Here is a 56,155-nt window from a genome sequence, read left to right on the forward strand (position 1 = left end):
AAAAGGTGGGGGTATCATTATAATAATACGTGCTGATTCTTTGCTGTGCTGGAAAAGTAAGGCAGGAAACAGCACAAAAGTTCATCCGGGTGTGGCGAAGCTTGGTATCGCGCTTGGTTCGGGTCCAAGAGGCCGTGGGTTCAAATCCCGCCACTCGGACCATGCGGAGTGTCCTTATAGGATCTGAGTATCCTACAAAGGGCACTCCGCATTTTTTATTGTCAAAATTGGGGCAGCGCCGTTTTCATCGAACAGCAGCCGATCCCGGATGCACAGGAGCTTTACCTTGTGCCGGGTGAGCAGGTCAATGTAGCTTTGGGTCATCCCCCACTCCCGGCCTATCCGGGTCAGGCTATGGACTAACACCACATCCACCCTGCCAGCGACAACGGCCTCGGTCACTTTTTGGAGCGCCGGGCGTTCTAATGTGAGCCCGCTGCCGTATTCGTCCGCAGTGCCGATGATGGTATATCCCGCCTGCTTTGCGTAGAGCTGGAGCAGAAACCGTTGCTGTTCCAATGCAAAAGAATCGTCATGGGCGACACGGCAATACGAACGCATTGTTTCGGCGCTGGTCGCCTTGTCCCCTCTGCCAGTGGTATTTGAGGCGTTTCCCGGCGCGGCGAAGGGGTATTGCAGTTATGTGGAACAGAGGATCGTGATTCAGCCCGGCATGAGCCAGGTACAGACCATCAAGACGCTGGTGCATGAGGTCGCCCACGCCAAATTACATTCCCCGCTGGATATACTGGAAGAAACCAGGCCGGACCGGAGCACCCGCGAGGTGGAGGCGGAGAGCGTGGCCTATGTGGTCTGCCAGCACTTCGGCATCGACACGGCAGACTACTCCTTCGCCTATGTTGCGGACTGGAGCCGGGGCAAAGATCTGGAGGTACTGAAGGCGTCCATCGGGCGCATCCATGCCCTTGCCGCCGAACTGATCGCCGGCATCGAGGGGCCGGAAAAGGAACTTCAAAAGGCACCTTCCCACCGTCAGCGAAAGGCTGGCCGCACAGCCAGGCGCAGGCGGCAGGACGCCCCCGCCAGATAAGAGGTTCTCCGTTAATTCGTCTCGATTTGAGACGCGTTTCGACAATTTCCCGGCCAAACGTGAAAAAAATTTGAAAAAGGAGTGAGCAAGAATGGAGGCTAACAGCCGGATGAGAGAGATCACCGGCAACTTACGGCGCGATATGAAAGACCTTTTGGGTGAGAGCGCCCATATCGTGACCGGCTTTTTCAAGCGCGGCGTGTGTACGGTCCGGGCGGTGGCGGACAAATGGCGGACCTTCACCCAGGATATTTCCGCCGCCGTGGACGAACTAATGAAACCGCCGTTTTTAGAGGGCGGGCCGGACGCCCCTCTCTCCACCATGGAGGAAGGCGCGGAGCCCATCGTCACCGTAACAGGGATCATTGACAGGAATTTCCCCATTGGAAAGCAAATGCCCTTGTCCCTGGCGAATGTGTATGTGGCGGAGATGGACGCCGCCTACCGGGAGGAGGAATTGCCCGCCCAGCCAGTCAAGGTGCGGATCGACTATATCCGGGATGGCCGGACAGACTGCTACTGCCTCCCCCTCCACATCGGGGCGGGCGGCAGTCTGCTGGAACAGATGGAGCGGCATTTAGAGACCTACCGCGCCGACCCGAACCGTGTCTCGGCCCTGTTCCAGCAGGCCCCGGAGGCATACCGCCTCCAGTTGGAAGAGGAATTTACTCCCTTTGTCCGGGAGAGCCTGGAGGATCTGTCCCAAGGCACCTTGCAATATTTCCAGCGTCACTGCGATATTTCCGAACTGGAACAGCAGTTGCAGGGGCAGGCCGCCGTCCTGCCGGAGAGCCAGCGGGCACCGTTTGAAGATAAGGCGGCAAAGACCGTTTTCAGCCTGCGCCGGGCGGCGAATGGGGCCGTTCCACAGGAAGAGCACACAGATCAGACGGAGCAGAGAGCGGCACACCCTGTCCCAGCCAGCCGGGAGGCGTCGCCGGGCGGGGCTACACAGGCCCCACGGCAGGCAGAGGGAGGCGAGAGCCCCCGGCAGTCGGTGAAGGTCAAAATCCGCCGTCTGAAACAGGAACAGGCCAGACGGCCGCAGCGCCCAAAGGTCCGTCTTACCCCTGAACGATGAAAGGCGGCGCCTATGAAACAGCAGGAGTTATATCGCTACTACTCCACCCAGCGGCCCGTGGACCTTGGGACTTATCCCAAGGAGCCGGACAATCCTCTGGTGGGGTTTCTCAACTACGATGACCGGATCAGCGTGGAGCACGGCGCATACCGGGCCTGGGGGGAAGTGACCTATCGCGCCCCTCTGACCCCGGACCAGTTGATCCAGTATGAATTGCAGCCGTCACGGGACAACCCGGATGTGCGCGAGACCATGAGGGAGCAGGCCCAGGCGGTGGGACAGTGGGAGGAGCAAAATCACATCCCGTTTGACCGGCGGCTGACGCAGTGCATCGGGATCGGCGTCTATACCTGCAAGGTTCGCGTCACCCCGGCACAGTTGGCCGAACGGCATCGGATCGCCGTGGACCTGCCCCTTGTCCCCCGCTTTCGGCCCAAAATCAAAAAGCCTCAGCAAATCGAGGAAAGATAGGAGGATCGTTTATGGATTCTGTCAATGCGGGCACAGCCCGGTTTGAAGAAGTGGAGATTTTAGGCATCCCCGCTCTGTTCACCACACTGCGCGTAGACCGCGCCACTGTTCCCAAGGGGATGTACGCCTATGATATGCAGACGGATGCGGAGGACTGGAGCCAGCCCTGCCTGTTGGCACGGCGTGTCCTGGTGGAGCATTTCGGGACAGTGCTCACCGCCAGCCCCATCCACCTGCCGGAGAAGGGGTATCTGGACTTATCCCCCGGCAATTTTAAGGAGCAGGGCATCGGTCAACTGACGGTGGCGGAGTTTGAGGCAAAGCAATTATCCCCCGACTACCAGCTCTCCCGGCCCTGGAGCGCCGCCAAAAGACGGCACAGCCCGGTACTCAACCGATAGATTTGCCATGAAGAAGGCCGCAATACACCGGGACAGGGCAGCTCGGCCAGATTGGAGGTGAATCGAGGAAATGGCAAAGAAATCCTTTTATGAAGTCGGCAGTTATACGGGGGACCTGCAAGAGGGCACTGACTTCTTTGTCCGCCGGCAAATGCGATACTTAGGCGAAAATGCCAACTTCAAGCCCTTTCTGAATACCCCCATCAAGGAACTGGAACAGCAGTTGAAAGAGAGCAAGGCGGCGGAAAAGAAGATTTTTACGGAAGTGCAAGCAGCGGCCAAAGCCTGGGACGCACACGGGGCACAGACCCTTCTGCTGACCAAGGCTATTGAATACCTGAAAACCCCTGTGGTGGAGCACACCGGCAACGAGTGGAAACAGCGCAAAGATGGCTCCTGGGAGATCAGCAACCTGGTCTACAAAATGACTTTCAGCATCATCAAGTTTAGGGATGAGTGGAAGTTGTCCTGGGAACTGCAATACACCGCCCCCGGCCTCGCTCAGGTAAAATACCACTCCTACTATGACCGGGGGCCCAAAAAGCGGATCGTGTATGAGGGTGCGAAAAAGTATAAGACCCTGGCAGGGGCACAGAAGTATATCCAGAGCAAATTTGACCAGTATGCGGAATATTTTGAGAGTATTTCTCCCCCGATTCCCATAGAGGCAAAGGCGTTGTTCTGCGTCAACGGCCAACTGTTGCAAGGCTACTCCGTCCTGCGCACTCCCCCGGCCAGGGAGGAAGTCACGGTCAGCGACCTTCTGGACTGTCTGGATGAGGCGGATATGGAGGTTTCGCCCCCACCGGAGCAGGCCGTACCCAGCGGAGGTGGGGTTCAGCCGGAGACGCCGGTACAAGCGCCGCCGGAACTGGCCGCAGGGCCTCCGCCATCGGAGCGAAAGCAGAAACCGCCGCCTGCCAAGCCCGCCCCTGCTGCCAAGAAGAAGGGGCCGTTGAAAAAACGGCCTGCACTGGTGCGATAGGAGGGCGGGTATGGCATACACGCATATCACCCCTGGCTGGGAGATCGAAATGTCCGCCCATTACTATTCGGATAAAAACGCGGACCGTGTCGCGGAACTGATCCAACTGCCGCGGGAGGAATTAGCTGCCATGGAGGAGGCCAGCGTGGCAAAGGAAAAAACCATTTTCTCCAAATGTTCTGAGATCGAGACCGAATGGAAGAAACAGGCGGCGGAGACGGCGGCGCTCCGTAAGGCAAGAGAGTATTTGCGGGCCCTGCCGGTGGAGCACACGTCCAACCAGTGGAAAGTCAATCAATTCGGCTGGCACGTATTGAGCAACATGGTGTATAAAATGTCGTATCGCGTGTCCGAGCATAAGAAGCCGGATGGAACTCTTATCAACTGCGCTTTATCCTGGGATATTCATTATAATACGCTCCAGCATCCTACTCCCGACTACACCGGCCCCGGCTGGAAGATCGCTGGGCAGAGCGACAAAGTGTTTGCCACTAAGGAGGAAATGGAGCGATACCTGCAAGGCCGGATCAAAGCCTACGCCCACCTGTTCACGGAAATTTCCCCACCTATCCCACAGGATCAAAAGGGCCGGTTTTGCGTCAACGGTGTTTTGCTCCCAGGCTACACCGTGGAGGTCCCGGAGCGCACGCCCCAAGAGGTGGCGGATGACCTTCTCTCCCTTCTGGAGGACGGGGACCTGCCGGAGCAGTCGGAGGGCGACCCCCCTTCACCGCCGTCTGAAAAAGCGGGATCGCCTCTTGAAACGCAGGCTGCTGCCCCACATGAGCGCCGCAGCCCCAAAGAAGATCCAAAAACCGCACATAAAAAGAAACCGCAGCCCTTGAAAAAGCGCAGCACCGCCCCCACACGGTAGACAGCGGCGCAGTGCGCCGCTGTCCGCGCAAGCATAGCATTTTGGTGTCAAAATGCACTCACAGGGATGAAGCTATGACCCTTTACCAATTTTCGGTTGGACTCGTCTGCGTAGAATTCTCCGCTAAACAAGCCCTGATCCTTTTGTACTTGCTGCCCTATGTTCTTTTACGCCCGTTTTCTCCGGGTTTCAGGCGCCTGCAACGTCTCCCTTGTCAAAAGGCACCTCAGGCGATGGTGTTTTTTTCTGCCGTTTATTCTTCCGCCGTCATGTTGCTGTTGACCACATTGAAATGGTGGTTCACCGCCAGCATCAGGTGGGTCTTGTCCCGGCGGCGCAGGGCGTCCACCATCTGCTCGTGGGCGTACTGGAGCTGATTGCCGGTGCGGGGATTCTGGAGGATCCGGCGGCGCATGTCGCTGATGAACCGGTCGATGGTGGAGGACAGGGCCCGGAGAATCTGAATGATGAGCTGATTGCCCGAAATGGCGGCAATCTCGTCGTGGAGCTGCTTGTCCAGCTGGGCCCCCATCTCCGGCGGGCAGGCGGTCATCTGCCGCACCAGGCTGTCCAGCCGGTCCACCTGGCTGTCGGTGATCCGGTCCACCGCCAGCAGCGCCGCCTGCAGCTCCAGCCCCGACCGCAGCTCGGCCAGCTGGTGGTAGTCGATCTGCTGGAGCAGAATGAGCATGTCAAAGGAATCCTGCAAATTGCGCTGGATGTTGCAGCTGATGAAATTGCCCGCCCCCTGGCTGCTCACCAGAAAGCCCATGTGCTCCAGCAGGCGGACGGCCTCCCGCACGGAATTGCGGCTGATGCCCAGCTGCTCGGCCAGCTCCCGCTCGGGGGGCAGGGACTGGCCCAGGGTGAGCTTGCCATCCCGGAGGGCGTCCCCCAAATAGGTCAGTACGTGCTCGTAGGATTTCTGCTGTTCCACCATATGCTCAGCCTCCCTTTCCAAACGATATCTGTGGACTTGTCAGATTGTAACCATTATACCACATCAGTCAACAAGTTGTAAAAGTAGTGCCAATTCGAAAAATTGGTAGGTCCAAAATTGCACAAAAATGACACTAGGAAACTTATGCACCCATACAAATTTAGCTTAAATGCCAATTAAAGCCGGATATTCCCTTGACATTTTGCCGTCATGCGCCTAATATTGCTTTTGAAAAAAGCAAACGGGTGCGTATAGATTTTCTTTTGGTTCTACCATAAGAATGACGGTGTAAGGGAGTGTCTGGCTGTGTTTGTGCGGTTTGTGCTTGCTCTGCTTCCCATCCTCTGGCTGGCTGTGGCCCTCAGCGTCTGGAAACGCCCCGCCTATCAGGTCTGCCCCCTGGCGCTGGCGCTTACCGTGCTGCTGGCCCTGTTCTACTGGAAGAGTCCGGGGACGGAGGTTTTGACCGGCGGCCTGGAGGGAGCCGTCATGGCCCTGTGGCCCATCTCGCTGGTGATCGTGGCAGCGGTGTTCACCTATAATCTGACGGTGCGCACCGGGGCCATGGAGCGCATCAAGGGGATGCTCACCGCGGTGACCCGGGACAAACGGGTGCTGGTGCTCCTGATCGCCTGGGGCTTTGGGGGCTTTATGGAGGGCATGGCGGGCTTCGGCACCGCGGTGGCCATTCCGGCAGGCATCCTGTGCGGCCTGGGCTTCGACCCCATCTTCTCCGCTCTGGTATGTCTGGTGGCCAACGCCACCCCCACCGCCTTCGGCTCCATCGGCATCCCCACCATCACCGCCGCCTCGGTGGCGGGACTGGAGGCCGGCCCCACCGCGGTGGTGGTGGTGCTCCAGCTGGCCCTGATGGTGGTGCTCACCCCCCTGCTGATGGTGATGATGACCGGCGGCGGGGTCCGGGCCCTGAAGAGGGTCTGGCCGGTGGCCCTGGGCTCCGGAGTGGCCTTCGTGATCCCCGAGTTTCTCACCGCCAAGTATGTGGGGGCGGAGCTGCCGGCGGTCACCGGCTCGGTAGTGTGCATGGTGGTAACCATTCTTCTCTCCAAGCTGCTCAAGGGGGAACCCCCCGCCCAATACGCCCTGCCCAGGACCCAGGAGCAGACCGGCCTCACCGTCAGGGACGGGGCGCTGGCCTGGTCCCCCTTCATCCTGATCTTCGTGCTGCTGCTGGCCACCTCCAGCCTGGTACCCCCCATCCATAACCTGCTGGCGGCCGTCAAAAGCGACGTGGTGATCTACTCCGGCCAGGGGGCCAGCCCCTATACCTTCTCCTGGGTCAATACCCCCGGCGTACTGATCTTTATCGCCGCCTTTGTGGGCGGCGCCCTGCAGAAGGCCAGCCTGAAGGTGATGGGCCAGGTGCTGTGGGCCACCCTGAAGCAGATGTCCAAGACCATCATCACCCTGGTGTCCATCCTGGCGGCGGCCAAGATCATGGGCTACTGCGGCATGACCAGTGACATCGCCGCCTTCCTGGTGGCGGTCACCGGGTCGGCCTACCCCATTGTGGCCCCCCTCATCGGCTCCATCGGCACCTTCGTCACCGGCAGCGCCACCTCCGCCTCGGTGCTATTCAGCGGCCTGCAGGCGGAGACCGCCTCCGCCCTGGGGATGGACGCCGTCTGGCTGGTGGCCGCCAACACCATCGGCGCCACGGCGGGCAAGATCATCTCCCCCCAGAGCATCTCCATCGCCTCCGCCGCCACCGATACGGTGGGGCAGGAGAGTACCATCTTGCGGAAATCCATCGGATATTATATCCTGTTTGTAGTGGTGTTCGGTCTCATCGCGCTGCTGGCCCACCCGCTGGCGGCCCTGGTTCTGTGACCGGCACACCGGAAGGAGGAACGGCATATGGCGCAACTCAAACTGCCCTTTGGCCGGGGGCACATCACGGCGGACATCCCCGACGGCCGCCTGGCCGGGGTGCTCCAGTCCAGGGCCCACAGCTATCAGGCCAAGGCGGACCAGCCGGAGCTGGTGCGTCAGGCCCTGGAAAACCCCATCGGCTCCCCCCGCCTGCGGGAGCTGGCGGCGGGCAAGAACAAAGTGGTCATCCTCAGCAGCGACCACACCCGCCCGGTACCCAGCAAGGTGATCCTGCCCCAGCTGGTGGAGGAACTCCGGGCGGGAAATCCCGACGCGGAGATCACCGTACTGGTGGCCACCGGCTTCCACCGGCCCACCACCGAGGCCGAGCTGCTGGACAAATACGGCGAGACGCTTTACCGCCACTCCGGGCTGCGCTTCGTCATCCATGAGAGCGGTAAAAAAGAGGACATGGTCCACCTGGGCACCCTGCCCTCCGGCGGGGAACTGCTTATCAACAAGCTGGCGGCGGAGGCCGACCTGCTGGTGGGAGAGGGCTTCATCGAGCCCCACTTCTTCGCCGGGTTCTCCGGCGGCCGCAAGAGCGTGCTGCCGGGGGTGTCCAGCCGGGAGACCGTGCTGGCCAACCACTGCTCCGCCTTTATTGACAGTCCCAATGCCCGCACCGGCATCCTGGACGGCAACCCCATTCACCGGGATATGCTGTATGCCGCCCAGCAGGCCAAGCTGGCTTTTATCTGCAACGTGGTCATCGACGCTGACAAGCGGGTGATCGCCGCCTTCGCCGGACACTTCGACCAGGCCCACCGGGCAGGGTGCGCCTTTGTAGACCAGCTCTCCGGCGTGGATGCGGTTCCCGCTCCCATCGTCATCACCACCAACGGGGGCTACCCCCTGGACCAGAACCTGTACCAGTCGGTGAAGGGCATGACGGCGGCGGAGGCCACCTGCGCCCCCGGCGGGGTGATCATCATGGTCTCCGCCTGCAGCGACGGCCACGGCGGCCAGTCCTTCTACGACACCTTCGCCCATGAGCCGGACAACCGGAAGATCATGGACCGGTTCCTGGCCACCCCCAGCGACCGCACCATCCCCGACCAGTGGGAGGCCCAGATCCTGTGCCGGGTGCTCCTGCAGCACCCCGTCATCCTGGTGACTCAGGCCCCCCGGGAGATGGTGGAGGCCATGCACCTCCACTGGGCGGCCGACCTGCCCGCCGCCATTGCCCTGGCCGACCGGCTGCTGGGTAAGGCAGACAGCCCCATCACCGTCATTCCCGACGGGGTTTCGGTCATCGTACGCAAGTAAAGGCAAATCCGATGTGATGTTATCAAATAAAGGGGAGCGTTTTTATGAGCCAGTACAACAAGGTCACCCCCGAGCTGATTGAGGCCCTGAAGGCCGCCGTGCCCGGCCGGATCAGCGTGAACGGGGACATCAACGAGGACTTTTCCCACGACGAAATGCCCATCTACGGCAAGGCCATGCCCGAGGTGGTGGCGGAGTGCCTGACCACCGAGGAGGTGGCCGCCGTCATGAAACTGTGCAACGAGAACCGGGTGCCCGTCACCCCCCGGGGCGCCGGCACCGGCCTCACTGGCGGCGCGGTGGCCATCCACGGCGGCGTGGTTCTGTCCACCACCAAGATGAACAAGATCCTCTCCTACGACACCGAGAACATGGTGGTCCGGGTCCAGGCGGGCGTGCTGCTCAACGACCTGGCGGAGGACGCCGCCAAGCAGGGTTTCCTCTATCCCCCCGATCCCGGCGAGAAGTTCGCCACCCTGGGGGGCAACGTGGCCACCAACGCCGGCGGCATGCGGGCGGTGAAGTACGGCGCCACCCGGGACTATGTGCGGGCCATGACGGTGGTGCTGCCCACCGGCGAGATCGTCCATCTGGGGGCCAGCGTGTCCAAGACCAGCTCAGGCTACTCCCTGCTCAACCTGATGATCGGCTCCGAGGGCACCCTGGGCATCATCACCGAGCTCACTCTCAAGCTCATCCCCGCCCCCAAGGAGGTCATCAGCCTGGTGGTGCTCTACGAGAACCTGGAGGACTGCATCTCCACCGTGCCCAAGCTGATGATGGCCAACCTCCACCCCCAGGCCCTGGAGTTCATGGAGCGGGAGATCGTCCGCCTGTCCGAGAGCTACCTGGGCAAGAGCACCTTCCCTCAGACCTTTGAGGGCACCGACGTCAACGCCTACCTGCTGGTCACCTTTGACGGCGAGAACGAGGATCAGCTCACCGAAATTATCGAGCAGGCCTCCGAGGTGGTGCTGGAGGCGGGCGCCCTGGACGTGCTGGTGGCCGACACTCCCCAGCTGAAGAAGGACGCCTGGGCCGCCCGGTCCACCTTCCTGGAGGCCATTGAGGCCAACACCAAGCTGCTGGACGAGTGCGACGTGGTGGTGCCGGTGAACCAGATCGCCCACTATGTCACCTACATCAAGGAGATCTCCGAAGGCTACGACTTTGAGGTCAAGAGCTTCGGCCACGCCGGCGATGGCAACCTGCACATCTACACCTGCTCCAACGACATGGAGCTGGCCGCGTTTGAACAGCAGGTGGCCGACTTTATGGAGAAGGCCTACGCCAAGGCCACCGAGCTGGGCGGCCTGATCTCCGGCGAGCATGGCATCGGCCACGGCAAGCTGGACTACCTGGCTCAGATGGTGGGCCCGGTCAACATGCGTCTGATGCGCGGCATCAAGGAGGTCTTTGACCCCAATCTGGTGCTCAATCCCGGCAAGGTCTGCTACAAGCTGTAATAGAAAGACGACTTACATAGAAGGAGGAACCCGTTATGGCATATCTGATTTCGGAAGAGGCTCAGGAGCTGCTGGGCGCTGTCAAGGAGTTCTGTGAGAAGGAAGTCAAGGAGCAGTGCAAGGAGTACGACCGCTCCGGCGAGTGGCCCAAGGAGATTTACGACAAGGCCATCGAGATGCAGCTGCACATGCTGGAGGTGCCCGAGGAGTACGGCGGCATGGGCCTGAGCCGGGTGGACGTGGCCGCCCTGTTTGAGGAGATGGCCAAGGCCGACGCCGGCTTTGCCACCACCATCTCCGCCAGCGGCCTGGGCACCAAGCCGGTGCTGATCGCCGGCAGCGAGGAGCTGAAGAAGCGGGCCTGCCAGCTGATCGTGGACGGTGGCTTCGGCGCCTTCTGCCTCACCGAGCCGGGCGCCGGCTCCGACGCCAGCGCCGGCAAGACCACCGCCGTGAAGGACGGCGACAGCTACATCCTCAACGGCCGCAAGTGCTTCATCACCAACGGCGGCATCGCCTCCTTCTACTGCGTCACCGCCATGACCGACAAGTCCGCCGGCGTGAAGGGCATGTCTATGTTCTTTGTGGAGGCCGGCACCCCCGGCCTGTCCACCGGCCACGAGGAGGACAAAATGGGCATCCGCACCTCCAACACCTGCGACGTGGTGTTTGAGGACTGCCGCATCCCCGCCTCCAACCTGATCGGCGCGGAGGGCAAGGGCTTCTCCATCGCCATGAAGACCCTGGACCAGGCCCGGACCTGGATGGGCTGCGTGGCCACCGGCATCGCCCAGCGGGCCATGGAGGAGGCCATCGCCTACGGCAAGGAGCGCATCCAGTTCGGCAAGCCCGTGCTGAAGAACCAGGCCCTCCAGTTCAAGGTGGCCGACATGGCCATCAAGATCGAGACCGCCCGCCAGATGGTGGCCCACTCCCTGACCCTGATGGATCAGGGCCTGCCCTACTCCAAGGAGTCCGCCATCGCCAAGTGCTACGCCTCCGACATCGCCATGGAGGTGGCCTCCGAGGCCATCCAGATGTTCGGCGGCTACGGCTACAGCCGGGAGTACCCGGTGGAGAAGCTGCTGCGGGACGCCAAGATCTTCCAGATCTTTGAGGGCACCAACGAGGTGCAGCGCATCGTGGTGGCCAACAACACCATCGGCAAATTCTAAGGCGGGGAGCGTAACGACATGGAAATTCTGGTATGTCTCAAGCAGGTGCCCGACGACTCGGTGGAGCTCCACCTGAAGCCCGGCACCCAGGAGGTGAACCTGGAGGGGGTCACCCCCGTGGTCAACGCCTTTGACACCTACGCTCTGGAGATGGCCACCCGCCTGAAGGAGGCGGTGGGCGGCAGCATCACCGCCATCACCATCGGCCCCGAGGGGGCCAAGGACGCGGTCAAGACCTGCCTGGCGGTGGGGGCCAATCAGGGCTGCCTCATCACCGGCCCCTCCTTCGAGGGGGCGGACACCCTGGGCAAGAGTAAGATCCTGGCCGCCGCCATCCGCAAGCTGGAGGCCGACGCCGGCAAGCCCTTCGACCTGATCTTCTGCGGCCGGGAGGCCACCGACAAGGCCTCCGGCCAGGTGGGCCCCCAGCTGGCCGAGGCCCTGGGCGTGGGGGTGGTCACCGACCTGGTGGACATCCAGCAGACCGACGCCGGCGTGCAGGCCAAGCAGGAGACCGAGGAGGGCTACCGCCTGGTGGACGCCCCCCTGCCCTGCGTGGTCACCGTAAACAAGCCCCCCTATGATCCCCGCTATCCCACCATCAAGAGCAAGCTGGCCGCCCGCAAGATGCCCATTCCCACCCTGGACGCCGCCGCGCTGGGCGGCGTGGCCCCCGGCGCCGCCGGCAGCCATGTGGTGAAGGTGTACGAGCCGGCCAAGCGGCAGGCGGGCGTGAAGCTCAAAGAGGAGACCTGCGAGGAGACCGTGGCCAAGGCCATCGCCATGATGGCGGACGCCAAGGTGCTGTAAAGGAGAGAGCGGTATGGATTGGGGAAATCGCAAGGATATTCTGGTCTTTCTGGAACAAAAGGACGGAAAGGCCCTGAACGGGGCGCTGGAGTGCCTCACCCCCGCCCGGGCTCTGGCCCAGCACACCGGCGGGCAGGTTCTGGCCGTGCTGATGGGCACGGACAACGCCGGGGCGGCGGAGAAGGTTGCCCCTCTGGCTGACGGCGTGCTGGCCGTCACCGGCGGGGACTATTCCGACGGGGCGGCGGACGCCTTCACCTGGGCGCTGGAGCAGCTGGCCGCCCAGTATGAGCCCGCGGCGGTGCTGGCGGGCAACACCCCCCTGGGCCGGGAGATGACCGCCCGGCTGTGCGCCCGGCTGGGGCTGGGCAGCGTCCAGGACGCCACCGCCCTGACCTGGGACGGGGACACCCCGGTGTGGACCGTGCCCCTGTACGGCGGCACCGTGCTCAACGACGTGGTGGTGGACACCCTGCCGGTGGTAGCCACCACCCGCTCCGGCGCCTTTGCCAAGCCGGAGGCCGGCCAGGCCGGCCCCGTTACCCCGGTGGAGCTCCAGGTGCCCGCCGACGCGGTGAAGGTCAAGGTGGCCCAGGCGGTGAAGGAGCTCTCCGAGGCGGTCAACCTGGAGGAGGCCAAGGTCATCGTCACCGGCGGCCGGGGCATGGGCTCCAAGGAGCAGTTTGCCCTGGTGGAGGAGTTGGCCGCCCTGCTGGGCGGCGTGGTGGGCGCCACCCGTCCCGCCATCGAGGACGGCTGGGTCTCCCGGGCCCATCAGGTGGGCCAGTCGGGCAAGATCGTGGCCCCCGCCCTGTACATCGCCTGCGGCGTGTCGGGCGCCACCCAGCACGTGTCCGGCATGAGCGGCTCGGGCTATGTGGTGGCCATCAACAAGGATGAGGACGCCCCCATCTTCGACGTGGCCGACGTGGGCATCGTGGGGGACGTGGCCAAGGTCCTCCCCCTGATGATCGAGGAGATCCGTCAGCGCAAGGCGGAGTAACCTTTCTAAAGGCAGATCCAGAAGGGTCTCGTCCCCTTGGGGGGCGGGCCCTTCTGTTTTTTGGGGTTGCCTTTTGGGGGAAAGTGTGATATCCTCGAACGGCAGCCAAAGGCTAGCAAAATAATAGGAAAAAGGAGGAAAATCAGGTGGACCTATGCGGACGAAGTACCAACGCGGGCTGTGAGCTTCCCTCAGGGGACAGGGCTGGCGCCGCCTGGTTTTCCCTGTAAGCAGGGCAGGCCGGGCGGGGCCCGGCTGTCTGTTCCCAAATACGGAAGGTTCCGCCGCGGGGAGGGTCAGGGGTTGAAAACCCGCCGCATTGCCGCGGCGCGCCTGTTTTGGTCACTTCCTCGCTGTATTTTAACGACAGGAGGAGAGACCCATGAAACAGAATCTGACCCTGGAGGCGCTGCGGCAGCTGCTGGAGCGCCGGGATATGTGCGCCCTGCGGGACGCACTGACCCAGACCCACCCCGCCGACCTGGCGGAGCTGCTGGATGAGCTGGACCGGCCGGAGATGCTGGCGGTCTTCCGGGCCCTGCCCAAGGAGCTGGCGGCGGAGGTGTTTTCCGACCTGCCGCCGGAGGACCAGCAGGCCCTGATCCAGGCGGCCACCGACCAGGAGCTGTCCGCCATTGTGGAGGAGCTGTGGGTGGACGACGCAGTGGACCTGCTGGAGGAGTTGCCCGCCGGCGTGGTGAAGCGGGTGCTCCAGGCCGCCCGGCCGGACACCCGGCAGCTCATCAACCAGTTCCTCCACTACCCGGAGAACTCGGTGGGCAGCATCATGACCGCCGAATTTACCGACCTGAAGCGGGACATGACGGTTGCCCAGGCCATCGCCCATATCCGCAGGACGGGGGCGGACTCGGAGAGCATCTATACCTGCTACGTCACCGACGCCGCCCGGCGTCTGGAGGGCGTGGTCACCATCCGGGAGCTGCTGCTGACCGGGGACCAGGCCCTGGTGGCCGACCTGATGGAGCGGGACGTGATCACCGCCGGGACCGGCGAGGACCGGGAGGAGGCGGTGGCCCGGCTGATGAAGTACGATTTCCTCTCCCTGCCGGTGGTGGACAGGGAGGGCCGGCTGGTGGGCATCGTCACGGTGGACGACGGCATGGACGTGCTGGAGGAGGAGGCCACCGAGGACTTTGAGAAGATGGCGGCCATGGCCCCCTCGGAAAGGCCCTATCTGAAAACCGGGGTGTTCACCCTGGCCCGGCACCGCATTGTGTGGCTGCTGGTGCTGATGATCTCCGGCATGATCACCGGCGGCATCCTGGGCCGGTATGAGGCGGCCTTCTCCGCCATGCCCTTGCTGGTCACCTTCATTCCCATGCTCACCGACACCGGCGGCAACGCCGGCAGCCAGTCCAGCACTCTGGTGATCCGTGGCATGGCGGTGGGCGAGATCCGCCTGCGGGACTTTGCCAGGGTTTTTTGGAAGGAGCTGCGGGTGAGCATGCTGGTGGGGGCCGCCCTCAGCACGGTAAACTATGTCCGGCTCATCCTCACCTACCCGGGCCAGACCGCCACCGCCCTGACGGTGGCCGCCGCCCTGTTTGTCACGGTGCTGCTGGCCAAGACGGTGGGGGGCGCGCTCCCCATGGCGGCCAAGTTCTTCAAGGCCGACCCGGCCATTATGGCCGCCCCCCTCATCACCACCATTGTGGACGCCATCTCCCTGGTGGTCTACTTCAACATCGCCAGCGCTCTGCTGCCCCTTGCATGAAAAAATCCCTGTCCGCATCGGCGGACAGGGATTTTTCAGTTTCAGTTCTCCTTGCCCCGGCGCACATCCCCGATCACCTTGATGATCTGGATGACCAGAGTGGGCAGGAAGGCCAGCAGAACGATCTCTCCCAGGTTGGCGACTCCGAAAGCGGGAGCCACCATAAACAGGCCCTTGAGGCCGGGGATAAAGAGCACCGCCAGCAGCAGCACCACGCCGGCAAAGAAGGCCATGACGGAGTACTTGTTGGTGGAGAACTTCAGGCGGAAGATGGACGCGTCGCCCCGGCAGTTGAAGCCGTGGAACAGACGGGCCAGGGTGAGGGTGGCGAAGGCCATGGTGGAGGCCAGGACGGCGTCGCCCCCCTGATAGCCCAGGTAGAAGGCAATCATGGTGACGATGGCGATGAGCAGGCCCTGGCCGCCGATGCGGGTCAGCAGGTCCCGGCTGAGGATGGGCTCCTTGGGGTCCCGGGGCTTCTGGTCCAGCAGGCCCCGGCGTGCAGGCTCCATGCCTATGGCGATGGCGGGCAGGGAGTCGGTGAGCAGGTTGATAAACAGCAGGTGGACCGGCTGGAAGGGCACCGGCAGGGCCAGCAGAGAGGCGTAGAGCACACAGAAGATGCCGGCGGTGTTGCCGCTGAGCAGGAACTGGATGGCGTTTTTGATGTTAGCGTACACACTGCGGCCGTTGACCACCGCCTTGACGATGGTGGCGAAGTTGTCGTCGGCCAGGATCATGGAGGCGGCGTCCTTGGATACCTCGGTGCCGGTGATGCCCATGGCCACGCCGATATCCGCCTTCTTCAGGGCGGGGGCGTCGTTGACGCCGTCGCCGGTCATGGACACGATGTTCCCCTTCCGCTGCCAGGCGTTGACGATGCGGATCTTGTGCTCGGGGGACACCCGGGCGTACACCGAGATCTTCTCCAGCCGTCCGTCCAGATCGGCGTCGGTCATCTGGTCCAGCTCCAGGCCGGACACCGCCTCGTCCCCGTCCCGGAAAATCCCCAGCTGGCGGGCGATGGCGGAGGCAGTGACCTTGTGGTCGCCGGTGATCATGATGGTGCGGATGCCGCCCCGCTTGGCGTCGGCCACCGCCTGTACTGCCTCGGGCCGAGGCGGGTCGATCATGGAGATAAGGCCGATGAAGGTAAACTCGTTTTCATCCTCCAGGGTCAGGGGCCGAACGCTGTCTATCTCCTTGTAGGCAAAGGCCAACACTCGCAGGCCCTCCATGGACAGCTCCATATTTACCCGGGCGATCTCCTCTTTCCGCTCGGGAGTGAGCTCCACCTTCCCCTCCCGGGTCAGCAGCCACTTGGACCGATCCAGCAGTACATCGATGGCGCCCTTGGTGAACAGCGTGGGAACCCCATCAATGTCATGGAGGGTGCTCATCAGCTTGCGGTCGGAGTCAAAGGCCAGCTCGCCCAGCCGGGGATGCTGGGCACGATAGGTCTCCTCGTCCACACCGAACTTCTCGCCCAGCATCACCAGGGCCACCTCGGTGGGGTCACCGATAGAGGAGCCAGTCTCCTCATTGTTGGTGGCGTCGCTGGCCAGCAGGGCGGCCTTGAGCAGCAGCCGCTGCACGTCGTTCACCAGCTCCAGGTCATCTCCCTCCAGCAGGGAGCCGTCGGCGTACACCTTCTGGGGGGTCATCTTGTTCTGGGTCAGGGTGCCCGTCTTATCCGAGCAGATGACGGAGACGGAACCCAGGCTCTCCACCGCCTTCAGGTCCTTCATAATGGCGTTCTGTCTGGCCATCTTCTGGGTACCCATGGCCAGCACAATGGTGACAATGGAAGAGAGCGCCTCGGGAATAGCGGCCACCGCCAGAGCCACGGCGAACATGAGGGAGTCCAGCACTCCCATGCCGGTACGGAACACCGACAGGGCAAACACCACCGCGCAGATGGCCATGATCACGATGGCCAGCTTGGCGGAGAAGCTGTCCAGGGACTGCTGCAGGGGGGTCTTGCGCTGCTGGGTCTGGTTCATGAGGGCGGCAATCTTGCCCAGCTCGGTATTCATGCCGGTGGCGGTGACCAGCACGGTGGCCCGGCCGTAGGTCACCAGGGAGCCGGAAAACACCATGCTCTTCTGGTCGCCCAGGGCCACCTGGCCGCCGGTGATCACGTCGGCGGTCTTTTCATCTTGTCCTCCCCTGTCAAGTTTCGGTACAATAGGGCCAAAGTGAGGAGGAGATCACATGAACGGACTATCATTTATTCGCCGGCGGTGTAATCTGAGCCAGGGACAATTAGCTGAAAAACTGGGCGTCACCCGTCAGGCCATCAACCTGTGGGAAAACCGTCGGGAACCGCTGCCGAAGGCCCGCAAGGAGCAACTCAGCCGGTTTTTCGGTTTGGAGCCGGAGCTGTTTGATGAGATTAACCAGGAGCAAAAAGATGCTTTGCTCCATCGTCCCTGTTTCATGTACCGGGATGACGATGGACATGATTACTTCCTGTTCCGGGAAAATCCGCTGAAGCCTTTCGGCTGCCTACTGAACGGGAAAGCCGACCAGTCTTTCACCCAGGATGAGCAGATGATTTTGGACCGCCGGGAACTGGAAGAGATGCTGGACATCCTGCGTGAGGCGGTGTTTCCAAAGGATCGTTCCCGGTGGACAGCGTGGGACTCCAATGTGGCCATGAACCGGATGCGGTGTATTCTGGGGGGTATGACGGATGCTCTGGAGGCGATTCAAAAGCACCCAAAGGATCGGAAGATGGACTGTTTCTATCTGATGATGCAGGTCGAACTGGCCTTGGCGCTGGCCCTGGGTGGGATTGAAAAAGACGACCTTCCTCACCAAACGGAGAATGACCAGCCAGGTCTGGATACGCAATCTATTATCAGTTTAGCTGATGAATTTCAGCGTTGGCTGCGCAAGCGTGCAGAGGAAGCCGACTCTTTTCTTGCCAAATAGTTGCTTTTTCTGTACAATGACAACAGAAAGGAGGCGTGACCTGTGACAATTCGTTGTCCTCACTGCGGCAGTCCCGTAATGGTTCGAGGCAACCGGTGGGAGTGCGGCTGGTGCGGTGATTTTGGTGGTGTCTCGTCTCTCCATCCCACGGAACAGGCCAAGCTGATGCAGGTGGCTGCACCCTCTATTTCGTTCACCATCACAGTGACGGATACCTCCGATGACGAGGAGGAAACTCCAAGTAGCTTTTCCCGGAGTGAGCTGGAGGACATGGTGCGCCGGTGGGATTTTTCTGAAAATGAGTGGGCCTGCCGGGATCTGCTCATTGCTGCCTTTCCAGAGACTGTTAGCCGCTGGTCGGCAGAGGAGCTTTCCGAGATGGATGCCATGAATCTTATGGTGGAAACTGGCGAGCGCGATCCAGAGACTGCGATTCAGATGATGAAACTACTGCTGGACACCGCGGAGATGCACCTCCAGAATCCGGAGGCAGCATATTTTCTGCTGGGAAATGAACTGTATGATCTCTGCCTGTCCGGATATATCCGCCCCAGACTGCTGGAGCACCTTAAGGCAGATGACCGTCTAGCCCGGCAGCTCTTTCAGAGCGCTTATGTAGGCAGTCCCCAGGAGGATATTCTCCTGTCCTGCTCTCAACTAGAGGAGAAAGAACTGCGGCAGAAACTGTTGGATTTTCTGGCTTGCAATCCCTTCCCCCATGACAAAATCGAACTGGAGCCGGACGAGGCGTAACCCAGGTATTTTCACCGGGGCGTATTCTTTGTATAGGTATGCTAAAAATTGATACGCCTGAAGCGAAAAAACAACTTACATCTCAGCTGTGTCAGAGGTACAATACCCCAAACCCGAACATGAAAAAGAGCCCTTCTGAACAGGCCACGGCAGTTATGCCGTGCCTGGTCAAGAAGGGCTCTTTGACCACATGTTTGACCACCGGTAGCGCCGGAGCACTCGGAAACAGCGGGATTAAGAGCGTCAAAAAGTAATTAAAATATAGCAAAAACAGACGAAAATAGCCATGAATAACCACAAAATTTGCTTCAACCGTTTGGGAGTAGGATGCCAGGAGTTCAAATCTCCCTATTTGGACCAAAACCACGCAAAATCATTTGATTTTACGTGGTTTTTCTTTGTAAAAGAAAACCACCGGCAATGCCGGTGGTTCCAAAAAGCTTTAGCTATGCCCAGAAAAAATATCCGAGCGAAGCGAGGAAACAGTAAAAAACGAAGGAGAGGAAAGGAGAGAAATATTGGAAATGGAATATAGGAGAACCCTACCGCTATTTGAATAGCAGCAGGGCACTCCATGCAAGAGAAATTCAGTTGTGAGCCTATAGGCTCTGCTGGTAAAAGGCCCTAAGGGGGCCTGTGCAAACCACCGGCACGGCCGGTGGTTATGATTATTTTTATTGCAAAATACACTCAAGCACTTCCCAGTGGGAAAGCTTGCTTCTTCCAAGGCAAAAAAGCGTGCCTGACGACCGGTTTTCCTCCTTGTTTCTTTGTCCCAGCATTGCGCCTCGAGCAGTCCACGAGCAGAATAACCCGCTTTGCATCATTTATTATAAAAATTTAGGGAATCATCGAAACCTTTTACTCCTGGATAATCCGGTCCATTCGGCGAGAAACAGGGATAACCACTTGCGAAAGTGGGAATCTTTCGTTATACTGATACCAACTGATACTATATCATATATAGCGTGTTAAAAATTGATACACCTGCTTCACGAAAGTGCCGTTAATCACTTCCACAAAAGAGCGCCCCTTCGACAGCGAGTCAAAGGGACAGCTTTCGGCGCTTTACGATATGGGTTCCGGCGGCTCGAACTTCAGCCGGATGGGATAGAAATCCAGCACAAAGTGCTCCTCATCCAGTTTTGTGTCTGGATGGCGGTTGGATGTTCCAAACTTCACATCCCCGATCTGGTGGGTGTAGTCCGGGGGACAGGTACCGAACACGACATACTGGCAGACGCAGTATTCCAGGTATCCGTCCTCATCCGGTTCCAACGGAGAGGTCTCAAAGGGCTTGTCGATATCCACCCCCAGGGAATCCAGATAGCGGGCCACCTCCGGATAGGCCCCTTTGACCCTGGCGCAGTAGTTCCGGCAATAACCACAGCTACAGATGTTTTCGGGGCCGAGGCTGCTGTAATAGGCCCTTGTTTTCTCTATGTCCGGCTTCATCACAACTTTTTTCCGTCCTTTCTCACAAGAATGCTCAAAAAATGCAGGTAGTAGGTAAGGAGCGTGCATCCGCGCCCTTATACCATTTCATCCCCTCAGCCGAGGCCAGGGAAAACAGGGGCAGGGGAGTATCCCCGGATACGTCCAACCACTCTCCCAGCTTCCGCAGGGCCGCTTCAAACTCCGGATTAAGCACCTGAGCCCAGCACTCCTGCTCATGGGTGATGGTCTCAAAGAACATCTCATTTCCCCGGAAAAAGCAGGGATCCTCCATGTTGCTGTAATGATCCCCCTCGGAGAAGATATCCGGGCACCCCTCCCTGGCTTTCTTGTAAAGCCCCAGCAAAACCGCATTCTGCTGCTCTTCCGACTGCCCCTGCCCATCAGCCTCCATGTAGGCAGAGAAGCGATCCCATGCCTCCTCCGATGCCCGGTCGTAGACGGCGTACTTTTCTTCCAGATACGCCTGGTGGCCGGCGGGGGCCAGGCTCTGTTCCGCCTCAAACAGGTGGTGGATATGCCGGAGCAGAATTTCTTTTGTCTCCCGGTTGGCCCGGTACAGATAACACGTTTCCCGGCTCTGCCTGTCAAACCAGTGCAGGATGCCGTAGGAGGCATATTCCCCCACCAGCCAGGGGCGAAGCTCCTGCTCCAGGGTGCCGTCCCGGGCGCCGGGCCATCCGCACCGGAGGAGGGAAAAGGTGTCTGCCTGGGCAAAGCACAGCTCCATCAGGGCGCGGAACTGCGCCCCCGCAATGGTCCGTTCTGTATCGTCGTCGAAATAGCTGGAGTTTTTGAAATGTAAAACTGAGCTCATCGCTATGTTTCTCCTTTTCTGCTCTCTCGGTGCTGACATTATAGCACAGAGGACCGGGAGAAGCGCCTGAACATTCCCTTAAGTTTTCTTAACCTATGACGGCAAAAGGCCTCTTTTTGTTTAGCCTCTTGCTTCAATCTGCGTTCAGAGGTACAATGCAGACAATCCGAAATAGGCAAAACGCTCCCCGTCCCTGCCGGGATCCCGGCAAAGGACGGAGAGCGTTTTTGACCACAGAACCCACCACATACAGCCCCGGAGCACACGGAAAACCCGCATTCAAAGAGGGCCGGAGAGTAAGAGAATCGGAGCGGAAACGGCCAAAAATAAGCAAAAAGCACTAGAAAAAGTGTTTTAGCTCCCTTCGGGTCCAAGAGGCCGTGGGTTCAAATCCCGCCACTCGGACCATGCGGAGTGCCCTTATAGGATCTGAGTATCCTACAAAGGACACTCCGCATTTTTTATTCCTCTATAAGAAAACACAAAGGCGGCACCGTTAAAGGTGCCGCCTTAAAGCTATCTGGAATCAAAACAGGTTCTCATCAACCTCTTGGAAGGAATATTCTGTTCCACAGACTGTAACGGACTCGACTAAGCTCAAGTCGATAGCCTGTTTTGGTATAAACCGATAGACCTGTATTTCTTTCCCCTCCGTGTCCACATAGTCATGATCCAGCTGCCAAGCCGCAGCATAATCCCGGGGCAGTTCAGCAATCAGGTCGTGTGTGCCGTCCGTGTAGTTCAGCGCCGCATCTTTCAGCGTTTCATTTACGCTTATGATCCAATTGTTGCAGAACAAAACTTCCTTCTTCCGCTCATCCTCCAGACCTGCCTGTTGGGCGTTGGACTCTCGGAACCATTGGGACATGTCCGGCGTCTCCAGCTCCACCTCAATATACCCGGCAAAGACCGAGATCCGCCGGATTCGGCCCTCCGATGCGTAGTCCGGGATATCCAGCGGCGGGAAATCCGCCCTCCACGCCATTTCAAAATGGGCCTTTCTATTGACCACCACCTCATCTGCCGGACAGCTGACGGATTCACTTTCGGTAACAGGGATCATCACCGTGCCATATGACTGCACTTCCTTCAGATTCTGAGTCAGAACGAGCTCCAGTTCAAGCTGCCCCACAGTCGCCAGCTCTTCACCGCGCAGGCTCACTTTGACCAGTGCAGTCTGCATTTCAGCATCATAGCCGGTTTGCTCCACAAAGTATCCGCATCCCGAAGCGCTGATGCCGCTCAGATCCCACTCGTACAGAGGTGAGGTACTGCCAGAGTGAATTGCCGCCGCGATCTCTTCCGGGACGGGGGACACCTCAAAATATGCATAGACCTGCTGGCCGGAACACATCGTCGCCAGAAGGGATGCATGCGTGCCTTCTGCTTCCCCGTCCGCGCTGCCGCCGTCTTCATATTCTGTCCACTCCGGGATCGGCTTCGCTGTAGAAACGCCCATATCCGCTCTGGCTGCATCCCGCAGGGAGTATACGATGGCAAACGCCGTCAAGCAGCAAAGCGACGCTACCACAGCGGCAATCAGCAGACTGCGGGAAAAGGTGCTTCGAATGATGTTCCGTCCGCCCCGTTCTGGTCTCTCTCCCCTGCTGTTCTGCCCGATTCCGGCCATGGTCAGCTTCCTGATCCTCGATGCGGAGAGCGGAGTGTCGCCGGTCAGTTCCACGCTTTCCTCCGTGTAGGAGCCCAATAAGTCGAAAACATCTCGCTTCATACGCATATTCCTCCTTTCGCCAACCACTCTTTCAGCTTCATTCGGCCCCGCCGCAATTTAGTTTTGATTGTAGACTCGTTCAGCGCCATGCCGGCAGATATCTCCTTTATGGATTGGGCGTAATAGTAATGCCGCAAAAAGATCTCCCGATCCTGCGGTGACAGGGACTCTATCGCCTGCCGGACCAGTTCCCTTTCCTCCAAACGCGCCGCGTTTTCGGCCGGATCCTCCGGGTCCGGGATATCCAGAACCTCCTCCTCCAGAGGCAGCGTCCGGCCCATCTCCCGCAGCTTATTCCTCGCCTTGTTTCTGGCCACCGCCCCCAGCCACCCCTTCACATGGCCAGGCTCCAGGTCGGCTGCCTGAGCCCATGCAGCCAGGAAAACATCGGAAACCACTTCTTCCGCATCTTCCGGCGGCATGGCGCCCCGAAGAATATTCCACACGACAACAGATACATACGGTATGTAGATATCCATAAGCGCCTCCAGTCCGGAGGGATCTCCGGCTTTTATCCGCTGCAATATGGCCGGCTCTCTCATAAGCGGTCCTCACCTCCTGCAAAAGCTGTTTTCACTCATAATATCACAAACAAGCCTTTACAGGTTTCATTCCCGCTTCTGTAAAATTCCTCCAGGCAAAGCCCCGCCTGGGCGATCTCCACAGGATACCGTAGGATAAAGCCGTACTCCCAGCAGTGCTCCATCAGCTGCTCCACGTACTCGCTGAACAGAGTCTCCTGATCTCCTCGGGTGCGATAGGAGGATCAAATCAGGGTGACAAGCCCTCTGCCCGACAGGCGTCCATCATCGTCTGCAAGTCGGGGTAATGCAGCTCATCCACTGCCATGCCGTTTCTCAAAACGGCATGGCCCTCCGGGACCGGATTTCAGGGATTGACCAGGATCAGGTCCCATTCCTCGCTTTCATCGTCAGTCGGAGCAGAACGCAAGCACCGCGATCAGGCCCAAGATTCCAAACCATCGGATGTTTTTGCATATAAAAAGACCACCTTTCTATGTCCATCATAGAAAGGTGGTTCGTTTAAACGGCTTCGCTCTCCAAAGCTATTTGTCTTGTATTTTATCTTTCAACACCTTACAGAACGAAAATCTCAACTCTACTGTTTGCTTATGGTTTTTCCCATCGATAACAACAAGATGAAGCTGACACTGCCCCCCGTGTACAGATACCTTTGCATTGTACCAAAACATACCGACAATATTGGGCTGCTGAGGGATATCCCTATGCCAATGGGCCAAAAGCAAAAAAAGACCTGAAATCTTGCGATTTCAGGTCTTTTTTGGTGGAGATAAGCGGGATCGAACCGCTGACCTCTTGAATGCCATTCAAGCGCTCTCCCAGCTGAGCTATACCCCCGTATTCAATCTGCCGGAGCAGTGAACAAGGGATATTATAGCGACTGGTTCTCAGTTTGTCAACAGTTTTTTCTCATTTTTTTCGTTTTTTCTAAAACCTACTCCCGGGCAGTGGCTTTGAGGTAGCCCTGCACCCCAGCGGAGGTGGACAAGCTCATGGCCTCCTGAGCCACCTGGCCAGCCTCCTCCCCCCGCCACTGGTGGATTCTGGCCCGGGTGGCCAGCACGGCGGAGGCACTGACCGAGAACTCGTCCAGTCCCCAACTCATCAGCAGCGGAATCAGACAGGGATCGGCGGCCGCCTCTCCGCACATACCTACGGGAATCCCGGCCTGCTTGGCAGCCTGGATCACGCTTCGGATGGAACGAAGCACCGCGGGATGGAAGGTGGTATACAGCTTCTCCACCTTGGCGTTGCCCCGGTCCACCGCCATCACGTACTGGGTCAGGTCATTGGTGCCGATGGAGAAGAAGTCGCTCTCCTGGGCCAGCAGGTCAGCAATCAGCGCCGCGGCGGGAGTTTCCACCATGATGCCCAGAGCGATATCCTTGTCGTAGGGCATGCCCTCAGCCTCCAGCTCGCTCTTGCACTGCTCCAGCAGCGCCCGGGCGCCCCGGATCTCCTCCAGGCTGGTCACCAGAGGGAGCATGATCTTAATGTTGCGCAGCTCCGCACCGGCCCGCAGCAGGGCCCGGAGCTGGACCTTGTACAGGTCCGGCCGGTCCAGGCAGTAGCGGATGGCCCGGTGGCCCAGGAAGGGGTTTTCCTCCTTCTCCATGCCCAGGTAGTCGATGGCCTTGTCGCCGCCCACATCCAGAGTGCGGATAATGACCTCTTTCCCGGCCATCGTGCGGGAGACCGCCTGATAGGCCTCCATCTGCTCGGTCTCGGAGGGAACGTTGGTGCGGTCCATGAACAGGAACTCCGTACGGAACAGGCCGATTCCCTCGGCACCGGCAGCCGCGGCTGCCTCCGCCTCGGCGGGAGAGCCGATGTTGGCATACAGTCCGTAGCGCTTGCCGTCGGCATCCACCGTCTCACGGTCCCGGTAGACCGCCAGAAGGGCACGCTTCTTTTGGAACTCCTCCTGCTTTTTCAGGTACTCGCCCCGAGTCAGCTGGTCGGGATTGAGCAGGGCCACGCCCTCTGTGCCGTCCACAATGACGCCGTCCCCGTCCTTCACCAGCTCCAGAGCCTTGGGCACACTGAGGACCGCAGGCAGCTCCAAAGCACGGGCCAGAATGGCGGAGTGGCTGGTCCGCCCGCCGGTCTCGGTGAGGATGGCGGCCACGTTCTCCTTTTTCAGGCCCACCGTCATGGAAGGAGTCAGGTCGTGGGCCACCAGGACGCTGCCGGCAGGCAGCTCGCTGACATCCACGCCCTCGGCTCCCAGCAGGATGGCCAGCACCCGGCTGCGGATGTCCCGCACGTCGGTGGCCCGCTGACGCATCAGCTCGTCATCCACACCGGCGAACATCTCGGCATACATGGTGCACACCTGGTCCACCGCCGCCTCGGCACACTGGCCGCCCTCGATGATCTCCGTCATCTGGCTCTGCATGAAGGGGTCACTCAGCATGGCAATCTGCCCGGTGAGAATTTCAGACTCCTTCTGGCCTACCTGGGCGCGGATATGCTCCGCCATGGCGGCGGTGCGCTCATTGAACTGCTGGATCGCGGTTTGAAGGCGGTCTTTCTCCACCTCTTTCCCTCCGTAGGGGACGGAGGAATAGTCCAGATTACGCTCCCGTACGCAGACTGCCTTTCCGATGCCAATTCCCTCGGAAGCGCCGATGCCGTGCAAAATCATAGCGGTTCTCCTTCCTGTAACCTTTCGCGGGCGGCTGAACCGCTCACTCCCCCAGTCCGGACTCGACCAGCTCCACCGCGGCCTTCAGGGCCTCGGCTTCCTGCTCGCCGGAGCACTGGATTTCAATCTCGCTGCCCTGCTTGATGCAGGCGGCCATCAGGTGCATGATGCTTTTGGCGTTGATGGTCTTGTCACCGAAAATGATAGTGACGTCGCTCTTGTACTTGGCCATGGTGTTCACAAAGAGCTGGGCGGGACGCATGTGCATGCCCTGGGGATTTACGACTTTAGTATGAGCGGATACCATAACAATACTTCCTTTCTCAGTTACACTTATACTTTTTTCTTCTTCAGGATACCCAGCAGGAGCATACCCACCAGGGAGCCCACGGCCAGGGCAATGACATAACCCAGCACGTTGGTCATCACAGGGAATACGAAGATGCCGCCGTGGGGCGCGGGGAGGGCACAGCCGAAGGCCATGGACAGAGCGCCGGCCACACCGGAGCCCACAATGCAGGCGGGGAGCACATGGAGAGGATCACTGGCGGCAAAGGGAATGGCGCCTTCGGTGATGAAGCACAGGCCCATGATATAGTTGACCACGCCGGACTTGCGCTCGTCCGCGGTAAAGCGGTTCTTAAAGAAGGTGGTAGCCAGGGCGATGGCAATGGGGGGCACCATGCCGCCCACCATAACGGCGGCCATGATGTCGGAACCCTGTCCGGCGGCCATGGTGGCCAGGGTGGAGGTACCGAACACGTAGGCGGCCTTATTGAAGGGTCCGCCCATATCCACGGCCATCATACCGGCCAGCACGATACCCAGCACAATCTTGCTGCCCTCACCCATGGCCTCCAGGCCGGAGTAGAGAGCGTTGTTGATGGCTCCTACGATGGGGTTGATCAGGCACATAAACAGGCCGATAATCAGCAGGCCCACCACCGGGTAGATCAAAATCGGTTTCAGGCCCTCCAAGGCGTGAGGCAGCTTGTCGCACACCTTACGCATGGCCAGCATCAGGTAGCCGGCAGCAAAACCGGCAATCAGAGCGCCCAGGAAGCCGGCGGACACTGCGCCGCCTGCGGGGCTGGTAAAGGTGGCGCCGGAGACTGCCAGCGCGCCGCCCACAAAGCCTACCATCAGGCCCGGCCGGTCGGCGATAGACATGGCGATGAAGCCGGCCAGGATGGGCAGCATGAAGTTGAAGGCCACGTTGCCGATGTTCTTGAACCAGGCGGCAATGGGGGTATTGGTGCCGAAGTTGGCATAGTCGATGGAAGCATCGTCCAGCAGGAAGGCCAGAGCGATCAGGATGCCGCCGCCGATGACGAAAGGCAGCATATGGGATACGCCGTTCATCAGCTGCTTATACAGCTTGCGGCCGATGCTCTCATTGGAGACCTCACGGATCGTCTCGCCGGTGTGGTGGTAAATGGGGGCGTTGGGAGCCTGACGAATCAGCTCCTCCGGCTTATGAATGCCGTCGGACACCGGCACCCGCAGCACATGCTTGCCGTCAAACCGGGCCAGGTCCACGTCCTTGTCGGCGGCAATGATGATGCCGTCGCAGGCTTCAATCTCCGCCTGGGTCAGAATGTTCTTGGCACCGCCGGAGCCCTGAGTCTCGGCCTTCACCGGAATGCCCAGCTCCTTGCCCTTCTTCTCCAGGGCCTCGGCCGCCATATAGGTGTGGGCGATGCCGGTGGGACAGGCGGTAACCGCCAGAATCCGGGGACCGGTCTGAGCAGGGGCTTCCTCCTGGGCGGGTGCCTGGGCGGGAACCTCCTCGGGGAACTTGGCGGCTTCAAACCGGTCAATGGCCTCCATAAAGGTCTTGGCATCAGGGGCGGAGCGGAGGGCGCTGACAAACTCAGGGTCCATCAGCAGCACCATCAGGTGAGAGAGAATCTCCAGGTGCAGGTCGCCGTCCATGGGGGCGGCAATCATAAAGAACAGGTCGGAGGGCATGCCGTCCATGGCATTGTAGTCCACGCCCTCCTTCAGGATGCAGGCCGCCAGACTGGGGGCGGTCACGCAGTCGCTTTTGGCGTGGGGAACGGCAATGCCGGCCTCAATGGCCGTACTGCTCTGGGCCTCACGGGCCAGAATGGCCTGTTTGTAGCCCTCCTTGTCGGTGAGGCAGCCGCTCTTAGCCTGCAGGCCCACCAGAAGGTCGATCGCGGCCCCTTTGTCTGCTGCGGTGGCCCCAAGCGCAATTTTGTCCGGGCTCAGCAAATCAACGATACGCATTTGAACCAAACTCCTTCCTCTTCGGATTAAGGATTAAAAGGTATGCATCAAGGCCCGGACTTCCTCACCCGTGGCCAGACCAATGGAAAACGCGGTGGCGGAGCCGGCGGCGGCGCCCAGCCGGTGGGCGTAGGCATAGTCGCCTTTCTCCAGCCAGCCTGCCAGGAAGCCGGCCACCATGGAGTCGCCCGCTCCCACCGAATTGCGGACCTCGCCTTTGGGAACACCCAGCCGGTGGCTGGTCCCCGTCTCGTCCAACAACAGAGAGCCATCCCCCGCCATGGAAACCAACACGTTGCGGGCTCCCCGCTCCTGAAGCTGGGCGGCGCAGTCCAGAATCTCCTGGTCGCTCTTCAGCTCTCGGTCAAAGATCTCGCCCAGCTCCAGATTATTGGGCTTGATAAGGAAGGGCCGGTAGGGCAGCACCTTGCACAGCAGGTCCCGGGTGGCGTCCACTACCGTAAGGATTCCCCGGCCCTCCAGCCGGGCCAGAATCCGCTCATAGATATCGCTGGGCAGGGTGGCCGGAATGGAGCCGGACACCACCAGGATATCCCCTTCCTTCAGCTGGTCCAGCTTCCGGAACATCTCCTCCAGAGCTTCTTCGCTGATATCCGGCCCCCGCCCGTTGATTTCGGTCTCGGTCCCCGCTTTGATTTTTACATTGATGCGGGTCAAGCCGTCCTTCAGCCAGATAAAGTCCGTGCGGATACCGTTTTTCTGCAACCCCTCTTCCAGTGCCCGGCCGGTAAAGCCAGCCAGGAAACCCAGAGCCACATTTTCCACTCCCAGGTTCCGCAGGACGGTGGAGACGTTGATTCCCTTCCCGCCCAGCTGAAGCTCTTCCTCGGCGGTACGGTTGACCTCCCCGGCCCGGAATGCGTCCATACGGACCACATAATCCAGAGCCGGATTGAATGTAACCGTATAAATCATGTCTCAGACCTCCTTGATAATGGTGTGTTCCAGATAGCTTTTATCAGAAAGCTGATCGGTAATGACGCTGGCCTTCTCCAAAGGCAGGACGGTGGCCGCCGTCACCTTCTCAAACTTGCTGTTGTCTGCCAGAATGTAAGTCAGATACGCCCGTTCGGATGCCTTCCGCTTTACCGCAGCCTCCTCCGGGTCCGGGGTGGTGTACCCCTGCCGCACGGTAATGCCGTTGATGCCCAGAAACGCCTTGGTAAAGTTGTAGCGCTCCAGCCCGGCCAGGGCATCCGCGCCAACCACCGCCCCCGTGCCCGGCTTCAGCCAGCCGCCCAGCACATGGCCTCGCAGCCCCAGCTCCAGCAGCCGTTGGGCACAGGCCACGCCGTTGGTCACAAACAGGGCCTTGCAGTCCTTCAGGTATTCCATCATGCGGACGGTAGTGGTGCCGGCGTCAATATAAACTACGTCGTCATCATCAATCAGGCTGGCCGCATAGCGGGCGATCCGCTCCTTCTCCGGCTGGTGGAGCAGGCTCTTGGTGCCCACATCCGGCTCTTCTCCCTGAAACTCGCTGCCGGTCAGCACCGCGCCGCCGTGGACCTTGTTCAGCCTCCCCTGTCTGGCCAGCGTATTCAGGTCCCGCCGGATGGTGGCCTCTGAGGCGCCGGTCAGGTTGCAAAGGTGAGGCACGCTGGCCGCCCGGTTGGCATTGAGCTCCCGCAGAATCACTTCAAATCGCTGTTCCGCTAACATCTCTCCTCCTCCTCTCTGCTCGTTTTTGATTGTTTCTTTTTGTGCTTTCAATATATCATCATTGTCGATCACTTTCAATCTTTTTTAATCAATTTCAATCACAAAAAATCACGGCACTTTTTAGGCAACTTCTACAACCTGTCGGTTGAGGTAAAAAAAGCGAAGCGCCGTAAAACGGCGCTTCGCTTTTTTTGATTTCATTATTCTCACTCGGCAAATTTAGATATAATATCGCAGAAAGCTAGAGATGGAAAACCATCAATTACAGGTCAATATCTACCTCATACTTGTCTTTAATAAGCATATAATTTGCATTGTACTTTTGTGCAAGTTCCAAAAACCGTGCATTGTCCTCCAATACAGTTTCTATGGTGCATCCATCACTTAAACGATTTTCTATTATGTTGGAATATCCTTTGATATCAGCAAAATGATTTTTGATATAATCTTTACTCATAATAAGGCAATAGTATTTTATATGGGAGAGATATTCATTTGCAAAGTCTTTTGACCAGTCAAAGGGAATATAGCACCCTTCAATGATCAGATTTTGCCCATTCTCTATGGCGGTTTTTATCATTTCGCGAATAATAGGCCACAAATAATCCGTGAGCGCAGTATCTTCTTCCGGCGTCAGTTTCGTATAGCCGCTGCGGATAAGTCCCATCTTCAAGTGATCGATTGATAAATAAGGGATTTTATACTTCTCAAGCAATTTTTGAGCAAGTGCAGTTTTCCCAGTGTGAGATGCTCCTGTTATTAAGATGACCATCGTTCTCTCCTGCCCTATATTTTGGCGTCTGCCGTCTTTGAATATGATACCATAAAAGGCGCTTGCAGTTCTACAGCACGGTCAGCCCGATAAGCCTTCGATTCACAGCCAGCAGATAAAAACCCGGCAAAGCATTGTGTTACAACGCTTTGCCGGGTTTACTATCTTACTCCCATTCGATGGTGCCGGTGGGCTTGGGCGTCAGGTCGTACAGGACACGGTTGATACCCTTCACCTCATGGGTGATGCGGTAGGTAATGTGCTGGAGCAGGTCAAAGGGCACGTTCTCCACCGTGGCGGTCATGGCATCCACGGTGTTGACGGCACGGATGATGGCCGGCCACTCGTCGGCCCGCTTGCCGTCCCGGACGCCCACGCTCTTCACGTCAGGCACGATGGTGAAGTACTGCCACACCTTGCCCTCCAGGCCGTTCTTGGCAAACTCCTCCCGGAGAATGGCGTCGGACTCACGCAGGGCCTCCAGCCGGTCACGGGTAATGGCACCCAGGCAGCGCACGCCCAGGCCGGGGCCGGGGAAGGGCTGACGGTACACCATGTTGTCGGGCAGGCCCAGGGCCTTGCCGCAGGCACGCACCTCGTCCTTAAAGAGCATCTTCAGGGGCTCCACCAGCTCGAAGTCCAGATTCTCAGGCAGGCCGCCCACGTTGTGGTGGCTCTTCACCGCCTTCACGGTCTTGGTGCCGGACTCGATGATATCGGGGTAAATGGTGCCCTGGCCCAGGAAGGAGATGCCCTCCAGCTTGCGGGCCTCCTCGTCAAAGACGCGGATGAACTCCTCGCCGATGATCTTGCGCTTGCGCTCGGGGTCGGACACGCCGGCCAGCTTGTCCAGGAAGCGGTCCACCGCGTCCACATAGATCAGGTTGGCGTCCATCTCGTGGCGGAACACCTGCACCACCTGCTCAGGCTCACCCTTGCGGAGCAGGCCGTGGTTGACGTGGACACAGGTGAGCTGCTTGCCGATGGCCTTGATAAGCAGAGCGGCCACCACGGAGGAGTCCACGCCGCCGGACAGGGCCAGCAGCACCTTCTTGTCACCCACCTGCCGGCGGATCAGCTCGATCTGGTCGGCGATGAAGTTTTCCATGTTCCAGTTGGCCTGGGCGCCGCACACACCGAAGATAAAGTTGGACAGAGCCTGCTTGCGCTCCTCGGGATCGGCGGGCCAGGGGGCGTCCCCCTTGTGGTCGGCCAGCAGCACCGGCACCTCGCAGTTGTAGATGTCCTTGGAGACGTCGATCTCCACCCCGTCCACCACGCGGTTGGGGCCGCCATTGAGAATGATGCCCTTCACGTTGGGCAGAGCATGCAGCTGCTCCAGCGTGATATCGTGGGGATGGATCTCACTGTAAACGCCCAGCGCGCGAATCTCACGGGCCAGCTGCGCGTTTTCGCCGCTGCCCAGGTCCAAAATAAGGATCATGTCCTGCTTCATCCCAGTTCCTCCCTGTTAAAATTTCGGTAAGCATCATTATAGCACACTTACAGGGCAGATGCATCCCCTAAGTTCCAGAATTCGACGATTCCTCCGACACATACTCCAGCAGATCCCCGGGCTGGCAGTCCAGGGCCTTGCAGATGGCCTCCAGGGTGGTGAAGCGCACCGCCTTGGCGTGGTTGTTTTTCAGAATGGACAGGTTGGCCAGGGTGATATCCACCTTGGCGGAGAGCTCGTTGAGGCTCATTTTCCGCTTGGCCATCATCACATCCAGGTTGACAATGATCGGCATAGCTCCACCCCCTAAATGGTGAGATCGTTTTCTGCCTTCAGCTCCGCCGCCTGGCGGAACAGGGCGGACATCACCAGGCAGAGCAGCCCCGCCATAAAGAATACGGGGACAAACAGGGCGTTATAGGAAAGCAGCGGCTCGATGGTGCGGTAGTACGCCAGACCCCAGATCAGGCGAACCAGGGCAGCGGCGGAAATCAGGAAGCTACACACCGCAGCCAATCGGAGGCTTTTGCTGTTCTTCTCCTGAAAGGGTAAGCCCTCCAGCACGGTGTCCAGCACCCGCCGGGCCTGCCACAGTACCACCGCGGTGCACACGCCGCAGAACAGAAGAAAAGCCGACAGCACATCTGCGTAAGCACCGTTCTGTCCCCACTGGCTCCACCCGCCCAACAGCAGCATAGCGAGGGTATCGTCGGTATCATATCGCCACCACTCCGCCAGTCCCTGATGTACACTGATGTGAACCATTCCAGGTACCAGCAGCAGGGCAATCAGATTACACACAAAGGTAATGATGACCAATATCTTCAATGCTCCGGCCAGCTTCTGCACGGCAGTCTTTTCCATGGTATCTCCCCCTTTGGGGAGAGTATACCATGGCTTTTATCGTTTTTCAATAAAAAAGTGAAGGGCGTCCACACGGACGCCCTTCTGTTATACCCGAATGGCCCCCAGCACCTCTCCGATAGGGGCGTTGATGACCAGGTCGGCCTCCCTATCGTAGGGGGTGGAGCTTTTGTTGATCAGGGTCAGCTTGTTTCCCCGGTAGTAGCGGATCAGGCCCGCCGCCGGGTACACTGCCAGGGAGGTGCCGCCGATGATCAGCATGTCCGCCCGGGAGATGGCCAGTACCGCGGCCTCGATGGTCTCCTGATCCAGAGACTCCTCATAGAGCACTACGTCGGGCTTGATGGTCCCGCCGCACACCGGGCAGTGAGGCACACCCTGGCTCTTCATCATAAAGTCCAGGTCGTAGAACTGATGGCACTTCATGCAGTAGTTGCGGTGGACGGAGCCGTGGAGCTCATACACGGCCACGCTGCCCGCCGCCTGGTGGAGGCCGTCGATATTCTGGGTCACCACCGCTTTCAGCTTCCCCGCCTGCTCCAGCTCCGCCAGCTTCAAATGGGCGGCGTTGGGCTTGGCGTCGGGAAAGAGCATTTTGTTGCGGTAGAAGCGATAGAACTCCTCCGGCTCCTTCTTAAAGAAGGTATGGCTCAGGATGGTCTCCGGGGGATATTTGTACTGCTGATTGTACAGCCCGTCCACACTGCGGAAATCAGGGATGCCGCTCTCTGTGGACACCCCGGCCCCGCCGAAAAAGACGATGTTAGAGCTTTCGCTGATCCAGTCCTGGAGCTGTTTGCGATGGTCGTCCATGAGAGAGATCCTCCTTTTACTTCGTTTTCCGGTGGCGGCAGTAGGTATGGGGGCAGCTGGAGCAGCCGCCGCAGTCACAGCCCCGCTTGCCCTTCAGGCTCTGATGGAAGCGATAAATAAGGTAGACCGCCGCCCAGATAATGAGGGCGGCCACCCCGATGTAGATCAGGATCTTGAGCATAGCATTACCTCAAAAACAGGGAGCCGATCTGGTACACCAGGAAGGAGCCCAGCCAGGCGGCACACAGCTGCCAACAGATGGAGGCCAGGGTCCACTTCACCGAGTTCATCTCCTTGCGGATGGTGGACACCGCCGCCACGCAGGGGACGTAGAGCAGCACGAACACCAGGAAGGAGTAGGCGGCCAGGGGGCTCTGGAAGGTACCGCCCAGGGCGGCGGCAATGGCGGCGCCGCTGGCGGTGACCGAGAAGCCGTAGAACATGCTCATGGAGGACACCACCATCTCCTTGGCAATGAGGCCGGAGAGGAGGGCCACCGCGGCCTGCCAGGTACCGAATCCCAGAGGCACAAAGACAGGAGCCAGGAAGGAACCGATGGCGCCCAGGATGGAATACTCGGCGTCGGACACCATGCCGAAGGCGCCGTTCTCCACACCGAAGGTCTGGAGGAACCACAGCAGCACGCTCATGGCCAGGATCAGGGTGCCCGCCTTGACCAGGAAGCCCTTCACTTTCTCCCATACGTGGAGAGCGATGTTTTTCAGGGTGGGCAGACGGTAAGGAGGCAGCTCCAGCACGAAGGCGGCGGGCTCGCCCTTGAACACCAGCTTTTTCAGCAGGATACCGGAGATGATGGCAAAGATCAGGCCCAGCAGGTACAGGGAGAACACCACCAGCCCGCCGTATTTGGGGAAGAAGGCTGCGGTGAGCAAGCCGTACACCGGCAGCCGGGCGGAGCAGGACATGAAAGGCACCAGCATGATGGTCATGCGGCGGTCCTTCTCATTTTCCATGGTGCGGGCGCCCATGACGGCGGGCACAGTGCAGCCGAAGCCCATGAGCATGGGGATAAAGGCTTTGCCGGACAGGCCGAACCGGCGGAGCAGCCGGTCCATGATAAAGGCCGCCCGGGCCATGTAGCCGGAATCCTCCAGGAAGGAGAGGAACAGGAACAGAATGGCGATCTGGGGCAGGAAGGTGAGCACACCGCCCACGCCGGCGATGACGCCATCCACCAGCAGGGCCTCCACCCAGGGGGCGGTGCCGGCGGCGGCCAGGACGCCCCGGACCCATTCCGCAAAATATCCGCCGATGAGGGTATCCACCCCGTCGGCCAGCACCTGACCGGGACCGAAGGTGAGGGCGAACATGGCCAGCATCATCAGCAGAAACACCGGGATGGCCAGGAATTTGTGGGTGACGATGGCGTCCACCCGGTCGGACAGGGTGGGCGTACCCAGGGGCCGGCCCCGGGTAACAGAGCTCTCCACCACCTTCTGGATGAACTGATACCGGGCGTCGGCAATGAGCGTCTCCCGATCGCCCAGGTCATAGGCACCCTCGTATTCCCGACAGACCGCCTCCAGCTTTTCCTTGGTGGCGCTGTCCAGTCCCAGTGCCTCTTCCACCAGAGAGTCTCCCTCAATGAGCTTGATGGAGGCCCAGTGAGCGGGGATATTGGCGGCATAGGCCTTGTCGTGGATCAGCTCGCCCACCTTGTGGTGAATCTGGTGGGTGAAATCGTCGTACAGGTCGTCGGGCTCCACGGTGACTCCCACATGCATCTGCTTGTGGGCCACCTCCAGCAGCTCCTGGATGTTTTTGCCCGACCGGGCAGTGATGGGGATGACGGGCACCCCCAACGCCTTGGACAGGCCGTCCACATCGATCCTGTCCCCGTGCTTCTCCACCTCGTCCATAAAGTTGAGGGCGATGACCATGGGCCGCTCCAGCTCCAACAGCTGGGCGGTAAGGTACAGGTTACGCTCGATGTTGGTGGCGTCGATGATATCGATGATGGCGTCGGGCCGCTCCCCCACGATAAAGTCACGGGCCACGATCTCCTCCATGGAGTAGGGGGACAGCGAGTAAATGCCGGGCAGGTCCACCACCGTCACCGGCTTGCCGTCCACCTCCGCCTTGCCCTCCTTCTTCTCCACCGTCACGCCGGGCCAGTTGCCCACGTACTGGTTGGAGCCGGTGAGGGCGTTAAAGAGGGTGGTCTTGCCGCAGTTGGGGTTGCCCACCAGGGCCAGCTTCATCTCCCGGGTGTCGTGGCTGGCGTAGTCGGGCTCTCCGCCGTGCTCAGCGGCTTCGTGAGCATGGTCGGCGTCCATCCGGCGCAAAGTCTCCTCGTCGGGGATATGCTGCACCATGCCCATGCGCTGCTTGCGCACCTTGGCCCGGCGCTCTCCCTCCTCACCGGTGGCGATGAGGATCTGAGCGGCGTCCGACTTGCGGAGGGACAGCTCATAGCCCCGCAGATTCAGCTCCAGCGGATCGCCGAAGGGGGCGATCTTGCGCACGGTGACCTCCGTACCGGGGGTCAGGCCCATATCCACCAGCCGGCGCTTCACCGGCCCGCTCTCGTTGCCCACCCGCAGGATGGTACCCCGTTCGCCGGGCTGCACTTCCTCCAAAGTTCGTTGATTTGTCTTGGTCTCTTCCCTGTTCATGCTTCATCCGTCCATATAAGTTAATCTTATCTAATTCAGCCGCTTTATTATACTACGCCGCACAGCGGACACGCAAGGGATGGGTTCTGCCATTTTTCACAAATATACGCAAAAAGGGGATGGCTTTCGCCATCCCCTTCTTCAATCGCGGGAAATCTTACTCCTCGTGGTCGTGGTCCTCACAACCGCAGCCGCAGCCGCAGTCGTCGTCCTCGTCCTCACAGCAGCAGTCGTCGGACAGGTCCAGAGCAAACTTCTGCTTGCAGCCGGGGCACTGGATCACGCCCTCCTCCAGCACGGACTCGTCAATCATCAGAGTCTCGCCGCAGTTGGGGCAGTCAACCTCGAAGAAATCGTCGTCGTCGCAGCAGCAGTCGTCGTCATCCTCGTCCTCGTCGTCGAACACGGCCTTCTCCACGTCGGACAGGTCGTCGGAAATGGCGTCGATCTCCTCGCCCAGAGCCTCGGCGTTCTCCTCCAGATCCTCGATGGACATGCCGATCTCCTCCAGGATGCCGATCATCACGGAGATGAGCTTGCCTTCCTTGGACTTCTCGGTGTCGATGTTCAGGCCCTCAGCCAGGCCCTTCAGGTACGCGACCTTCTCAGAAATCGTCATGATACGCCCTCCTTTTGTCAGCAGACAGCTTTAGGCCTTGCAACGCTCAAGATACTCGCCGGTACGGGTGTCGATCTTGATCTTGTCGCCGGGGTTGATGAACAGGGGCACCTTGATCTCGGCGCCGGTCTCCAGGGTGGCGGGCTTGGTCACGTTGGTGGCAGTGTCGCCCTTGAAGCCGGGATCGGTCTCGGTGACCTCCAGCTCCACGAAGGTGGGGGGCTCAACGGCGAAGATCTTGCCCTTGTAGGAGTTGATCTTGCACACCATGTTCTCCTTCACGAAGCGGAAGTTGTCGCCCAGCAGCTCAGCGCCGATGGGCACCAGGTCGTAGGTCTCGCCGTCCATGAAGTAGTACAGATCGCCGTCGTTGTAGCTGTACTCCATGTCCTTGCGCTCCACATAGGCCTGCTCGAACTTGGCGGTGGGGTTGAAGGAGGTCTCGGTCACGCCGCCGGTGATGACGTTCTTCATCTTGGTGCGGACGAAGGCGGCACCCTTACCGGGCTTGACGTGCTGGAACTCCACCACCTGCATGACCTGACCATCCATCTCGAAGGTCACGCCGTTGCGGAAATCACTGGCAGTAATTGTAGGCATTACTATTCACTCTCCAAAAAGGTATTCAAAAACTCAGCTAAGTTATTTTACCCCATTATTCCCCTGTTTGCAAGGCTTTTTACAGAATAATCAGTTCTTTGGGAGATTTGGTGATATCCACATTGCCCTCAGCGGTGTAAATGAGCACATCCTCAATACGAACGCCGAACTTTCCGGGCAGATAGATGCCCGGTTCGGCAGATACCACGGCGCCTACGGGCATGGGAGTCTCGTCCCGGCCGTTGGCATTGGGGGACTCGTGGATCTCGATACCCACGCTGTGGCCGAAGCCGTGACCGAAGTAGGGGCCGTAGCCCGCCTCCTCGATGACCTTGGCGGCGGCCATGTGGACCTCCTTGCCGGGCACACCCGCCTTGGCCTTGGCGATGCCGGCCAGCTGGGCCTTCAGCACGGTGTCGTACACCTTGCGCATCTCCTCAGTGGGCTCGCCCAGGGCGATGGTGCGGGTCATGTCGGAGCAGTAGCCGCCATATTTGCAGCCAAAGTCCATGGTGATGAAGTCGCCCTTCTGCACCTTCCGCTCACCGGGGATGGCGTGGGGCAGGCTGCCGTTGGGGCCGGAGGCCACGATGGGATCGAAGCTCATCTTGTCTGCACCCCGGCACAGCATCTCGTACTGGAGCCGGGCGGCGATCTCCTGCTCGGTCATGCCGGGCTGGATGAACTTCAGGATGGCGTCAAAGGCGGCGTCGGTGATCTCCTGGGCCTTCTTCATCAGGGCGATCTCCTCCTCGTCCTTGGCGGCCCGGAGGGTGTTCAGCAGCTTCTGCGCGGGCACCAGCTGGCAGGGCAGAGCAGCCTCGTAGTCCCGGAAGGCGGCCACGGTCAGGTAGCCGTCCTCAAAGCCCAGCTTCTTCACCCCCAGCTCTTCCACAGCCTGGATGACCAGGGACTTCTGGCCCACGGAGGCGGAGGTCATGGTGATCTTGGCGCCGGCGACCAGTTTCTCCGCCGCCTCAATATAGCGGGAATCGGTGAAATAGCGGCACTCGGTCTTGGTCACCACCACCGCGCCCTCGCCGTGGAAGCCGATGGCATAGTATTCCCCGGGGTCGCTCATGATAAGCATTCCGTCCAGGCCGTACTCGTCCAGCTTGGCTGCAATCTGTTTCAGATGGTTCATTTGAAAGACTTCCTTTCTGATATCATGCGTTCTGATAGAGTCGTTTCATGGTCAATGCGTCCTCGGCCTGTGTTCCGGCCGATTCGCAGATAAAGGTGGGGCTCCAGCCCCGGCGGGCCACCTCCGCCATCAGGGGTGCAGGATCGGGCCCAAAATCCTCCTGATCGAAGGTCAGGTGCATTTTCTCGCCCCCGTTGGGGGTGAACTGGATCTTGGAAAAATGGCTGTGGAAGCGGGATGCCCGCTCCTCCCCCAGCACCTCCGCGATCCGGTCCAGCATGTTCACGCAGGCCTCATGGCCCTCCAGCTCTCCCAAGGAGCGGGCGTACAGGTGGCCGAAGTCCACGCAGGGGGTGAGCCGCCCGTCCAGAGTGCACAGCTCCAGCACCTCGTCCAGATCCCCCAGCTGATTGATCTTGCCCATGGTCTCGGGACAGAGGGTGATGTGGCCGAAGCCGGCGTCATCGCAGGCGGCCACCACCTCTTTCAGAGATTTCAGGGCAATGTCCTGGGCCTCTCTTCTGGTGCGCTTCATCAGCGCTCCGGAGTGGATAACCACCCGGGTGGCTCCCATCCAGTCCGCCGCCTGACAGGCTGCGGTGATGTAGCCGATGGTCTTTTTCAGGCTGTCCGGGTCAGGATTGGCCAGGTTGATAAAGTAGGGGGCGTGGAGGGACAGGGCGATGTCCGCCTCCTTTGCCGCTGCACCCACCTTTCTGGCGGTCTCCTCCCCTACGTTGACGCCCTTGCCGCACTGGTACTCGTAGCAATCCAGGCCCAGCCCCGCCAGCCAGCGGGGGGCGTCCACAGAGGATTTATAGGGAAAGGAATCGGCGTTGCCCGCCGGTCCGAAGATAGCGCTCATAGCGGTTTGGTTCTCCTTTTCGTCAGGGCGCGGAAGGGCCACTCCACGGCGTACCGCAGGTAGCGGCCGGGGTTGCCCGCCAGGCGGATGGGCTCCACCAGCAGGGTAAACACACCCGCGTTCCGTCCGCCCAAAATATCGGTAAAGATCTGGTCCCCCACAATGGCGGTCTGTTCCGCCGTGCAGCCCATCTGTTCCATGGCTTTGTAGAAAGAGCCGGGCTTGGGCTTGCCGGCGTGGCCGATGAAGGGGACGCCCAGCGCCTGGGAGAAGCGGCTGGGCCGGTCCGGGTGGCGGTTATTGGACAGGACAAAGAGGGTAACTCCCTGCTCTGCCAGCTCCGCCGTCCAGGCCCGTACTTTCTCGTCTGGCTCGGGCACCCCGTAGGGCACCAGGGTATTGTCCAGGTCGGTCAGCAAAAGCCGGATCCCCCGCCTGGCCAAGGCCGCCGGGTCGATATCATAGATGCTCTGCCCGGCCCAATGGGCCGTCAGGGAAAAAGCCATTGTGTCACCTCGTCTAATCGCAAATTGGTCCGCATAGAATTATACACAGTTCTCTCAGCATGGACAAGGGGGTACCTGGAATATGCAAGGAAAATACGATCTGATCCTCACCGCGCCGCCGGGAGACTGCCGGGCGGCGGCCCGCTTCGGACTGCCGGTGGCCCACGCCGCCTACCGGGTGGGGGGCGGCCCCCATCTGTTTCGGGCCAATCTGCCCATGCCGGTGCGGGGTGGGCTGATGGCGGTGGACTGCACCGGCTTCGACGGCCGGGGGGAAAGCGGTCCCTTCTGTCAGGAGGTGCTGCGGGAGTGCGCCGCCCGGGGATTCACCGGGGTGCTGTGCGACTTTGAAGGGCGGCCCTTCCCCCTGCTGGTCCAGATCCTCCGGGAGCTGGAGGGCCTGCTGGAAAAGCGGGGCTGGCCCCTCTACGTGCCCGAGGCCTATGGCCCCCACACCAGCCGAGCCAGGGTGCTGATCTCCTCCGCCCTGTCCGGTGGCTCCCTAACCCAGCGGCTGTCCGAGGTCAGGGAGCGGTTCGGCGACCGGGCGGTGCTGGCGGTGGAGCGGGTGGCGGAGGACTTCTTCCTCCCCTCTCTGGACGGCCAGGGCCGGCCGCTGCCCCGGGAACAGCTCAGCACTATGCTGGAGGAACGCTCCCCCTCCGTCTTTTTCTCCACCGAGCTGTGCGCCCACTACTTTACTTACATGTCCCGGGAAAACGGAGCCCACTTCGTCCTCTTCGACGACGCCGGTTCCATCCGCAAAAAGCTGCGGCTGGCCCAGAATATGGGCATCCGTCAGGCGGTGCTGTCCTATCCCCAGGTGGACGATCTGCTGGAGGATCTGCTCTCAGGGCTGCAATAAAAAAGGAGCGCCGCGGTTTCCCGCGGCGCTCCCTGCAATCAGGCAGGATTCTGCTCGAAATTGATGGTGTAGGACAGCTCCTCGTTCTCGTTGCCGGCGGCATCCTTCAGGACGCCGGCAGCCAGGTCAAACTGGAACTCACCGGCCACAAACTTGTTGCCGTTTTCATTGGTGACGGTGATGTGGAGCTTGGTGGGGTCTTCCTCGTCAATGACGAAGGTACCAAACTCCTCCTCGGCGATGGTAATCTTCAGCTCCCCGTCGCCGGCTACCACAGCCTCGCTGAGGATGACGGTCAGGCTGGTGAACTCCTGGCCCTCGTCAAAGTTGACGGTGGCGCCGTCCTCCACGGAAACGCCGTCGATCTCAAAGCCCGCCACGGTGGGAGCGGTGGTATCCAGAGGCACGGACACGTCGGAGACAGTCATCTCCTCCTCCACAAAGTACATGGAGCCAAACTGGTTGCCCGCCTTGTCCTTCACGGAGAAGTAGAAGGTCATGGGGCTGCCGTCGGCGGCCTCCCGCAGCAGCTTGGTGGCGGCGGGGTTGAAAGTGATCTCCCACTTCTGCTCACCCACGGTGTCGGTGTAGCGGACGGAGGCACCAATGCCGCTCTCCTCGTCCAGGATCTCCTGGTCCTTGGCCTCCACGGTGAACTCGGGGAAGCTCTCCTCCAGGCTGTGGTCCACCTCCAGGTAGGCCAGCTCGCCCTGGTCGGACACGGGCACGGTGAGGGTCAGGGTATCGTCGTCGCCCAGCAGGGTCACGCTCTCCTTCTCCAGCTTGGGAGCGGCAATGTCGGCGCCGGCCTCCTGCTCAAAGGCAACGGTCCACACATAATAGGGGGTGCGGCCCTCGTCGTCCTTCAGGGCAACATGGCGGCGGGCGGTGAGATAGCCGGCGGAGTTGCCCGCAGCGTCAAAGAGCTCCTTATCGTAGCGCATGCCGTCGCCCAGCTTGGCGCTGTTGAAGTCAAAGGTCCAGACGAACTCGGTCTCGTTATCCACATAGAGGTTGGTGATCTGCACCTCGCCGGAGATGGTGTAGCCCAGGCCCTCCAGGGCGCTGTTGTTCACCGCGTCGCCCTCGGGCGTACCGGAGCTGCCGATCTTGGTCAGCACCCCGTCCTCCTTGGTGTACAGGGCCTCAGAGAAGCGGATGGTCACCTTGCCGTCCTCCTCGGTCACCTGGGAGACAGTGGGCGCGGGATCGGCAGGGGTGCCACCGCCGCCGCCGGAGCCGCCGCCGTTGTTGCCGCCGTCAGAACCGCCGTTGTTGTCGCCGCCATTCTCGCCGTCGCCGCCAACCTGGTTGCCCTCGCTGTCGGTGGGCTGCTCCACGCCGTCGGCCACCTCCAGGCTGCCGGGCAGCTTGCCATCCAGCACCACGCCGTCTGCGTTGACGCCGGCCTTGTCAATGGTGCCCTGGTTGTCCACCTGGGCGGAGGCATTGAGCTCCAGCTCCTGCACGGAGGCGCCGGATTCCACCTTCAGCTGGGCGTCGGCATTGACGCTCATGTACCCGGCGGCGCTGGCGCCGGACAGGGTCAGGGACACGGGAGCGTCCACCTTCACCAGGCCGCTTTCCAGGTCCCGGGCGGTGATCTTGGCTCCGGCACTGCCGGAAGCCACCACCAGGCCGGCCGTCTCACCGGAGACCTCCACCACACTGCCGCTGCGGGCGGCGGTCTGGCCCGCGTTCACCACCACAAAGCGGTTGGCATCCTCCGCGGTCACGGTGGAGGAGCCGGTCACATAGTCGCTGATGGCCTTGTCCAGCAGGGCCATGGTGGAAGCACGGTCGATCTGGGCCAGAGGCGCCAGGCGGGAGCCGTCCTCCACGCCGCTGAGGATCCCCAGCTCAGCCAGAGGATCCAGGTAGCCGGCCGCCCAGGCGGCGGCAGTGTCACCGTCGGTAAACTGGCTCAGGTCGGGCATACCCTCCTCCCGGATGCCGATGGCCCGGGCAAACATCACCATGGTCTCCTGACGGGTAATGGTGCGCTCGGCGTTGGCGTTGGCGCCGTCGCCCTCCATGATGCCGGCGGCGGTGCACTTCAGAATGGCGTCGGCATACCACTCGTCGCCCTTCAGGTCGGCGTAGCGGTTCTCCGCCTTCTCCGTCAGACCCAGCATGCGGGCAAAAATAGTGGCCAGCTCGCCCCGAGTCAGGTTGGCGGTGGGCTGAAACAGACCGGCGTGGTTGCCCTCCACCAGGCCGGCATCCAGCCAGCGCTGAATGGAATCAGCCGCCCAGCTCTGCTCCACGTCCGGCAGGGTGGGCTTGTCCGTGTCGGCAGCCAGAGCCGGCAGGCCGGCAGAAAGGCCCATGGAAAGTGTCAAAAGCAGGGCCAGCGGTTTTTTTGCATCCATCGGTTATTTCCTCCAAATTGCATTCAGTTTACAGAATGTGCGACATGTATTTCTCACGCAATTCATACCGGGACGCTATTATATCAGCTTTTATCCACCTGTCAACGAACCCGGGCAGTCCAAATCCTTCCACCCCCAAAGCCCTTGGAGGGCAACATTTTGCGGCTTTTCCAAATTTCTCTTTTTCGATGGAATACAGCAAAAAAGGACACGGCGCACAGGCCGTGTCCTTTTTCATGTTTCCATTATTCCCAGTTCTGAAGGCGCTCGTCCAGCACTGAGCGCCGGTGGAAGCTGACATAGTCCGGGAAGGCGTCAGGGCAGTGCTGGCGGATGGCCGCCACCACCAGCTCCGGGTTCAGGCCCGGATTCTGGGCCTTCAGGATCAGGTCCAGGGTAATGGTGTCCCGCCGCTCCTCCACAGTGGCCTGGCGGATCAGGGGGATCAGGTCTACCTCCACCTTACCGCTCTTGGCCTTCTTGCTCCGCTTCTCCATCACCAGGGTCTCCCGGGCCAGCAGGTCCTGGATGGCAGACTCGGCGCCGAAGGGTGCGCCGGCCTCATACTCCATGGTGACGATGTAGTTTACATAGCTGAGCTCCTTCACCGGACGCACCGCCTCATAGCAGCGGTTGACGGTGATACCGGCGGGCAGGGCGGCGTTCATTTTGGCCGGCACCTGGTCCAGAGGGGTGTCCAGCACCTGGCACTCCAGCACCTCGCACCCGCTGGAAAAGCCCACGGACAGGGGCAGAGGGATGGAGACGAAGGCGTGGGGATTAAAGCCCTCAGTATGCTTGATGGCGATGCCCGCCCGGAGGAAGGACCGCTGGAAGGTACGCATCAGGTCCAGGTGGGAGATAAATTTGGCGGTGTCCGCCTTGGAAAAGGCCAGTCTATGCATCGCATTTCCCTCCCGGACAGAATCGATTGGCTCCGCAGCCGGAGCACTTGGCCCGGCAGTCGGGGGTGATGACCGCCGCATAGGCCTGCTCCCGCTCCCGCCACAGGAAGGAACGGGTCACGCCCACAGAGGTCACGTCCCAGGGGAAGAGCTCGTCCTTCTCCCGGGTGCGGTTGGCGTAGAAGGCGGGGTCCACGCCGCAGGCCTGGAAAGCCTCCATCCAGCGGTCGAAGTCGAAACCCTCGCTCCAGGCGTCGAACTTGGCGCCGTGGCGCCAGGCATACTCGATGACCTCGGCCACCTTCCGGTCGCCCCGGGCGAAGACCGCCTCCAGGAAGCTGGTCTGAGAGTCATGCCAGTTATATTTGATGGAACGGCCCCGCATGTGCTCCCGCAGCAGCTTCACCCGCCGCAGGTACTCCTCCATGGAGATCTGGGGCTCCCACTGGAAGGCGGTGTGGGGCTTGGGCACGAACCAGGCGGTGGACACGGTGATGGTCACACCCCGCTTGGGGTTGGGGGTGACCTCCTTCCAGGTCTGGTACACCTTTTCCGCCAGGTCGGCGATGCCCAGCACATCCTCGTCGGTCTCGGTGGGCAGGCCCAGCATGAAGTACAGCTTCACGCTGCTCCAGCCGCCGGAGAAGGCGGTGCGGCAGGAGCGGAGCAGGTCCTCCTCGGTGACGTTCTTGTTGATGGCGTCCCGCAGGCGCTGGGTACCCGCCTCGGGCGCGAAGGTCAGGCCGGACTTGCGGACATGCTGCACCCGCTCCATCAGGCCCAGGGAGAAGTTGTCCGCCCGCAGGGAGGGCAGGGACAGGGAGACCTTGTTGGGCTCACACCACTCCAGCAGGCCGTCGCACAGGTGCTCCAGAGGACGGTAGTCGCTGGTGGACAGAGAGGACATGGTCATCTCCTGATAGCCGGAGTCCTTGCAGGCCTCGATACCCTGCTGAATGAGGATCTCCGGGTCACGGGCGCGCACGGGCCGGTAGGCGTATCCCGCCTGGCAGAACCGGCAGCCCCGGATGCAGCCCCGGAACAGCTCCAGCATCACCCGGTCGTGGACAATCTCGGTGGAGGGCACGATGGTCTTCACCGGGAAATAGCTGTGGTCAAAGTCCTGCACGATCCGCTTGGTCACCACCGCCGGAGCCCCCTCCGTGGGGGTCACCGACTCCAGGGTGCCGTCGCTCTTGTAGGACACCTGATACAGGGAGGGCACATAGACGCCGCCGATCTGAGCGGCGGCCACCAGGAACTCCTCCTTGCTCCAGTACTCGTCCCGGGCCTTGCGGTAGAGGTGGATGATCTCCTGGCTGACCTCCTCACCCTCACCCAGCACGAACAGGTCCACAAAGGGCGCCAGAGGCTCGGGGTTATAGGCGCAGGTGCCGCCGGCCACCACGATGGGAGACAGGCCGTAGCGCTCCTCACTGCGCAGGGGCAGCCCTGCCAGGTCCAGCATGTTGAGCACATTGCTGTAGGCCATCTCATAGCCCAGGGAGAAGCCGATCAGGTCAAAATCAGCGATGGAATCCCCGCTCTCCAGGCCGTACAGGGGGATGCCCTCCCGGCGCATCTCCTCCTCCATGTCCAGCCAGGGGGCGAACACCCGCTCGCACCACACGCCGTCCATTTCATTCATCACGCCGTAGAGGATCCGCATGCCCAAATTGGACATGCCGATTTCATAAGTATCAGGGAAGCACAGCGCGTAGCGCACATCCACGCTGCGGCGGTCCTTCACCACTGCGTTGTATTCTCCCCCGGTATAGCGGGCGGGCTTCTGCACCCGCGGGAGGATATGTTCCAGTGTACGATTCATGCCGAACCCTCTCTATGATCCTTCAATAATTGCCTAAAAAATAGAGCATGTTATTATACTATACATAACCCTCCGGTGCAAGGGAAATTTCTCCCTTCCTCAGCCGGGAAGCAGGAAAGCCGTCAGACAGAGCACCGCCAGGCCCACCACATTGGCAGCGGTGAACACCAGCAAATAGCGGCCCGGCCGGGCGCCGGGAGACTTCAGATAGCTTTTTAGGGAAATGAGGCTGGCCAGGGAGGCGATGGGGGTACCCAGGCCGCCAATATTGGTGCCCATCAGCAAACCCCGCCAGTCGGCGGTAAAGCCGGAGAGGAGCACCGCCGCCGGCACATTGCTGATGACCTGACTGGCCAGGCCGGCGGTGAGGGCGGTGCGGCCCTCCATCAGGGCAGCGATGGCGTCGTGGATAGGCGGACAGGCTCCCACATTGCCGGCAAACAGGAAAAAGCAGAAGAATGTGGCCAGCAGGCCGTAGTCCACCCTGCGGAACAGAGGCCGGTCAAAAATCACCATGGCGCTGAGAACGATGGCCAGCAGTGCGGGATAGGGCAGCACCCGGAACACCGACAGCAGGCACAGCAGGAACAGCCCCGCCATCAGACCCAGCTTGCCCCGGGACTGAATGTGGGCCTGCTCGGCGAAAGCCACCCGGATGCCCTCCGGCTTGACGCACAGGGCGGCGATGACCAGTCCCACCAGGCTCACCAGAGACAGCGGAAGGGTCACGGAGAAAAACTGACCGGCGGTCAGCTCATAGTTGGCATATAAGTACAGGTTCTGGGGGTTGCCCACAGGGGTGGCCATGCTGCCCAGGTTGGCGGCGATGGTCTGGAGCACCACAATATAAATCAGACGCTCCGTCCGCCCAATGAGGCCCAGCACCAGAATGGCAAAGGGCACAAAGGTGATCAGCGCCACGTCGTTGGTCACCAGCATGGACACAAAGAAGGGCAGCAGCACCAGCACCAGAGTCACGAACCGCATCCGCCGCTCCCCTGCCAGCAGCCGCTGGGCCAGCACGGCGAACACGCCGCACTCCTGGAGACCGGCCACCACAGACATCAGACAGAACAGCAGGGAGAGCACCCGCCAGTCGATGTAGTTGAGATAGGCCGCCGAAGGTGGATTGAGGGCCACCGAAATCAGGGCGCATACCGCCGCGATGCAGAGCACCGGCTCCTTTTTCCAAAAGCGCAGTACGCCGCCTTCTCTCTTTTCCATCCCGATCCCCTCTTCCGGACATGACGAAAAAGCCACCCTGGCGGGTGGCTTTTCCTTCTTCTCATTCAGCCGATTGCCTTATTTCAGATTTTAATGGATTCCCGTGCCGCGGTCAAGGGGTGACGGCGGCTTTTTTCGCTCCCCCTCAAGAGCGCCGGAAATCTTCCACCACGTCGGCCAGATGCACCGGCGAAAGCCCCGCGCTGTTGCAGCACTCAGCCAGACGGTTCACTTCCTGGAAATCAGTCGAGATGCGGCTCACACACACGCCGCCCCGGCTCCGGATGCCGTACATCTGGGGCCGGGTGGTCTCGTCCAGAAAGACCCGATACATCACGCGGTTGTTTTTCATTGCTCCTCTCTCCTCATTTCATGGTATTTCTTCTTTCGTGGGTCATCGACTTGATTCGACCGGATCCGAGAAGGCCGCATGCTATAATACCGCAAACGCCCTTACCGTTGTCCGATCTGCGCATGATTCGCTATCTCCTCCCTCATTTCCTACATGTTGTGGTCTTCCCTTTCCACATATTCTGTATAGTGTATCTCGCGCAGATTGTCAACGGCCGGCGCCCATTTGAATCGCTTCTCCGGAATTTTTACCACATCCGGTTTTTGCCGGAGAACAGGAGGGGTACTATGTCCCTGATGGTGGAAAAGCTGGCCTATCTGAAAAAGCAATGCCGATTGACCACGGAGCAGACCGCTCAGCTCTCCAATATCCCGGTTGGCACGCTGAACAAGATCTTCTCCGGCCAAACCAAGCACCCGGCGGCGGAACATATGGACCGGATCTCCCAGGTGTTCCGGGTGTCCGTCCACTACCTGCTGGACGATGAGCTGCCCACTGAGTGCTGCTTCAACGCCTATACAGAGGACGGTCTGTTCTCACTGTCCGCGGAGGAGGCGCGTTTCGTCACCCAATACCGCCGTTTGGACACCGGGGCCAAGCACGCCCTGTCCGCCATGGCCTCCCTGCTGCGGGTGCCCGCAGGTCTGCTGGCCGGCACCGTCCCCGTCAGGCGCACCTTCTGCTACGCCTCCCCAGCACCAGAGGGCGTCTCACGACCAGTCCGAACCATCCTCCTGCCTGAGACCGATCCCGCTGTCCGGCAGGCTGACTTCACCGTGCTGCTGCGGGACGGCTGCATGGAACCCATTTATCCTTCCGGCTCCGTCCTGCTCTGCCGCCGCGGCCCCATTGGCAAAGAGGATTACGGTTTGTATCAGCTCAACCAGGAGCTGCTCCTGCGCCGCTCGGTCCGCCGCCGGGGCGTCACCCGCCTGGTGGCGCCCAGCCTGGAATACAAGGACATCATCGTGGCGGAAACTGACTTCCTGGAATGCCTCGGCGTGATTACCGGCCTGGTATGCGGTTATCGCTGGGGCTAAGTCCGGTTGACAAGGAAAACAAAGGATGATACCATACCATTAGAAACACTGCGGGCGGCCGCCTGCGGTCATACGGGAAACTTTTGGAAATGGAGGGGAGATGACGGTACAAGCCGGCATCTCCCCTGTCTTTTTCGCGCTATGGGGAGGAGTGTCATCATGGAAGTCAAGTCTGATATTGAGATCGCACAGGCCTGTGAAATGAAGCACATCAGGGACATCGCGGCGGTAGCCGGGGTGGACGAGGATTATCTGGAGTACTACGGCAAGTACAAGGCCAAGATCGACCTGAAGCTGCTGGCCGACCGGGCAGACAAACCCGATGGCAAGCTGATCCTGGTCACCGCCATCAACCCCACCCCCGCCGGCGAGGGCAAGACCACCACCACGGTGGGTCTGGCCGACGGCATGCGGCGGCTGGGCAAGAACACGGTGGTTGCCCTGCGGGAGCCCTCCCTGGGCCCCGTGTTCGGCGTCAAGGGCGGCGCGGCCGGCGGCGGCTACGCCCAGGTGGTGCCCATGGAGGACATCAACCTCCACTTCACCGGCGACTTCCACGCCATCGGGGCGGCCAACAACCTGCTGGCCGCTATGCTGGACAACCACATCCAGCAGGGCAATGAGCTGGATATCGACGTCAAACACATCACCTGGAAGCGCTGCGTGGACATGAACGACCGGCAGCTGCGCAATATCGTGTGCGGCCTGGGCGGCCGGATGCAGGGCGTGCCCCGGGAGGACGGCTTCGACATCACCGTGGCCTCCGAGATCATGGCGGTGCTCTGTCTGGCCACCAGCCTGTCCGACCTGAAGGCCCGGCTGGGCCGGATGGTGGTGGCCTACACCCGCGGCGGCGCTCCCATCACCGCCCACGACCTGAAGGCCGAGGGCGCCATGGCCGCCCTGCTGAAGGATGCCATCAAGCCCAACCTGGTCCAGACCCTGGAGGGCACTCCCGCCTTCATCCACGGCGGCCCCTTCGCCAATATTGCCCACGGCTGTAACTCCGTCATGGCCACCCGAGTGGCCCTCAAGATGGGAGACTATGTGATCACCGAGGCGGGCTTCGGCGCCGACCTGGGCGCGGAGAAGTTCCTGGACATCAAGTGCCGGCTGGCCGACCTCCACCCCGCGGCGGTGGTGCTGGTGGCCACCGTCCGTGCCCTGAAGCACCACGGCGGCTGCCCCAAGACCGAGCTGGGCAAGGAGCACCTGGACGCCCTGGAAAAGGGCTTGCCCAACCTGCTGCGCCACGTGGAGAACATCACCAACGTCTACGGTCTGCCCTGTGTGGTGGCCATCAACCGCTTCCCCACCGACACCGAGGCCGAGCTGAAGCTGGTGGAGGACAAGTGTAAGGAGCTGGGGGTCAACGTGGCACTCAGCGAAGTGTGGGCCAAGGGCGGCGAGGGCGGCATGGCCCTGGCCGAGGAGGTCATCCGCCTGTGCGAGCAGCCCAACCAGTTCCTCTTCGCCTATGAGCTGGACCAGAGCATCGAGGCCAAGCTGGCCGACATCGTGAAGAAGGTCTACCACGGGGACGGCGTGGTCCTCACCCCCGCCGCCAAGAAGCAGGCGGCGGAGCTCACCGCTCTGGGCTTCGGCGGTCTGCCCATCTGCATGGCCAAGACCCAGTATTCCTTCTCCGATGACCAGACCCTGCTGGGCGCTCCCGACGGCTTCACCGTCACGGTGCGCAACATCAAGGTGTCCGCCGGAGCCGGGTTCCTGGTGGCCCTCACCGGCGATATCATGACCATGCCCGGTCTGCCCAAGGTACCTGCCGCCGAGAAGGTGGATGTGGACGAGAACGGCAAGATCTCCGGACTGTTTTAAAGGGAGGTGCCCGCTGATGAACACCGCTGAACAGACTTGTCAGGGCTTCCTGGACGCCCTGGCCTCCAAGGCGCCTGTCCCTGGCGGCGGCGGCGCCTCCGCCCTGGTGGGCGCCCTGGGCGCCGCCCTGTGTACCATGGTGGGCAATTACACCGTGGGTAAGAAAAAATACGCCGACGTGGAGGAGGACGTGAAGGCCCTCATGGCCAAAGCCGAGGACATCCGCGCCCGGCTGCTGGCTCTGGTGGACGCCGACGCGGAGGCCTTTGAGCCGCTGTCCAAAGCCTACGCCATCCCCAAGGACGACCCCAGCCGGGAGGCTGTTATGGAGAAGTGCCTCCAGGACGCCGCCGCCACCCCCATGGCTATCCTGCGGCTGAGCTGCGAGGCCATTGACCTCCACCGTGAGATGCTGGACAAGGGCAGCGTCATTATGCTCTCCGACGTAGGCACCGGGGTGATCTTCTGCCAGAGCACCCTGTACGGCGCCGCCCTCAACGTGCGGGTGAACACCAAGAGCATGGCTGACCGGGCCTTTGCCCAGGCCATGGACGCGGAAGTGGACGCCCTGGTGGAAAAATACAGCGTCATTGCCCGGCAGGTATATGACGCGGTGATGGGGAGGTTTGTGTGATGGCGGAACTTTGGAAAGGCGCCCCTGTGGCCGCCGCCCTCACCGAGCGGCTGATCCCCCGGGCCCAGGCCCTTGCGGAAAAGGGCGTGACCCCCACCCTGGCCATCGTCCGGGTGGGCGAGCGGCCGGAGGACCTGTCCTACGAGCGGGGCGCCCTGAAGCGGTGCGAAAAGGTGGGCATCGCCGTACGGCAGTTCCTGCTCACCTCTGAGGCCACCCAGACCGATCTGATGGAGGTCATCGAGGAGATCAACCGGGATGATTCCATCCACGGCTGTCTCATGTTCCGTCCCCTGCCCAAGCACATGGATGAACAGGCGGCCTGCGCCGCCCTCTCCCCCGCCAAGGATGTGGACGGCATCACCGCCGGGTCCCTGGCGGCGGTATTCTCCGGCAGCGGCGCGGGCTATCCCCCCTGCACCGCTCAGGCCTGTCTGGAGATCCTGGACCACTACGGCTATGAGCTGAAGGGCAAGCGGGCGGTGGTGGTGGGCCGCAGCCTGGTCATCGGCAAGCCGGTATCTATGCTGCTGCTGGGCCGTCACGCCACCGTCACCATCTGCCACACCCGCACCGCCGATCTGGCCGCCGAGTGCCGCCGGGCGGAGGTGCTGGTGGCCGCGGCAGGCAAGGCGGGAGCGGTATCCGCCCAGTGCCTGGCTCCCGGCCAGGTGGTGCTGGATGTGGGCATCAACGTGGACGAAAACGGCAATCTGGTGGGCGATGTGGACTTTGCCGCGGCGGAGACTACGGTGGATGCCATCACCCCTGTCCCCGGCGGCGTGGGCGCGGTGACCACTTCGGTGCTGGCCCGCCACGTCATCGAGGCGGCGGAAAAAGCCATCGGATAAACGCATACAAAAACGCGGACGGCTTCCAGCCGTCCGCGTTTTTCGTTGTCATGGCGCCAGCTTTTCTGCCGCCAGGGTCATCTGTGTCTGGGTCAGTTCAAAGTCAGGCTCCAGCTCCACGATCCGTCCCGGCCAGCACACCAGATACGTGGTGGATGCCCGCTCGCCCCTCACCCACAGCTGATACGCCTGCTCCGCCCCCCAGGGAGCGGGGTCTGCAGCCTTGTAGGTGTAGAGGCGCACCTCCTCCCCGTCCTCTGTCTCCGCTGTCCAGTCGTCCCGGTCGTGGAGCAGCTCCTCCACGCACCAGTCGTACAGGAGGGGCAGGTGGACGTCCACAATGGTGTAATCCAAGGTGGCAAACCGCTCTCCCGGCTGGAGCTGGTCGTAGAAGATGTGCTGATAGAAGTTCCGCTCGGTAATCAAAAAGGTGGAATCCGCCTGCCGCCGGGTGATATAGCGGTCATCCTCCACTCCGGTCAGCTCCTCCACCGACAGGGGCGGGTCGATCAGTTCCTCCATGGAGGAGATCCGCCCGGTGGTGATGCCCCAGAGCAGCCCGCCCATGATGCCTCCCATCAGGACGAAAGCCAGCACCACATCCACCGTGAGGGTAACGCCCCGGTTGAGGGCCCGGGAGGCTTTCCGTGCCTTGAGGAAGTTTTTTACCCCGTTGACCACCACGAACAGCAGGGCGTAGCACGCCAGCATGAGGATCAGTACCAGCCGGAAGCCGGGCTTCCGGTCGGCAATGAGAAGATAGGCAAGGGACAGCACCGTCACCACCAGCATAGCCAGCAGCAGCTTATGGCACCCCTTTGTGGGCACGAACTCCCCCAGGGGCGCGGCCTTTTTGGCCTTATGCCGCCAGGTGAAGTAGCGGAACAGATCGACGGCGCACCACAGAAAGAGCATCAGCCAGATGGCCCCGGTAGCCAGGTTGTAGGCGCTGGACAGCAGGTCAATGGGCCGGTGGGTCAGGGACCACAGCCAGGAGCCCCCCATGCAGAACCCAATGACCAGCAGGATAAACTGGAAGGGCAGCACCCGCTTCATCATTTTCCCGATCCGTTCCAGCTCCAATGAGGGCTCGGTGTCGATGGGTACCGGATCTGGGTCCTCATTGTAAAAGACCTGCATCTGTCCGGAGGTGGCCGCCAGCTTCCAGCCGGACTGGAGGCAGAAGTCGTGGAACTCCTGCTGCTCCTCGGTGGGCTCCGGGTCAAACTGGGAGGCCCGCAGATAATAGGTAACGGTAAAATGGAGCTGTTTGGGCTCGATCCGCCGATAGTACCAGCCCAGGTTGCTCATCCGCTCCAGCAGCCAGCCCTGAGCTGCCCGCTTTTCCAGGTGGCGCTCCATAGTGGTGCGGTCATAGTAGGAAAAGGGAATAAAATCCCACTTGCGGTCCTTCATGGCTGCTCCTCCTCCCCAAATACAGCCCGGTAGTCCCAGGCCTGGGCACAGATGCGGCGGTATTCCCCCGACAGAGCCTCTTTTCCCTTGTCGGTAAGCACGTAGCTCCGGCGGCGTCCCTCCGCTCTGGTCTCCCGGATCATCCCCGCCTCCGCGAACTGCTCCAGCAGGTTATACAGAGTGCCCGATCCCACCCGCACCCGGCCCCCTGTCATGGCCGGGATACGCTCCATGATATCCATGCCGCAGCACTCCTTGCTGAGGCAGAGCAGGATATAATACATCTGCTCGGTTAGGGTCTGGAATTTTGGCCGGGGCATGTTTCTCACCTCTATTCTCGAATATCGACATTCCCTATTTGCATTGTATTCTCGAATATCGACATTGTCAAGGATTTCTTTTTTTCTTGCACCTGTCCGGACAGGATGGTATGATAAAGGGTATTCTTCTTTTGGATAAAAAACGACAAGGAGCGGGTGTGGTTCATGGCAGAAGCAGACCAGAATTTGCTGACAGTGGGCAGCGTACCCAGGAAAATGCTGACCTTTGCTCTGCCTATCTTCCTGAGCAACCTGTTCCAGCAGCTGTACAACGCGGTGGATTCCCTGATCGTGGGCAAGTTCATCGGGCAGCAGGCCCTGGCGGCCGTCAGCTCCTCCGGCAGCTTGATTTTATTGCTGGTGGGCTTTATCAACGGCCTGTCCATGGGCGCAGGCGTGCTTATCGCCCGGTTTTACGGTGCTCAGGATGACGACCATGTGGAGCGGGCGGTCCACACCACGGTGGCTCTGGGCATCACCGCCGGAGCAGTTCTGACAGTGGTCGGGGTCATTCTTACCCCACAGATCCTGCGATGGATCGGCACACCCGCCGACGTGATCCAGAACTCCATTCTCTATTTCCGCATTTATTTTCTGGGCTCCAGCGCGGTGGTGCTGTACAACATGTCCGCCAGCATCCTCCAGTCGGTGGGCGACAGCCGCAGCCCCATGAAGTACCTCATTCTGGCCTCCGTCACCAATGTGGTACTGGACCTGCTCTTCGTGGCGGTGTTCCACCTGGGCGTGGGCAGCGCCGCCCTGGCTACCATCCTCAGCCAGATCCTCTGCGCCAGCCTGGCCCTGGGCCGGCTCACCCGCACCGACCGGAGCTATCGCATCCGCTGGCGGCGGGTACGGTTCGAGGGCGTCATGCTGCGGCAGGTAGTCACCCTGGGCATCCCCTCGGGGGTACAGAACTCGGTGGTCTCCCTGGCCAACGTCATCGTCCAGGCCAATATCAACGCCTTCGGATCCTCCGCCATGGCGGGCTGCGGGGCATACAGCAAGATCGAGGGCTTCGCCTTCCTCCCTGTCACCTGCTTCGCCCTGGCCCTGTCCACCTTCGTCAGTCAGAACATCGGCGCCCAGCGTTACGACCGGGTGCGGGCGGGCATGAAGTTCGGCCTGCTGTGCAGTCCCATTCTGGCTGAGTGCATCGGCGTGGCTATCTTCTTCCTGTCGCCGGTGCTGGTGGGTGCCTTCAACAGCGACCCGGCCGTCATTTCCTTCGGGGTCAATTACGCCCACACTGTGTCGCTGTTCTACTGTCTGCTGTCCTTCTCTCACTGCTGCGCCGGTATCATGCGGGGCATGGGCAGACCTATCGTGCCCATGACCATCATGCTCTCCGTGTGGTGCGCCCTGCGCATCACCTACATCACCCTGACGGTCCGGGTCATCCCGTCCATCCAGGTGGTCTACTGGGCCTACCCTCTGACCTGGGCCATCAGCTCGATCCTGTTCGTTTTTTGTCTCAGCAAACTGCGCTTTCCCCCTATGCTCTCTGAGGAGAAGGGCGCCCATCAAGCAAGGAGTGTTTCCCCATGAAAATCATCGACAAGCTCAATCAGGACAAGGTCACCCTGTCCTTTGAGGTATTTCCTCCCAAGACCAGCGACACCTACGAGTCCGTGGCCAGAGCCACCCAGGAGATCGCCGCCCTGCGGCCCGATTTCATGAGCGTCACCTACGGCGCGGGGGGCGGCACCAGCGACTACACCGTAGGCATCGCCGCCGGCATCCAGGACCAGTACGGCGTGGACGTGCTGGCCCACCTGACCTGTGCCTCCTCCACCAAGGAGCATGTGGCAAAGGTACTGGAGCAGCTGAAGGCCAGAGGCATCCAGAACGTGCTGGCTCTCCGGGGAGACATTCCGGAGGGCGGCGCCCCCGCCCACGACTACCATTACGCCGCTGAGCTGGTGCGCGACATCAAGGCCCAGGGGGACTTCTGCGTGGGCGGCGCCTGCTACCCGGAGGGACACCCGGAATCTCCCACCAAAAACATCGACATCGACCACCTGAAAGCCAAGGTGGAGGCTGGCTGCCAGTTCCTCACCACCCAGATGTTCTTTGACAACAACATTCTCTACAACTTCCTCTACCGCATCCGGGAGAAGGGCATCACCGTGCCGGTGGTGGCGGGCATCATGCCGGTGACCAACGGCAAGCAGATCGCCCGCATCTGCAAGCTGTCCGGCACCTACCTGCCCGAGCGGTTCAAGGCCATTGTGGACAAGTTCGGGGACAATCCCCCTGCCATG

53 protein-coding genes and 2 tRNA genes (1 of these 55 cut by a window edge) are annotated in these 56,155 nt (G+C 60.7%); 23 read left to right on the forward strand and 32 right to left on the reverse strand.

The genetic code is table 11. From position 1 onward, the window contains the following. Positions 1–85: 85 nt before the first annotated feature. Positions 86–162, forward strand: a tRNA-Pro gene (locus tag ACTNB1_RS08915). Between the two features lie 30 nt (positions 163–192). On the opposite strand, the gene ACTNB1_RS08920 is transcribed toward ACTNB1_RS08915, so the two are convergent. After that, positions 193–561, reverse strand: coding sequence for a recombinase family protein (locus ACTNB1_RS08920; RefSeq protein WP_441168937.1), 369 nt, complete (start codon positions 559–561; stop codon positions 193–195). 34 nt (positions 562–595) lie between these two features. Here ACTNB1_RS08920 and ACTNB1_RS08925 point away from each other — a divergent pair, with 34 nt between their 5' ends. From ACTNB1_RS08925 to ACTNB1_RS08950, 6 genes are all read left to right on the forward strand, one after another. After that, positions 596–1,051: an ImmA/IrrE family metallo-endopeptidase gene (locus tag ACTNB1_RS08925; protein ID WP_441169027.1), complete on the forward strand. Its 456-nt coding sequence runs from the start codon at positions 596–598 to the stop codon at positions 1,049–1,051. A gap of 91 nt (positions 1,052–1,142) precedes the next feature. After that, positions 1,143–2,132, forward strand: a complete 990-nt coding sequence (locus tag ACTNB1_RS08930) for a hypothetical protein (protein WP_441168939.1) — start codon at positions 1,143–1,145, stop codon at positions 2,130–2,132. A gap of 12 nt (positions 2,133–2,144) precedes the next feature. Further along, positions 2,145–2,603 (forward strand): hypothetical protein, encoded by a 459-nt coding sequence (locus ACTNB1_RS08935; protein WP_441168940.1) that lies wholly within the window; start codon positions 2,145–2,147, stop codon positions 2,601–2,603. A gap of 11 nt (positions 2,604–2,614) precedes the next feature. Then, complete coding sequence (locus tag ACTNB1_RS08940; RefSeq protein ID WP_087240437.1) at positions 2,615–3,004, forward strand: LPD28 domain-containing protein; 390 nt, start codon at positions 2,615–2,617, stop codon at positions 3,002–3,004. Between the two features lie 70 nt (positions 3,005–3,074). After that, positions 3,075–3,989, forward strand: coding sequence for a hypothetical protein (locus ACTNB1_RS08945; protein ID WP_441168941.1), 915 nt, complete (start codon positions 3,075–3,077; stop codon positions 3,987–3,989). Between the two features lie 10 nt (positions 3,990–3,999). Then, positions 4,000–4,863, forward strand: coding sequence for a hypothetical protein (locus ACTNB1_RS08950; RefSeq protein WP_087397690.1), 864 nt, complete (start codon positions 4,000–4,002; stop codon positions 4,861–4,863). A gap of 253 nt (positions 4,864–5,116) precedes the next feature. On the opposite strand, the gene ACTNB1_RS08955 is transcribed toward ACTNB1_RS08950, so the two are convergent. Further along, positions 5,117–5,803 (reverse strand): FadR/GntR family transcriptional regulator, encoded by a 687-nt coding sequence (locus tag ACTNB1_RS08955; protein WP_441168943.1) that lies wholly within the window; start codon positions 5,801–5,803, stop codon positions 5,117–5,119. 306 nt (positions 5,804–6,109) lie between these two features. Here ACTNB1_RS08955 and ACTNB1_RS08960 point away from each other — a divergent pair, with 306 nt between their 5' ends. The 7 genes from ACTNB1_RS08960 to mgtE all read left to right on the forward strand — a co-directional run bounded on the left by ACTNB1_RS08960 (position 6,110) and on the right by mgtE (position 15,154). Further along, the gene (locus ACTNB1_RS08960) at positions 6,110–7,654 is read left to right on the forward strand and encodes an L-lactate permease (protein WP_441168945.1); all 1,545 of its coding nucleotides are present in this window, start codon (positions 6,110–6,112) and stop codon (positions 7,652–7,654) included. Positions 7,655–7,681: 27 nt separating this feature from the next. Further along, positions 7,682–8,965: a nickel-dependent lactate racemase gene (gene larA / locus ACTNB1_RS08965; protein WP_191380099.1), complete on the forward strand. Its 1,284-nt coding sequence runs from the start codon at positions 7,682–7,684 to the stop codon at positions 8,963–8,965. Between the two features lie 44 nt (positions 8,966–9,009). Then, complete coding sequence (locus ACTNB1_RS08970; RefSeq protein ID WP_087240451.1) at positions 9,010–10,431, forward strand: FAD-binding oxidoreductase; 1,422 nt, start codon at positions 9,010–9,012, stop codon at positions 10,429–10,431. A gap of 35 nt (positions 10,432–10,466) precedes the next feature. Continuing rightward, complete coding sequence (locus tag ACTNB1_RS08975; RefSeq protein WP_087240453.1) at positions 10,467–11,606, forward strand: acyl-CoA dehydrogenase family protein; 1,140 nt, start codon at positions 10,467–10,469, stop codon at positions 11,604–11,606. A gap of 18 nt (positions 11,607–11,624) precedes the next feature. Further along, positions 11,625–12,416, forward strand: a complete 792-nt coding sequence (locus ACTNB1_RS08980) for an electron transfer flavoprotein subunit beta/FixA family protein (RefSeq protein ID WP_441168948.1) — start codon at positions 11,625–11,627, stop codon at positions 12,414–12,416. Between the two features lie 13 nt (positions 12,417–12,429). Continuing rightward, entirely contained in the window at positions 12,430–13,419 is a 990-nt protein-coding gene (locus tag ACTNB1_RS08985; RefSeq protein ID WP_087240457.1) for an electron transfer flavoprotein subunit alpha/FixB family protein, read from the forward strand. A 382-nt stretch (positions 13,420–13,801) separates the two neighbouring features. Beyond that, entirely contained in the window at positions 13,802–15,154 is a 1,353-nt protein-coding gene (mgtE, locus tag ACTNB1_RS08990) for a magnesium transporter (protein WP_441168949.1), read from the forward strand. 41 nt (positions 15,155–15,195) lie between these two features. Here mgtE and ACTNB1_RS08995 read toward each other — a convergent pair whose 3' ends face one another. Continuing rightward, positions 15,196–17,295, reverse strand: coding sequence for a cation-translocating P-type ATPase (locus ACTNB1_RS08995; RefSeq protein ID WP_441168951.1), 2,100 nt, complete (start codon positions 17,293–17,295; stop codon positions 15,196–15,198). 73 nt (positions 17,296–17,368) lie between these two features. Here ACTNB1_RS08995 and ACTNB1_RS09000 point away from each other — a divergent pair, with 73 nt between their 5' ends. Both ACTNB1_RS09000 and ACTNB1_RS09005 read left to right on the forward strand, forming a co-directional pair. Further along, positions 17,369–18,091, forward strand: a complete 723-nt coding sequence (locus ACTNB1_RS09000) for a helix-turn-helix transcriptional regulator (protein ID WP_441168953.1) — start codon at positions 17,369–17,371, stop codon at positions 18,089–18,091. Between the two features lie 42 nt (positions 18,092–18,133). Continuing rightward, complete coding sequence (locus ACTNB1_RS09005; protein ID WP_441168954.1) at positions 18,134–18,844, forward strand: hypothetical protein; 711 nt, start codon at positions 18,134–18,136, stop codon at positions 18,842–18,844. A 1,068-nt stretch (positions 18,845–19,912) separates the two neighbouring features. On the opposite strand, the gene ACTNB1_RS09010 is transcribed toward ACTNB1_RS09005, so the two are convergent. The 22 genes from ACTNB1_RS09010 to ACTNB1_RS09115 all read right to left on the reverse strand — a co-directional run bounded on the left by ACTNB1_RS09010 (position 19,913) and on the right by ACTNB1_RS09115 (position 40,248). After that, positions 19,913–20,299: a hypothetical protein gene (locus ACTNB1_RS09010; RefSeq protein WP_441169028.1), complete on the reverse strand. Its 387-nt coding sequence runs from the start codon at positions 20,297–20,299 to the stop codon at positions 19,913–19,915. A 34-nt stretch (positions 20,300–20,333) separates the two neighbouring features. After that, positions 20,334–21,116, reverse strand: a complete 783-nt coding sequence (locus ACTNB1_RS09015) for a hypothetical protein (protein WP_441168956.1) — start codon at positions 21,114–21,116, stop codon at positions 20,334–20,336. Positions 21,117–21,642: 526 nt separating this feature from the next. Next, positions 21,643–22,848, reverse strand: a complete 1,206-nt coding sequence (locus tag ACTNB1_RS09020) for a hypothetical protein (RefSeq protein WP_441168957.1) — start codon at positions 22,846–22,848, stop codon at positions 21,643–21,645. Then, positions 22,845–23,327, reverse strand: a complete 483-nt coding sequence (locus tag ACTNB1_RS09025) for an RNA polymerase sigma factor (RefSeq protein ID WP_441168959.1) — start codon at positions 23,325–23,327, stop codon at positions 22,845–22,847. Before ACTNB1_RS09025 ends, ACTNB1_RS09020 begins: the two co-directional genes overlap by 4 nt. Positions 23,328–24,151: 824 nt before the next feature. Beyond that, a tRNA-Ala gene (locus ACTNB1_RS09030) sits at positions 24,152–24,227 on the reverse strand. Positions 24,228–24,324: 97 nt separating this feature from the next. Further along, positions 24,325–26,037 carry a phosphoenolpyruvate--protein phosphotransferase gene (gene ptsP, locus ACTNB1_RS09035; RefSeq protein WP_441168961.1) on the reverse strand — a complete coding sequence of 571 codons (1,713 nt, stop codon included), beginning with the start codon at positions 26,035–26,037 and terminating at the stop codon, positions 24,325–24,327. 43 nt (positions 26,038–26,080) lie between these two features. Then, a complete protein-coding gene (locus ACTNB1_RS09040; RefSeq protein WP_441168963.1) occupies positions 26,081–26,344 on the reverse strand; it encodes an HPr family phosphocarrier protein in 264 nt (87 codons plus the stop codon). Positions 26,345–26,370: 26 nt separating this feature from the next. After that, complete coding sequence (locus ACTNB1_RS09045; protein WP_441168964.1) at positions 26,371–28,290, reverse strand: PTS fructose transporter subunit IIABC; 1,920 nt, start codon at positions 28,288–28,290, stop codon at positions 26,371–26,373. A 33-nt stretch (positions 28,291–28,323) separates the two neighbouring features. After that, a complete protein-coding gene (pfkB, locus tag ACTNB1_RS09050; protein ID WP_441168965.1) occupies positions 28,324–29,226 on the reverse strand; it encodes a 1-phosphofructokinase in 903 nt (300 codons plus the stop codon). Positions 29,227–29,229: 3 nt separating this feature from the next. After that, positions 29,230–29,973: a DeoR/GlpR family DNA-binding transcription regulator gene (locus tag ACTNB1_RS09055; RefSeq protein WP_441168967.1), complete on the reverse strand. Its 744-nt coding sequence runs from the start codon at positions 29,971–29,973 to the stop codon at positions 29,230–29,232. A gap of 262 nt (positions 29,974–30,235) precedes the next feature. Further along, entirely contained in the window at positions 30,236–30,745 is a 510-nt protein-coding gene (locus tag ACTNB1_RS09060) for a phosphotransferase-like protein (RefSeq protein ID WP_441168969.1), read from the reverse strand. Between the two features lie 166 nt (positions 30,746–30,911). After that, on the reverse strand, positions 30,912–32,201 hold the full coding sequence (gene guaA, locus ACTNB1_RS09065) for a glutamine-hydrolyzing GMP synthase (RefSeq protein ID WP_441168970.1): 1,290 nt from the start codon (positions 32,199–32,201) through the stop codon (positions 30,912–30,914). 67 nt (positions 32,202–32,268) lie between these two features. Further along, positions 32,269–32,496: a helix-turn-helix domain-containing protein gene (locus ACTNB1_RS09070; RefSeq protein ID WP_441168972.1), complete on the reverse strand. Its 228-nt coding sequence runs from the start codon at positions 32,494–32,496 to the stop codon at positions 32,269–32,271. A gap of 11 nt (positions 32,497–32,507) precedes the next feature. Next, positions 32,508–33,065 carry a DUF2975 domain-containing protein gene (locus ACTNB1_RS09075; RefSeq protein ID WP_441168973.1) on the reverse strand — a complete coding sequence of 186 codons (558 nt, stop codon included), beginning with the start codon at positions 33,063–33,065 and terminating at the stop codon, positions 32,508–32,510. Positions 33,066–33,152: 87 nt separating this feature from the next. Continuing rightward, the gene (locus tag ACTNB1_RS09080; protein ID WP_441168974.1) at positions 33,153–33,878 is read right to left on the reverse strand and encodes an NAD-dependent protein deacylase; all 726 of its coding nucleotides are present in this window, start codon (positions 33,876–33,878) and stop codon (positions 33,153–33,155) included. A gap of 16 nt (positions 33,879–33,894) precedes the next feature. Beyond that, positions 33,895–34,059, reverse strand: coding sequence for a FeoB-associated Cys-rich membrane protein (locus tag ACTNB1_RS09085; RefSeq protein WP_130871101.1), 165 nt, complete (start codon positions 34,057–34,059; stop codon positions 33,895–33,897). 4 nt (positions 34,060–34,063) lie between these two features. Further along, positions 34,064–36,514: a ferrous iron transport protein B gene (gene feoB / locus ACTNB1_RS09090; RefSeq protein ID WP_441168976.1), complete on the reverse strand. Its 2,451-nt coding sequence runs from the start codon at positions 36,512–36,514 to the stop codon at positions 34,064–34,066. A 157-nt stretch (positions 36,515–36,671) separates the two neighbouring features. Next, positions 36,672–37,133: a CD1247 N-terminal domain-containing protein gene (locus tag ACTNB1_RS09095; protein ID WP_441168977.1), complete on the reverse strand. Its 462-nt coding sequence runs from the start codon at positions 37,131–37,133 to the stop codon at positions 36,672–36,674. 30 nt (positions 37,134–37,163) lie between these two features. Further along, entirely contained in the window at positions 37,164–37,733 is a 570-nt protein-coding gene (efp, locus tag ACTNB1_RS09100; RefSeq protein WP_441168979.1) for an elongation factor P, read from the reverse strand. Between the two features lie 79 nt (positions 37,734–37,812). Then, positions 37,813–38,877 (reverse strand): M24 family metallopeptidase, encoded by a 1,065-nt coding sequence (locus tag ACTNB1_RS09105; protein WP_441168981.1) that lies wholly within the window; start codon positions 38,875–38,877, stop codon positions 37,813–37,815. 22 nt (positions 38,878–38,899) lie between these two features. Then, positions 38,900–39,742, reverse strand: a complete 843-nt coding sequence (locus tag ACTNB1_RS09110; RefSeq protein ID WP_441168983.1) for a TIM barrel protein — start codon at positions 39,740–39,742, stop codon at positions 38,900–38,902. After that, positions 39,739–40,248, reverse strand: coding sequence for a YqeG family HAD IIIA-type phosphatase (locus ACTNB1_RS09115; protein ID WP_441168984.1), 510 nt, complete (start codon positions 40,246–40,248; stop codon positions 39,739–39,741). Before ACTNB1_RS09115 ends, ACTNB1_RS09110 begins: the two co-directional genes overlap by 4 nt. A gap of 82 nt (positions 40,249–40,330) precedes the next feature. Here ACTNB1_RS09115 and ACTNB1_RS09120 point away from each other — a divergent pair, with 82 nt between their 5' ends. Beyond that, the gene (locus ACTNB1_RS09120; RefSeq protein ID WP_441168986.1) at positions 40,331–41,113 is read left to right on the forward strand and encodes a hypothetical protein; all 783 of its coding nucleotides are present in this window, start codon (positions 40,331–40,333) and stop codon (positions 41,111–41,113) included. Positions 41,114–41,151: 38 nt separating this feature from the next. Here the strand turns inward: ACTNB1_RS09120 and ACTNB1_RS09125 are convergent, their stop codons facing one another. The 5 genes from ACTNB1_RS09125 to ACTNB1_RS09145 form a co-directional block, all read right to left on the reverse strand. Beyond that, a complete protein-coding gene (locus ACTNB1_RS09125; protein WP_441168988.1) occupies positions 41,152–43,485 on the reverse strand; it encodes an S-layer homology domain-containing protein in 2,334 nt (777 codons plus the stop codon). A 245-nt stretch (positions 43,486–43,730) separates the two neighbouring features. After that, a complete protein-coding gene (locus ACTNB1_RS09130; RefSeq protein ID WP_441168990.1) occupies positions 43,731–44,390 on the reverse strand; it encodes a TIGR03936 family radical SAM-associated protein in 660 nt (219 codons plus the stop codon). Further along, complete coding sequence (locus ACTNB1_RS09135) at positions 44,383–46,218, reverse strand: TIGR03960 family B12-binding radical SAM protein (RefSeq protein WP_441168992.1); 1,836 nt, start codon at positions 46,216–46,218, stop codon at positions 44,383–44,385. Before ACTNB1_RS09135 ends, ACTNB1_RS09130 begins: the two co-directional genes overlap by 8 nt. A gap of 99 nt (positions 46,219–46,317) precedes the next feature. Then, positions 46,318–47,442 carry an SLC13 family permease gene (locus ACTNB1_RS09140; protein WP_441168993.1) on the reverse strand — a complete coding sequence of 375 codons (1,125 nt, stop codon included), beginning with the start codon at positions 47,440–47,442 and terminating at the stop codon, positions 46,318–46,320. 145 nt (positions 47,443–47,587) lie between these two features. After that, positions 47,588–47,794 carry a DUF6514 family protein gene (locus tag ACTNB1_RS09145; RefSeq protein WP_441168995.1) on the reverse strand — a complete coding sequence of 69 codons (207 nt, stop codon included), beginning with the start codon at positions 47,792–47,794 and terminating at the stop codon, positions 47,588–47,590. A 287-nt stretch (positions 47,795–48,081) separates the two neighbouring features. Between ACTNB1_RS09145 and ACTNB1_RS09150 the strand changes: the two genes are divergently transcribed. The 4 genes from ACTNB1_RS09150 to ACTNB1_RS09165 all read left to right on the forward strand — a co-directional run bounded on the left by ACTNB1_RS09150 (position 48,082) and on the right by ACTNB1_RS09165 (position 52,155). Next, a complete protein-coding gene (locus ACTNB1_RS09150; protein ID WP_441168997.1) occupies positions 48,082–48,834 on the forward strand; it encodes a helix-turn-helix domain-containing protein in 753 nt (250 codons plus the stop codon). A gap of 159 nt (positions 48,835–48,993) precedes the next feature. Further along, positions 48,994–50,670: a formate--tetrahydrofolate ligase gene (locus tag ACTNB1_RS09155; protein ID WP_441168999.1), complete on the forward strand. Its 1,677-nt coding sequence runs from the start codon at positions 48,994–48,996 to the stop codon at positions 50,668–50,670. Positions 50,671–50,686: 16 nt separating this feature from the next. Beyond that, the gene (locus ACTNB1_RS09160; protein WP_441169001.1) at positions 50,687–51,304 is read left to right on the forward strand and encodes a cyclodeaminase/cyclohydrolase family protein; all 618 of its coding nucleotides are present in this window, start codon (positions 50,687–50,689) and stop codon (positions 51,302–51,304) included. Next, positions 51,304–52,155 (forward strand): bifunctional 5,10-methylenetetrahydrofolate dehydrogenase/5,10-methenyltetrahydrofolate cyclohydrolase, encoded by an 852-nt coding sequence (locus ACTNB1_RS09165; RefSeq protein WP_441169003.1) that lies wholly within the window; start codon positions 51,304–51,306, stop codon positions 52,153–52,155. Before ACTNB1_RS09160 ends, ACTNB1_RS09165 begins: the two co-directional genes overlap by 1 nt. A gap of 48 nt (positions 52,156–52,203) precedes the next feature. On the opposite strand, the gene ACTNB1_RS09170 is transcribed toward ACTNB1_RS09165, so the two are convergent. Both ACTNB1_RS09170 and ACTNB1_RS09175 read right to left on the reverse strand, forming a co-directional pair. Further along, positions 52,204–53,571 (reverse strand): DUF2812 domain-containing protein, encoded by a 1,368-nt coding sequence (locus ACTNB1_RS09170; protein ID WP_441169005.1) that lies wholly within the window; start codon positions 53,569–53,571, stop codon positions 52,204–52,206. Continuing rightward, positions 53,568–53,891, reverse strand: a complete 324-nt coding sequence (locus ACTNB1_RS09175; protein WP_441169006.1) for a PadR family transcriptional regulator — start codon at positions 53,889–53,891, stop codon at positions 53,568–53,570. The genes ACTNB1_RS09170 and ACTNB1_RS09175 overlap by 4 nt, the downstream gene beginning before the upstream one ends. A gap of 165 nt (positions 53,892–54,056) precedes the next feature. Here ACTNB1_RS09175 and ACTNB1_RS09180 point away from each other — a divergent pair, with 165 nt between their 5' ends. Both ACTNB1_RS09180 and metF read left to right on the forward strand, forming a co-directional pair. Continuing rightward, positions 54,057–55,439, forward strand: coding sequence for an MATE family efflux transporter (locus tag ACTNB1_RS09180; protein WP_441169007.1), 1,383 nt, complete (start codon positions 54,057–54,059; stop codon positions 55,437–55,439). Further along, on the forward strand, positions 55,436–56,155 hold the 5' portion of the coding sequence (gene metF, locus ACTNB1_RS09185) for a methylenetetrahydrofolate reductase [NAD(P)H] (protein WP_441169009.1). It continues 141 nt past the right edge of the window; the window shows 720 of its 861 coding nt (coding positions 1–720); its start codon is at positions 55,436–55,438; its stop codon lies beyond the right edge, outside the window. Before ACTNB1_RS09180 ends, metF begins: the two co-directional genes overlap by 4 nt.

Source organism: Flavonifractor sp. HCP28S3_F3 (genome assembly GCF_052065355.1).
Taxonomy (GTDB): Bacteria; Bacillota; Clostridia; order Oscillospirales; family Oscillospiraceae; genus Flavonifractor.

Excerpts from the sequence above, each read along its gene's own strand:
- ACTNB1_RS09170 (WP_441169005.1), bottom strand. The coding sequence starts at position 53,571 with ATGAAGGACCGCAAGTGGGATTTTATTCCCTTTTCCTACTATGACCGC.
- ACTNB1_RS08950 (WP_087397690.1), top strand. The coding sequence starts at position 4,000 with ATGGCATACACGCATATCACCCCTGGCTGGGAGATCGAAATGTCCGCC.
- ACTNB1_RS09160 (WP_441169001.1), top strand. The coding sequence starts at position 50,687 with ATGAACACCGCTGAACAGACTTGTCAGGGCTTCCTGGACGCCCTGGCC.
- ACTNB1_RS08985 (WP_087240457.1), top strand. The coding sequence starts at position 12,430 with ATGGATTGGGGAAATCGCAAGGATATTCTGGTCTTTCTGGAACAAAAG.
- ACTNB1_RS09115 (WP_441168984.1), bottom strand. The coding sequence starts at position 40,248 with ATGGCTTTTTCCCTGACGGCCCATTGGGCCGGGCAGAGCATCTATGAT.
- ACTNB1_RS09135 (WP_441168992.1), bottom strand. The coding sequence starts at position 46,218 with ATGAATCGTACACTGGAACATATCCTCCCGCGGGTGCAGAAGCCCGCC.
- ACTNB1_RS08980 (WP_441168948.1), top strand. The coding sequence starts at position 11,625 with ATGGAAATTCTGGTATGTCTCAAGCAGGTGCCCGACGACTCGGTGGAG.
- ACTNB1_RS09180 (WP_441169007.1), top strand. The coding sequence starts at position 54,057 with ATGGCAGAAGCAGACCAGAATTTGCTGACAGTGGGCAGCGTACCCAGG.
- ACTNB1_RS09055 (WP_441168967.1), bottom strand. The coding sequence starts at position 29,973 with ATGTTAGCGGAACAGCGATTTGAAGTGATTCTGCGGGAGCTCAATGCC.
- ACTNB1_RS09085 (WP_130871101.1), bottom strand. The coding sequence starts at position 34,059 with ATGCTCAAGATCCTGATCTACATCGGGGTGGCCGCCCTCATTATCTGG.
- ACTNB1_RS09070 (WP_441168972.1), bottom strand. The coding sequence starts at position 32,496 with ATGCCGATCATTGTCAACCTGGATGTGATGATGGCCAAGCGGAAAATG.
- ACTNB1_RS08970 (WP_087240451.1), top strand. The coding sequence starts at position 9,010 with ATGAGCCAGTACAACAAGGTCACCCCCGAGCTGATTGAGGCCCTGAAG.
- ACTNB1_RS09150 (WP_441168997.1), top strand. The coding sequence starts at position 48,082 with ATGTCCCTGATGGTGGAAAAGCTGGCCTATCTGAAAAAGCAATGCCGA.
- guaA (WP_441168970.1), bottom strand. The coding sequence starts at position 32,201 with ATGAAGCAGGACATGATCCTTATTTTGGACCTGGGCAGCGGCGAAAAC.
- ACTNB1_RS09095 (WP_441168977.1), bottom strand. The coding sequence starts at position 37,133 with ATGACGATTTCTGAGAAGGTCGCGTACCTGAAGGGCCTGGCTGAGGGC.
- ACTNB1_RS09000 (WP_441168953.1), top strand. The coding sequence starts at position 17,369 with ATGAACGGACTATCATTTATTCGCCGGCGGTGTAATCTGAGCCAGGGA.
- larA (WP_191380099.1), top strand. The coding sequence starts at position 7,682 with ATGGCGCAACTCAAACTGCCCTTTGGCCGGGGGCACATCACGGCGGAC.
- ACTNB1_RS09130 (WP_441168990.1), bottom strand. The coding sequence starts at position 44,390 with ATGCATAGACTGGCCTTTTCCAAGGCGGACACCGCCAAATTTATCTCC.
- ACTNB1_RS09010 (WP_441169028.1), bottom strand. The coding sequence starts at position 20,299 with ATGAAGCCGGACATAGAGAAAACAAGGGCCTATTACAGCAGCCTCGGC.
- ACTNB1_RS09045 (WP_441168964.1), bottom strand. The coding sequence starts at position 28,290 with ATGCGTATCGTTGATTTGCTGAGCCCGGACAAAATTGCGCTTGGGGCC.
- ACTNB1_RS08940 (WP_087240437.1), top strand. The coding sequence starts at position 2,615 with ATGGATTCTGTCAATGCGGGCACAGCCCGGTTTGAAGAAGTGGAGATT.
- ACTNB1_RS09175 (WP_441169006.1), bottom strand. The coding sequence starts at position 53,891 with ATGCCCCGGCCAAAATTCCAGACCCTAACCGAGCAGATGTATTATATC.
- ACTNB1_RS09165 (WP_441169003.1), top strand. The coding sequence starts at position 51,304 with ATGGCGGAACTTTGGAAAGGCGCCCCTGTGGCCGCCGCCCTCACCGAG.
- ACTNB1_RS09020 (WP_441168957.1), bottom strand. The coding sequence starts at position 22,848 with ATGAAGCGAGATGTTTTCGACTTATTGGGCTCCTACACGGAGGAAAGC.
- ACTNB1_RS09060 (WP_441168969.1), bottom strand. The coding sequence starts at position 30,745 with ATGGTCATCTTAATAACAGGAGCATCTCACACTGGGAAAACTGCACTT.
- ACTNB1_RS09125 (WP_441168988.1), bottom strand. The coding sequence starts at position 43,485 with ATGGATGCAAAAAAACCGCTGGCCCTGCTTTTGACACTTTCCATGGGC.
- ACTNB1_RS09080 (WP_441168974.1), bottom strand. The coding sequence starts at position 33,878 with ATGGACGACCATCGCAAACAGCTCCAGGACTGGATCAGCGAAAGCTCT.
- ACTNB1_RS09015 (WP_441168956.1), bottom strand. The coding sequence starts at position 21,116 with ATGAGCTCAGTTTTACATTTCAAAAACTCCAGCTATTTCGACGACGAT.
- ACTNB1_RS09120 (WP_441168986.1), top strand. The coding sequence starts at position 40,331 with ATGCAAGGAAAATACGATCTGATCCTCACCGCGCCGCCGGGAGACTGC.
- ptsP (WP_441168961.1), bottom strand. The coding sequence starts at position 26,037 with ATGATTTTGCACGGCATCGGCGCTTCCGAGGGAATTGGCATCGGAAAG.
- ACTNB1_RS09145 (WP_441168995.1), bottom strand. The coding sequence starts at position 47,794 with ATGAAAAACAACCGCGTGATGTATCGGGTCTTTCTGGACGAGACCACC.
- ACTNB1_RS09105 (WP_441168981.1), bottom strand. The coding sequence starts at position 38,877 with ATGAACCATCTGAAACAGATTGCAGCCAAGCTGGACGAGTACGGCCTG.
- ACTNB1_RS08975 (WP_087240453.1), top strand. The coding sequence starts at position 10,467 with ATGGCATATCTGATTTCGGAAGAGGCTCAGGAGCTGCTGGGCGCTGTC.
- feoB (WP_441168976.1), bottom strand. The coding sequence starts at position 36,514 with ATGAACAGGGAAGAGACCAAGACAAATCAACGAACTTTGGAGGAAGTG.
- ACTNB1_RS09075 (WP_441168973.1), bottom strand. The coding sequence starts at position 33,065 with ATGGAAAAGACTGCCGTGCAGAAGCTGGCCGGAGCATTGAAGATATTG.
- ACTNB1_RS09025 (WP_441168959.1), bottom strand. The coding sequence starts at position 23,327 with ATGGATATCTACATACCGTATGTATCTGTTGTCGTGTGGAATATTCTT.
- ACTNB1_RS09140 (WP_441168993.1), bottom strand. The coding sequence starts at position 47,442 with ATGGAAAAGAGAGAAGGCGGCGTACTGCGCTTTTGGAAAAAGGAGCCG.
- ACTNB1_RS08945 (WP_441168941.1), top strand. The coding sequence starts at position 3,075 with ATGGCAAAGAAATCCTTTTATGAAGTCGGCAGTTATACGGGGGACCTG.
- ACTNB1_RS08955 (WP_441168943.1), bottom strand. The coding sequence starts at position 5,803 with ATGGTGGAACAGCAGAAATCCTACGAGCACGTACTGACCTATTTGGGG.
- ACTNB1_RS09040 (WP_441168963.1), bottom strand. The coding sequence starts at position 26,344 with ATGGTATCCGCTCATACTAAAGTCGTAAATCCCCAGGGCATGCACATG.
- ACTNB1_RS08920 (WP_441168937.1), bottom strand. The coding sequence starts at position 561 with ATGCGTTCGTATTGCCGTGTCGCCCATGACGATTCTTTTGCATTGGAA.
- ACTNB1_RS08935 (WP_441168940.1), top strand. The coding sequence starts at position 2,145 with ATGAAACAGCAGGAGTTATATCGCTACTACTCCACCCAGCGGCCCGTG.
- efp (WP_441168979.1), bottom strand. The coding sequence starts at position 37,733 with ATGCCTACAATTACTGCCAGTGATTTCCGCAACGGCGTGACCTTCGAG.
- ACTNB1_RS08930 (WP_441168939.1), top strand. The coding sequence starts at position 1,143 with ATGGAGGCTAACAGCCGGATGAGAGAGATCACCGGCAACTTACGGCGC.
- ACTNB1_RS09110 (WP_441168983.1), bottom strand. The coding sequence starts at position 39,742 with ATGAGCGCTATCTTCGGACCGGCGGGCAACGCCGATTCCTTTCCCTAT.
- ACTNB1_RS09155 (WP_441168999.1), top strand. The coding sequence starts at position 48,994 with ATGGAAGTCAAGTCTGATATTGAGATCGCACAGGCCTGTGAAATGAAG.
- pfkB (WP_441168965.1), bottom strand. The coding sequence starts at position 29,226 with ATGATTTATACGGTTACATTCAATCCGGCTCTGGATTATGTGGTCCGT.
- mgtE (WP_441168949.1), top strand. The coding sequence starts at position 13,802 with ATGAAACAGAATCTGACCCTGGAGGCGCTGCGGCAGCTGCTGGAGCGC.